Origin of the sequence: Cryobacterium sp. PH31-L1 (assembly GCF_030063145.1) — a bacterium.
Taxonomy (GTDB): Bacteria; Actinomycetota; Actinomycetes; order Actinomycetales; family Microbacteriaceae; genus Cryobacterium.
In genome coordinates this window covers 56,505-114,175 of sequence record NZ_JASISM010000006.1, presented here as the reverse complement: position 1 = coordinate 114,175, position 57,671 = coordinate 56,505, and the positions used below count along the sequence as shown (strand labels likewise).

Below are 57,671 nucleotides of genomic sequence, written 5' to 3'. Positions count from 1 at the left end.
TCATTGCTCACGGCGGTGACGAGCAGTTCGGTCGTGGTCCGGCTGGCGGCCTGGGCGAACATGCGCAGCTCGTCGTGGAGCACCTGGGTGCGGGCCGCGGTGCCGGCCAGCCCCGTATCGCCCTGTCCCGAAGCAACCAGGGCCAGGTCGCCAGCGCCGAGCAGCGACCCGCGGATGCGCAGGTCGGGCCAGACGTTGGCCTGAACGCCGGCCAGCACGACGATGTCGAAATCCCGTCCGATGGTGCCGCTCGGCGTTGAGACGATGACGGCAGCGCCAAGCGCCCGCGGCGCGAGGGTGTCTTCGGGCACGTCGGTGTCGACGAGGTGTTCGAGGAACAACACCGGCGGGGCCGATGGCGTGCGCTCGACATAGCGCTGGGCGGCGGAGAACAGGGCGACGACGGCGTCGAGGTTGTGGTTGGCTTCGTCGGCGACGATTCCGGCGCCGGTGCACTGTTCTTTCCACTCCCGCTCGAGGCCGCTGCGCTGCCAGAGGCCCCAGAGTAGTTCTTCGATGGTGGCGCCGGCGTCGTATTCGATTCTTGCCTGGCGCAGGCTGGCTCCGCATCCGGCCGCACGGCGGGCGGTGCGGTTGTCGATGGTGAGGAGCAGGTCGGGGTCGAGGAGGGCTGCTACGAGCAGGTCGTCGGCGCTGCGCGGTTCGGCGCTGTCAGTGGCCAGTTCTTGCTGGCGCAGCGCGGCGCGCAGCCGACGCAGGGTGATCGGGTCGAGCCCGCCGAGCGGGCCTCGCAGCAGATCGGTCGCTGCCTCCGGGGTAAGCGGCTTGCGGCCGAGGGTCACTTCGAGGGCCAGGATGAAGGCCCGCACCGCGTACTCGTCGCGCAGGGCGCTGCTCGCCGTAGAAATCTGGGTCGGCACTTCGAGGGCCGCGAGCCCCTTGGAGATCGAGGGAATCAGCGACCCGGTGCGCACGATCACGGCCATGCGGGACCACGGAATGTCGTCGATCACGTGGCGTTCGCGAAGCAGTCGGGCGATCAGCGCGAGCTGATCGGCCGGGCTGCTCGCAACGACGGTGTGCACGGATTGGTCGGCCGGGGCCTCAGCCGCTGCCGCCGTACGGTTCAAGTCGACGCCGGCCGCCTCGACACTTCCCGCGCGGCGCTGGGTACCCGCTGCGGCTGCCCCGATCCGGCTCGTGATCTGCTGAACGACCGAGCGGATGCCGGCCCCGTGCCGGTAGACGCTCTCCAGCACGATCGGCGCGGCCACCCGACCGCTCTCTGCGGGCAGGCCGGGCCGCAGGTACGCGCCGAGGCTACCGAGGGCATCCGGATGTGCGCCGTGGAACGAACCGGTACTGATGTCGGGGTCGCCGACGGCGACAATCGCTACCCCGCGCGCCTGAAACTGGGCGAGCAGGGTGAGCGTGGCCTGGGTGACTTCCTGGGCGTCGTCGAGCACGATCAAGCGCAGGCCGGCCAGCGAACCGAGCGTTGCAACGCCCGCCCTTCCCGCCTCGGAACCGGCCACGATCGCGGCGGCATAGCGGGCAAGTTCGGTGGAGTCATATTGCCCGGGACGAGCCTGGTCTTTGGCCTCCTCGTAGCCGCGAATGAACTCGGCTGCCGCAACCCACTCCGGCCGACCGAGGCCGAAACGCTCGAGCTGGCCAGGGGTCACCCCGTATTCCACGGCTCGCATCATGAGATCGCGGAGTTCGGTGCGAAAACCGCGCAGGCGGCGCACGTCGGCGCCGAGCGTGGCCGGCCAGGCCGGCCCTGATCCGTCGTCGAGGTGGCCCTGCAGTATTTCGGCGATAATTTGGTCTTGCTCGCCACCGGTGAGCAAAGTGGGTGCCGCGCCACCGGCCTGGGCCACGGCGGAACGCACAATCTGAAAGGCCACCGAGTTGGCGCTCCGAGCCAGCGGACCGTTGGTGGGCACACCGAGGCGGAGTGCGAGCCGGTCGCGCAGGGCTGTGGCACCGGCACGGGTCGGCACCAGCACCAGTACCTCGCTCGGCGAATAGCCACGGTTCAAGACCCGATCGGCCACGAGTTCGACGAGCGTCATGGTCTTGCCGCTGCCTGGCGCGCCGATCACCGCGGCACTCACCCCGTCGGGGAGGTCGAGAACGGCCTGCTGGGCGGCATCAAGGTCGGGGTTGGTCACATTTCAACGGTAACGGGTTGCGCCGACAGTGAAATCGGTCAGGGCTGGTCTGCGTTCTGACGTACTCTGATCGCACGGCTACGAAAGGCAGTTCGGTGGATATTCGCATTGGTATTTTCAACTCTCCCCGGGAGATCGGTTTTGAGACTTCGCAGCCAGCGACCGAGATTGAGGAGACCGTTGCGGCGGCCCTCTCCGGTCAGACCGGCTATCTGAAGCTCAGCGACAGCAAGGGTCGCGTCTACATCGTTCCGACCGTGGGCCTGGCCTACGTCGAACTCGGCAGCGAAGAGTCGCGCCGCGTCGGTTTCGTCGCTTAACGCACATGGAACTGCTGTTCGTCGCGCTCTTCGGCGCGGTCATCGGCCTCGCCGCGCGGTATTTTCTGCCCGGGCGGTCCACCCAGGGTTCGGTGCTGGTTCCGGCGATCGGAACGGTTGCGGCATCCGCCGTCTGGGTCGGGCTGACCTGGCTCGGCTGGGATTGGGCCGGCGGGTGGATCTGGTGGGTGTCTCTCGGAGCCGCCGCTGCCGCATCCGTTGTGCTGAACCTGGTCATCAGTCGGCGACGCATTCACGCCGACCAGCGGATGCTGCAAAGCCTCGCCAAAACCGGTTCCCCCGACACCGCGTAGCGTTCGGGGCGCTCGCTAGGCGGTGAGGCCGAGTCCGTCCATGCGGCGGGTGTGCGCGGCGATGAGCTCGGTGAAGACCGGTTCGATGCGCGCCTCAGCGGCGTCGCCCGGGTCAGTACCGGGATCGGCTGCGGGGTCGGCGGCCGGCATCGCCGACCGGGCCACGAGCAGGGTGTCGCCGACGAGTCGGCGACCCCACATGGCGAGCCTGGAGCCGATCGCGACGTCGTTCTCGATGGCGGTCTGCAGTTGGTGAACGAGCACGTCGGTGCCGGAATCCTCGCCGAGCAGCTGCGCCACGCGCGGACCGATGTCGCGCGGCAGACCATCCGACAATCGGATGAAGAAGTCGTCGAGCAGACCACCGGCGAGGTAACAGCTCAGCAGCAGCTCGTGCCAGTCGGCACCGCTCGTCTTCCGGCGAAACTCGTCGAGGCCGGCGACGAACGGGGCCATCTCGGTGGCCGGCTCGTGCCCGCGGCGACGAATCTCGGTGATCAGGCCGTGATGCTTGCTCAGGGCCCGACCGGCGGCGGCGCTGAGGCCTTCCTTCACGGCGAGGTTCGGCGCGGTCGCCACCGCGCGGGCCAGGGCTTCGAACTCGCCGAGCTCGCAGTAGGCGGCCTGGCCGAGAAAATGCTGCACACCCGGAGCAAGGGAACTGATGTCCACTTTTTCGGTTGGCTGGATCGCCCCGCGGGCGGAAAGCCGGGGAGCTTCATTGCGCTGCGGGCGCCGACCGAACCACGTGACCACGGGCTTAGTTTAGGACAGCGCGCCTGTGGCCGCGGTACAGGCGGGGCAGTAAGGTGGAATTACGTCGCCGGCAAGGATCGGCGGCCGCTGCCCGAGACGCAAAAACGGGCGCACCTCGCTTCCAGTTAATGACAGGCATACATTCGTGACTTTCTCCGAACTTAATATTGACCAGGACATGGTCGACTCCCTTGCAGCCAAGGGCATCCTCGAACCGTTCCCCATTCAGACCCAGACCATCCCCCTCGCCCTGGCCGGCCAGGACATAATCGGCCAGGCCAAGACCGGCACCGGCAAGACCTTCGGTTTCGGCCTTCCGGTCATCCAGCGCCTCGGCCTCGACCCGGAGCCCGGCGTGCAGGCGCTTATCGTCGTTCCGACCCGTGAACTGTGCGTTCAGGTTTCCGAGGACCTTGAGCTCGCCGCGGCCGGACGCAACACGAAGATCGTCTCCATCTACGGCGGCAAAGCCTACGAGGGCCAGATCGAGCAGCTCAAGGCCGGCGCGCAGATCGTGGTCGGCACCCCCGGACGCCTGCTCGACCTGGCCAGCCAGCGTCTGCTCACCCTCGCCAACGTGCGCGAGATGGTGCTCGACGAGGCCGACAAGATGCTGGACCTCGGATTTCTCTCCGACATCGAGAAGCTGTTCGCGCAGACACCGTCGACCCGCCACACCATGCTGTTCTCGGCGACGATGCCCGGACCGATCGTGGCCCTGGCCCGTCGTTTCATGAACCGCCCAATCCATATTCGTGCGACCGACCCCGACGAAGGCCTCATGCAGGCCAACATCGAGCACCTCGTCTACCGTGCCCACAACATGGACAAGGACGAAGTCATCGGCCGTATCCTCATGGCGGAGGGCCGCGGCAAGACCATCATCTTCACCCGCACCAAGCGCGCCGCCGCGAAGCTCGTCGAAGAACTCGGCGACCGCGGCTTCGACGCCACGGCCGTGCACGGCGACCTCAACCAGGAACAGCGCGAACGCGCCATGGCCAGCTTCAAGAGCGGCAAGAAAGAAATCCTGATCGCAACGGATGTCGCTGCTCGCGGTATAGACGTTGAAGACGTCACGCACGTGATCAACCACACCATTCCCGAAGATGAGAAGGCCTACCTGCACCGCGTCGGTCGCACCGGCCGCGCCGGCAAGACCGGCATCGCCGTGACGTTCGTCGACTGGGACGACCTGCACAAGTGGTCGCTCATCAACAAAGCGCTGGACTTCGGCCAGCCCGAACCGATGGAAACCTATTCTTCGTCGCCGCACCTGTACACCGACCTGAACATTCCGGCCGGTTCCAAGGGCCGCCTGCGCGCAACCCCGGTTAAAGACGTCGCTGCTGGCGAGGCCCGCACCGGCGGCGCCGGACGCTCCGGTGCGGCACGCAGCGGCGCGGGCGGTCGCTCAGACTCCGGTCGCTCCGGCGGCGCACCGCGCGGCGGTCGCTCTGAGGGGGGTCGCTCTGAGGGCGGTCGCGGTCGTGGCGATTCCACGCGCGCAGCCGACCGGGCGGCAACGAGCCCGTTGACCACCGGCGCCGACGAAGGTCGCCCGGCCCGCTCGCGCACTCGCGTCGGTTCCAGCACCAACCCGGATGCCCCGGCCGTGACGCCGGCAGCCGGCACGCACGATGGCGGCGGAGCCGAACATCACGACGGCAACAACGCGCCGCTGCGTCGCAGCCGCACCCGTCGTCGCTCACCGCAGACCGGCAGCGCGATCTAACTACTGACCAGTACCATCTCGCCCGGCACCGGGCTGCCCCCGCTTCGAACGTGGCAGTCTCGGTTGCCGGGCGGTGTCGTTCATAACTGCGGAAATCCCTGCTCAGAGCCCTCGAAATCGGCTGCGACTCGTTGGGAGCAAATTTCCGCAGTGACGGCGAGCACCGTCAGTAGCAGCGCTTCGACTGAAGCCAGGCGCTGCATTGTGCGCGCCGCGGCGTCACTTGAAACAATTGTCAGCCGTAGACGGGATCTGAGCCGCGCCCCTGCGCGATGATGCGGTCGAGCACCTCGGGGGCCGTCGTGTTCTCGCCGAGCCGGTTGGGTTTACCGGTGCCGTGGTAGTCGCTCGAGCCCGTGACGAACAGCCCGAGCTTTGCTGCGAGCTCGTAGAGGTGAGCCGTGGGTTCGGGCTTGTTCTCCCTGTGCTCGAGTTCGAGGCCGAACAGTCCAGCCTCGACCATCGTCTTCAGTCGGGACTCTTCGACGACCTCGGCGATGCCGCGCGTGGCGGGGTGCGCGATGACCGGCACTCCCCCGGCTGCCCGCACCAGTTCGATCGCGCGCAGCGGGTCGGGCGCGTAGTGCGGCTGAAAGTACCCCGCTTTCCAGTGCAGAATATCGGCGAAGGCCGCGCTTCGGTTGAGGGCGTGACCGCGGGCCACGAGGGCGTCAGCGATGTGTGGCCGACCGACGGTGGCATCGGGGGTGGTCTGGGCGAGCACATCGTCCCAGCTCAGGTCGTAGTCGACCCCGATGCGAGCGACCATCTGCTCGGCCCGGCTAAGCCTGGCCGCACGCACCCTGGTCATCTCGGCCAGTAGGGCCGAATCGGTCGGGTCAAAGAGATATGCCAAAAGGTGCACACTTGCGTACTGCACCCGAGTGCTGAATTCCATTCCGGGAATAAGTGTGATGCGCTCGGTGCGCGCCGCAGCGGATGCCTCGGCCCAGCCGGCCGTGGAGTCGTGGTCGGTAAGGGCAATCGTGCCGAGGCCCGCAGCGGATACCGCGCGAAGCATCTCGGCGGGCGTCTCGGTACCGTCCGACACGCTGGAGTGCGCGTGCAGATCGATCGGACCCTGGAATTGCCGCGCGACTGCCATGACCCCATGCTAGTTGTCCCCCCGAGCCAATCCCTCGCTGCGCGAAGCGCTGGAGATTCCCCAGAATTCTCATCTACAGTTCAGAACAATGTTCACGCGACTCTTCCGGGCACTGATTCTCATCGCTGCCGCCTTTCTCCTGCTGGTCCTGACCTGGCCGCAGGCGTTCGGCCTGCATAACACCTGGGTCGTCGCCCACCTCGTATCGTTTCGGGCCATAGCCGTGATCGGCGCGATGGTTGGCCTCGTGCTGCTCGGTCTGCTGCGCTTCATTCGGCCGCTGCGGCGAACCCTCGGCATGGTCATGGTGCTGCTCGCCCTGTTCGCCGTGGCCAATGTCGGCATTCTCGCCTCCCGCGGCTTCACCGCTGCTACCGCCGATGCCAGTACTGCACCGACCAGTTCCGCCGACTCGGTCACTGTGCTCAGCTGGAATACGCTGGGAGATGCTCCGGGCGCCGCGGTCATCGCCGCGGAAGCGGTGGCTCAGAACGCCGATGTCGTCACACTGCCGGAAACAACGGAGGCGACCGGTGTCCTGATCGCTGAACTCATGCGCGACGCCGGCCGGCCCATGTGGGTGCACACGCTCGCCTTCGATCTGGTGTCCAAGGCCCGTTCCACCACCCTGCTGATCAGTCCGGACCTCGGCGACTACGCCGTGAGCAACGCGGCCGGGTCCGGCCCGCCCGGCAACACCAACGTGCTGCCGACCGTTGTCGCCAAACCGGTGGACGGCAGAGGACCGACCATCGTGGCCGTGCACGCCGTAGCCCCGATCCAGTATGAAATGTCGAACTGGCGGAGCGACCTCCACTGGCTCGCCACCCAGTGCCAGGCCGACAACGTGATCATGGCGGGCGATTTCAACTCGACCCTCGATCATATGGCCGGCCGCGCCGGTGAGCCCGACGCTGTTCTCGGAAACTGCGCGGATGCCGCGCTATGGGCCGGCGCCGCGGCCGTCGGCACCTGGCCCACCAGCATTCCCGCGCTGCTCGGAAGCCCCATCGATCACGTCATGGCTACCCCGAACTGGCACGTGAGCGCGCTGCAGGTGATTGAATCGCTCGACGGTGCCGGCAGCGATCACCGGCCGATCGTGGCCACGCTCACACCCGCCGCGTAATCCGCGCAGGCACCGGCATCCGTTCATCGCAGCATCTGCGCCACAGTGATCGGCCGCCGCCCAGAGTGCGGTGCAAGAATGGTGCAATGGCTGATACCACTGCTCCCGCTCTTATTCCCGCTGCACGCTCGAACGAGAACCGTTCAACGACGCCGGGATCCACCGGCTTCAAATCGTTCATCGCGAGCGGCTGGGCCGATCGCACCGACGTGCTGCCGCCCGCCCGCGAACAAGCACCCTTCGCCGCCGCCCGACGTGCACGACTCTCGGCCCAGCACCCCGGAGCGCGCCTGATCATTCCGGCCGGCCGGTTGAAGCAGCGCTCCAACGACACCGACTATGCCTTTCGCGCGCACTCCGCATTCGCCCACCTCACCGGCTGGGGCAGCGACAGCGAACCCGGCGCCGTTCTCGTGCTCGAACCAACGGATGCCGGCCACGACGCCACCCTGTACTTTCGCGAACGAGCAGGCCGCGACTCCGACGAGTTCTACGCCAACCCCGACATCGGCGAATTCTGGATCGGCCCGCGCCCATCGGTGGCCCAGGTCGCGAGCGACCTCGCCCTCGACGTGCGCGGCATCGCCGAGCTCGCCCACGTGCTGAACGCCGTCGACAGCGAAACCCTCGTGCTGCGGGAGGCCGACCCGACCTTCACCGAGCAGGTCGACGAAGCCCGCCTACGCTTCGCCGCCGAACGGGTACTCGGCACCAGCGCGACCGATTCCGCGTTCAGCATCGAGATCAACGCCGAGCACGAGCCCGACGGGGCGCTGGCCCGCGACGTCTCCGAACTGCGCCTGGTGAAGGATGCCTACGAGATTGCGCAGATGCGTCTCGCCGTCGCCGCGACCGCACGCGGCTTCGACGACGTCATCGCCGATCTGCCGCGCTCGAGCCAGCACGCCCGCGGCGAACGCCTGGTCGAGGGCGTCTTCAACACCCGGGCGCGCAGCGACGGCAACACGGTCGGCTACGACACCATCGCGGCTTCCGGCCCGCACGCCTGCATCCTGCACTGGACCCGCAACGACGGCGTCGTCGCCCCCGGCGACCTGATTCTCATCGACGCCGGCGTTGAGCTCGACAGCTACTACACCGCCGACATCACCCGCACCCTCCCGGTCAACGGCGTCTATACCGAGGTACAGCGCCTGGTCTACGAGACCGTTCGCGAAGCAGCGGATGCCGCCCTAGCCGTCGTGCGCCCCGGCGCGGTGTTTCGCGATGTGCACGCGGCAGCAATGAACGTCATCGCCCGCCGCACCGCCGAGTGGGGCATGCTCCCGGTCACCGCCGACGAGGCCCTGCAGCCGGAGAACGGCCAGCATCGCCGGTACATGGTGCACGGCACCAGCCATCACCTCGGCATCGACGTGCACGACTGCGCTCAGGCCCGCCGCGACATGTACATGGACGGCGTGCTCGAACCTGGCATGGTCTTCACCATCGAACCGGGCCTGTACTTTCAGCCCGACGACCTCACCGTTCCGGCCGAATTCCGCGGCATCGGCGTGCGCATCGAAGATGACATCCTGGTGACCGAGACCGGTGCCGAAAATCTCTCGGCCGCGATTCCCCGCACCGCCACCGAGGTAGAGGCGTGGTTGGCGGCGTCCAAGCGCTAACCGGTTCGCGAGAGCGCAAAGAGTGCCCGTTTGAGAATCTCAATCGGGCACTTCTTGCGCTCTCGGGTGACTAGTCGGACGGGGTTGTGAAGGGTGCCGGCGGCTCTTCGCCCAGCAGGTTGCGGGCACGGTGCACCAACTCGGGGTCAACGATGATCTGGTAGCTGGTCGCGATCACCTGCATGGTCGACGTGAAGTCGCGACGGCGCCGGTTGATGGCGTAGCTCGCGATTCCGAGCAGCATGCCGAACCCGGCACCCATGATGAGCGCGGCAAACACGAACGGCAGGCTCGATCCGGTGGGCGAGAACAGAAAGAACAGGATGCCGAAGAAGATTCCGAGCCAGGCACCGGATGCCGCCCCCGCGAGCGCGACCCGGCCGTAGGTCAGTTTGCCGGTCACCCGCTCAACACTTTTGAGGTCGTTGCCCACGATCGAGAGCTGTTTCACCGGAAAATCGGCCTTCGCGAGAGTGTCGACCGCGGCCTGCGCATCAGCGTACGTGCTGTAGGTGGCGAGCACCTGCCCGCGCGGCAACACGGGGGGCAGCACCGGGCGGCGTCGGGAGAAAAGGCTCTGATTGCTCATGGCCCCATTCTTTCATGACGGCCCGGCTGCGGGGCTGAGTGGTCGTTCAGCGAAAAGGAACCCTCCGTGCCGGGCCACCAAAGTCAGTCCAGTGGCCTACATTTATAGTGTGAGTGCCACCAGAGTTTTCGTTGCCCGACTGGCCGGGTGCACCGTTTTCGACCCCGCGGGCGACCGCGTGGGCAAGGTGCGCGATGTTCTCGTGGTGTATCGAAAAAACGACCCGCCCAGCGTCGTCGGCCTGATCGTGGAGATCCCGGGCAAACGCCGCGTATTCGTGTCGATCAACCGGGTCACCAGCATCGGCAGCGGCCAGATCATCACCACCGGCCTGATCAACGTGCGCCGCTACGAACAGCGCGGCGGCGAGGTGCGTGTCATCGCCGAATTGCTCGGACGCAAGGTGCTCTTCACCGACGGTTCCGGCGAAGCCACCATTGAAGACGTCGCGATCAAGGAGGGCACGGAGGCGGACTGGGCCATCAGCCAACTGTTCGTGCGCCGCCCCAAAACCAGCGCCTCACCCTTCGTCAAGGGCGTCACGACCTTTGCCACCTGGGCCGAGGTACGTGAAAAAGAAACCAAGGGCCAGGCGCAATCCGCCGAGCACCTCATCGCGACCTACTCCGACCTCAAGCCCGCCGACCTTGCCAACACCCTGCTCGATCTGCCGCGCGAGCGCATGTTCGAAGTGGCCGGTGAGCTGCCGGACGATCGCCTCGCCGATGTGCTCGAGGAGATGCCCGAAACCGACCAGGTCGGCATTCTGACCAGCCTCGGCGACGCCCGCGCCGCCGACGTGCTCGACCAGATGCAGCCCGACGACGCGGCCGACCTGATCGCCCAACTGCCAGAGGAGCGCGGCGAGCAGCTGCTCGACCTGATGGAGCCCGAAGAGGCCGAAGACGTTCGCTTTCTGCTCTCCTACGCCCCCGACACCGCGGGTGGGCTCATGACGACCGAACCGATCATCGTTTCAGCCGACGCCACCGTCGCCGAAGGGCTCGCGCGCATCCGTCGGCACGACCTGGCCCCGGCGCTCGGCGCGGCGATCTGCGTTACTCTGCCGCCCTACGAAGCGCCCACGGGTCGTTTTCTGGGCATGGTGCATTTTCAGCGGATGCTGCGCTACCCGCCCCACGAACGCCTCGGCACGCTGCTCGACGCCGGACTCGACCCGGTCACCGCCGACACGTCCGCCGCCGAAGTGAGCCGTATTCTGGCGAGCTACGACCTCGTGTCGGTGCCCGTGGTCGACGAGAACTACCGACTGGTCGGGGTGGTGACGATTGATGACGTGCTCGACTATTTGCTGCCCGACGACTGGCGCAGCCACGACGGCAATGATGATGTGCGCCGCCGGGCCGCTGCCCGCAGCGAGCTGAGAACCGGCAGTATTCCGCTGCCCGGAGCGCAAAGGACAGCTCGTGGCCCGCAATAACCGCGCCGACCTGCGCCTGGACGCCCCCAAGGGCCTGCGTACGAGCAACATCGTTGGGTTGAATCGGAGCGGACACAGCCGGGATCGGTTCGGCCGCTTCACCGAGGCGATCGCCCGCGGCATGGGCACCCCGTGGTTTCTGCTCGGGCTCACCCTGTTCGCCGTTGCCTGGATCTCGTGGAATACCCTCGCTCCGGTCGACTGGCGCTTCGACTCCGTCGCGCTCGGGTTCATCGCGCTGACCCTGGTTTTGTCTATGCAAGCCTCCTACGCCGCGCCGATGATCCTGCTGGCGCAGAACCGTCAGGATGACCGCGACCGGGTGCAGTTCGAACAGGACCGGCAGCGGGCCGAACGCACCCTCGCCGACACCGAGTACCTCGCCCGCGAGGTCGTGGCCCTGCGCATCGCGATCAAGGACATGGCCTCGAAGGATTTCATTCGCGCCGAATTGCGTACGTTGCTCGAGCATTTGGAGGAGCGCGGTCACCTGGACGAACCTACAGACTCCGACAGCACCAACGAAAGCCGCCCCACAGCATGACTCCTGCCCCACTGAGTTCAACACCCGACAGCATCCGCGCCCGCGTTTTCACCGCCTTGGCCGGAGTGACCGACCCCGAGATTCGCAAACCCATCACCGACCTCGACATGGTGTCGGGGGTGGCGGTGAGCGAGACCGGGCGGGTGAGCGTCGGCATCCGCTTGACCATTGCTGGTTGTCCGGCCGCTGCGCGCATTGAGAGCGATGTTCTGGCCGCCGCCGAGTCGGTGGTTGGGGTCGGCCTGGCGAGCGTGGAGGTGGCGATCATGACCCGTGAGCAGCGCACCGCGCTCACCGAGAAGCTGCGCGGCGGGCAGGTGGAACGCAGCGTGCAGTTCGGCCCGGAGTCCCTCACCCGGGTCTATGCGATCACGAGCGGTAAGGGCGGCGTGGGCAAGTCCACCGTCACCGCGAACCTGGCGGTGGCCCTGGCCGGCGAAGGACTGCGGGTGGGCATCGTGGATGCCGACGTGCACGGCTTCAGCATTCCCGGCCTGCTCGGCCTCGTGCACGACGGACTCGCCGTGAAGCCGACCCAAGTCGGCGATATGATTCTGCCGCCGATCGCGCACGAGGTGAAGGTCATTTCGATCGGCATGTTCATCGATGACAAGTCGGCCGCAGTCGCGTGGCGCGGACCGATGCTGCACCGAACGATCAAGCAGTTTCTCACCGACGTGTACTTCGGCGACCTCGACGTGCTGCTGCTCGACTTGCCGCCCGGTACCGGCGACGTCGCCATCACGGTCGGCCAGCTGCTCCCCCACGCCGAGGTCATCGTTGTCACCACCCCGCAGGCGGCGGCGGCGGATGTGGCGGAGCGCAGCGGGATCGTGGCGCGCCAGACCGGGCAAAGCGTCTACGGCGTGATAGAGAACATGTCCGCCCTGGTGCAGCCCGACGGCAGTCGGCTCGAGCTGTTCGGTTCCGGCGGCGGCGCCGAGGTCGCTCGGCGACTTTCGGTCGGGCAGGACGTGCCGGTACCCGTGCTCGCCCAGGTGCCGTTGAGCCTGGCCCTGCGCAGCGGCGGGGACGACGGGCTGCCGGTTGTGCTCGGCGCCCCCGACGACCCCGCAGCCCGCGCTATTCTGGCGCTCGCCCGCAGCATGAAGACCCGCGCGCGGGGGCTCGCCGGGCTCAGCCTCGGGCTCACGCCCCGCTGAAACCTATTCCTCCGGCTTGGCCAGCGTCGCCGCGTGGTCGGGAACCTGGTGGTTCAGCTCGCGCGGCGGTCGCTCATAGTCGGAGGCCGGCGGGCGCGGCGGAATGCGAACCTTGGGCGGGTCGGTTTTCTCGTACGGCACCAGCGAGAGCAGATGGCTGATCACGTTCAGTCGGCTGGACCGCTTGTCCTCGCTCTCCACCACCCACCAGGGCGCCTCGGCAATGTCGGTGTGCACGAACATCTCGTCTTTCGCCTTGGAGTAGTCCACCCACTTGGTGATCGATAGCACATCGGTTTCAGACAGCTTCCAGCGGCGCATCGGATCCTTCAGACGGGAACGAAAACGGCGTTCCTGCTCCTGGTCGGACACCGAGAACCAGTATTTGACCAGCAGGATTCCGTCTTCGACCAGCATCCGCTCGAATAGGGGCGCCTGGTGCAGAAACCGACGGTATTCGTCACTCGTGCAGTAGCCCATGACCCGTTCGACGCCCGCCCGGTTGTACCAGGAGCGGTCCATCAGCACGATCTCGCCGTTACTCGGCAGGTGTTCGATGTATCGCTGAAAATACCACTGGCCGCGCTGGCGTTCGGTGGGCATCGGCAGGGCTACCACGCGCGCAACACGCGGATTGAGATACTGGGTAATGCGCTTGATCGCCGATCCCTTGCCTGCGGCATCGCGGCCCTCGAAAATCACCACCACCCGGGCACCTGATAACTTCACCCATTGCTGCATGGTGACCAATTCGGCCTGCAATCGGGCCAGTTCGGCCTCGTAGGGCTTCTTCTTGACGCGCACAATTTGCGGGGGGCTTTTCGACATCGAATCTCCTTTGCGAATGGGCTTTAGGTGGCCTCAGTATCGAACGGTGCCGGTTCGAGCGCGGCGAGGGCCGCTTCCCGTGCCCGTTTACGTTTGAGGTAGGCGCCCTCCGGGTTCGGTTCGGCGCGAGAAATCGTAGCGGACTGGTCCTTGAACGGGTCCTCGTCGGCGAGGGCTTCCCGGATGATGCGGCGCGGGTCATACTGGCGCGGGTCTAGTTTTTTCCAGTCCAGATCGTCGAACTCCGGACCCATTTCATCGCGCATGCGGTCCTTGGCACCGTTAGCCATATCGCGCAACTGGCGCACGAGGCGAGCGAGCTGCGCGGCATAGTGCGGTAGCTTGTCGGGCCCGAGCAAAAAGACAGCGATGATCCCGATCAGAAGAATCTTCTCGAACGTCAGCCCAAACATGTCCTTAGAGTAACTGCCCGGCGAGGCATCCACAGACCACACGCGCCCCGGCCCTAGTCTTGACCTAATCATCTACTGGAGTTATTTGTGTCTGACATTGAACTGAACTGGAAATTCTCCGACGACTGTGTCGTGGAGTCCGAAGCTATCGCTAGGGCGCGCCAGCAATCCCTCGAGTTGGGGATCGATGCCATCGCGCCCTCCGTCGGAGCGCAATCGGCCGTTCTGGCGGCGGCCACCGGGGCACGTAGCATCCTCGAGGTCGGCACCGGGGCCGGAGTTTCGGGGATCTGGCTACTGACCGGAGCTCCCGGCGCAACCCTCACCTCGATCGATACCGAGGTCGACCACCTGCAGCACGCGAAGGCGAACTTCACCGAAGCGAAGATTCCGGCGAACCGGGTGCGCCTCATCACGGGCAAGGCCGGCGAGGTTCTGCCGCGCATGAACGAGAATTCTTACGACATTGTGTTCATTGACGCCGACCCGCAGTCGGTCATCGAGTACGTCGAACACGGACTGCGCTTGGCTCGTCCGGGCGGTACGGTGCTCGTCGCACACGCTCTCTGGCGGGGACGGGTGGCCGACCCGGCCCAGCGCGACGATGTCGCGACCGGGTTCCGCACCCTGCTGACCGAGATCGCCGCGTCGAGCGCCGTGATCAGCGCGCTGTCCCCGGTCGGAGACGGGCTGCTGCAGATCACCAAGCTGCGCGCCTAGAACGTTCCCGGATACATCAGAACGGCCGCGCAGTCACTGCGCGGCCGTTCTGATGTATTAACTATAGGAACACGAGGCTACTTCGCCGCAGCGACAACCCCGGCAAGTGCATCGTGAAGTTCCTTGGCCTCGGCGTCGTTGACGGAGACAACGAGCCGACCCCCACCTTCGAGCGGTACACGCACGATGATCAGGCGCCCCTCTTTTACAGCCTCCATTGGACCGTCTCCGGTACGTGGCTTCATGGCCGCCATGAACTCCCCTTCCATTCGTCTTTGTATACCTATTATCGACTATCTCGGCCCAAGACGTAAATTAGGGTCGGACTCAGTGTCAGATCAGGCTCCTTACGGCGGAGTCCAGTCGTATCCATCGACGCCCCAGCAGATCAGCAGCCAGCCCCATTGTCCGGCCACGAAGATCAAAACGATCGACACCCGATAGATGCGGCTGCGCGGCAGCGCGGCGGCGCCCAGCAGTGGAAACATCGGCATGAGCAGCCGGAACGTGCTCGATTGCGGAAAGAACACGGCGAGCAGGTACAGGCCATAACTGGCCACCCAGACGCGCAGGTCCACGCCGAGCCGACGCACAGCGGGCGTGAACAGCAGCATGCCAAAGGTCAGGATGAGGGCGGTGACCACCACAATGCCCCACGGACTGCCGAGCCACCAGACTCCGCCCTGGAACCAGGCCGTGAACGGAACCAGTTCCACGTAGCCGATGTACGGTGCCCGCCAAGCCAGCTCGGTGTCGGTGTACGCCATCAGGTCGCCGGTCGCCGCCCAGGCCGCGATCGGCCAGGTCAGTCCCATCAGCGAGCTGAACAGGGCAACGGAGGCCGCCAGCATCCGTTCGGCGACGGAAAACTGGTCGCGGCTGCGCGTGACGAAGCGGTATATCACGTGCAGCCCGAGGGCGAGGGCTAACGCGAGCCCGCTCGGCCGGGTGAGGGCCATCACCGTGATCACCGGGAACAGCAGCCAGTAGCGGCGCTCGAGCAGCAGGTAGAGGGCGAGGGTGAGAAAGAACAGGTACATCGACTCGGCGTAGGCGAACTGCAGAATCGGTGACAGCGGGGCAACGCAGAACAGCACCACCGAGAACAGGGCGGTCGCCGGAGACTGCACCCGCGCCATGAGGCGGTAGAACAGCAGGGCGGTTCCGAGGCTGAAGACGACCGACACGAAAACCGCCACCGGCGCCCACGGAAAATTGGTCAGTTCCATGAGCAGCCGGGCCACCACCGGGTAGCCCGGCATGAACGCCCAGGCGTTCTCGCCGATCTGCCCGGTCTCGGTTACCGGCAGCACGCTCGGGTAGCCGCCGAAAGCGACGATGTTGTACCAGCGGCCGTCCCACATGGTCGCGAAGTCGGTGTATTTCGGGCTGGCGCCGGTCCACGCATTAGGGCCCTGCACGCTCGCCAGCACGAGGATGAGACTGGTCGTGACCAGGCGTGACAGCGCCCAGACCGCGAACACCTTGCCCCACCACGGGGTCAGTCGGTAGCGGGCGTGCCAGGCGGGCGGCAGCCGGCGCGCGCGCGACCGGGGGACGGTCTGGCTGCGGGGGCGGAGCATCCGCTCAGTCATTCCTGCTCTGCTTTAACGAATGGATGCGCTCAGCCAGGCGCGCAGGCCGTTTTCGCAGGCTGTGATCTCTTCCACGGCGACGCGTTCGTCGTCGGCGTGCGCCTTGAGCGGGTCGCCGGGGCCGTAGTTGACGGCCGGAACGCCGAGGGCGGAGAAGCGGGCGACGTCGGTCCAGCCGTACTTGGGCGTGGCCACTCCGCCGACGGCGTTGAGGAATTCGCGGGCGAGCGGGGCGTCGAGACCGGGGCGGGCACCCTCGGCCCGGTCTACCACGGTGAGGTCGTAGCCGGCGAACAGCTCGCGCAGGTGCGCGACGGCTTCGTCGGCGCTGCGGCTGGGGGCGAAGCGGTAGTTGACGTGCACCATGCACTCGTCGGGGATGATGTTGCCGGCGACGCCGCCGGTGATGCCGACCGCGTTGAGCCCTTCGCGGTAGACCAGGCCCTCGACCTCGACCTCGCGGGCCGTGTAACCGGCCAGAATGTTGAGAATCGGTGCGGCCTTGTGAATGGCGTTCTCACCGACCCAGCTGCGCGCGGAGTGCGAGCGCAGGCCGAAGGTTCGAATCTCCACGCGCAGGTTCCCGTTGCAGCCGCCCTCGATCTGGCTTCTGGTCGGCTCGCCGAGAATGGCGAAGTCGCCGGCGAACAAGTCGGGACGGTTGCGGGCGAGGCGTCCGAGGCCGTTGAGCTCGTCGGAGACCTCTTCGTGGTCATACCACATCCAGGTCACGTCGACGGCGGGGTCGGTCAGTTCTGCGGCGAGCTTCAGCTGCACGGCCACGCCGGCCTTCATGTCGACGGTGCCGCGGCCCCAGAGATACTCGGTGCCGTCGATCGTCTCGTAGCGGGTGGGCAGATTATTGTTGAGCGGCACCGTGTCGATGTGGCCGGCGATGACGACGCGCTGCGCACGATTCAAGTTGGTGCGGGCGACGACGGTGTCGCCGTCGCGAATGATCTCGAGGTGGTCGAAACCGTCGAGCGCTGCCACGATCGCGTCGGCGAGGGCGGTCTCATTGCCCGAGACCGACTCCATGTCACAGATTTGTCTGGTCAGGTCGATGGACGTGGCCGTGAGATCGAGCACGGTGATTTTTGCTGGGGCAGGAGTCGTAGAAGTCACTCTACTAATCTAGAGGTATGCCCTCCGTAGTTTCCGAAAACGCTCCTGCCACACCGACCCAGGCCTGGGGGTACGGCCTCGCCACCGTCGCAGCCGACGGCACGGTGCTCGATACCTGGTTTCCGACCCCGGCACTCGGCGCCCTGCCGACCGGCCGTGATCGCTGGATCGTTCCGGCGGAATTGAGCGAAGCGGCCGGCGACGACGCCCGCCGCGCGGTGCGTCTGGAAGCCGTCACGGTCGAAATCACCCTCGACGCGGCCCCAGCCAGCACTTCGGATGCCTACCTGCGGCTACACCTGCTCTCGCACCTGCTCGTTCTGCCGAACAGCATCAACCTCGACGGCATTTTCGCGCACCTGCCCACCGTGGTCTGGACCAACGCCGGCCCCATGCTTCCGGCCGATTTCGCCCGGTTGCGCCCCGCCCTGCAGCGCGCCGGCATTCAGGCCAGCGGCGTCGACAAATTTCCGCCGCTGCTCGACTATGTCGTTCCGGCCGGCGTGAGAATAGCGGATGCCTCGCGCGTGCGACTCGGCGCGCACCTCGCCACCGGCACCACGGTGATGCACGAGGGTTTCGTCAACTTCAACGCCGGCACTCTCGGCTCGTCCATGGTCGAGGGCCGTATCTCGCAGGGTGTCGTCGTCGGTGACGGCGCGGATATCGGTGGCGGGGCATCCATTATGGGCACCCTGTCCGGTGGCGGAACGCAGCGCATCTCGATCGGCGCGCGGGCGCTGCTCGGCGCCAACTCGGGCGTGGGCATCGCGATCGGCGATGACAGCGTGGTTGAGGCCGGACTCTACGTGACGGCCGGTACCAAGGTCGTGCTCGTGGGCGAACCACGACTCACCGACGGTACGATCGCCACGGTGAAAGCGGTCGAGCTTTCGGGCCTGCCGAACCTGCTGTTTCGCCGCAATTCCATCTCCGGTGCGGTCGAGGTGCTCGCCCGCAGTGGCAGCGGAATCACGCTGAACGCCGCGCTGCACGCCTGAGCCGGTACTGACAAGCGGATGTCGGTGGGTTCCGCTAGCATCCGGGTAGCGCATATCTGCTCTTGCGGGGACGCGCGATTCACGAAGGAGTGACGTGGGAACCGACGCACCGCGCAGCAAGGGGCACCGCGGCGTTCGACGACTACTGATCGCGCTCGCGGTCGTGGTCAGCCTGGTTCTCGTCACTGCCGGGCTCGGTGTCTGGACGGTCACGCGGTCGTTTCCGACGCTCGCCGGCAACGTCGACATCACCGGCCTGACCGACCAGGTGACCGTCGTTCGCGACGACGCCGGAATTCCCCAGATCACCGCGAAAACCGCGAGCGACCTGTTTCTCGCTGAGGGCTACGTGCACGCCCAGGACCGGTTCTGGGAGATGGATTTTCGCCGCCACGTCACGAGCGGTCGACTGTCGGAGCTGTTCGGCGAGAGCCAGGTCGGTACCGATACGTTCGTGCGCACCCTCGGCTGGCGGGCCGTCGCCGAGCAGGAAGTGGCCCTGCTCGACCCGGTGACGCTCGGCTATTACCAGTCCTACGCCGACGGAGTGAACGCCTACCTCGACACACATCAGGGCGCCGACCTGTCGTTGGAGTATGCCGTGCTGGGGCTGCAAAGCCCCGGGTACCAGGTCGAAAAGTGGACTCCGGCTGATTCCGTGGCCTGGCTGAAGGCCATGGCCTGGGACCTTCGCTCCAACCTCGACGATGAGATCGACCGGGCCTTACTGTCGACGACCCTCACGCCCACCGAGGTGAGCCAGCTGCATCCCGACTATCCGGCCGGACAGCACCCCACCATCACCGGCAGCCAGGCCCTCACGCTGCCATCGGCCGGCGCGCCTGCCCCGGATTCAACGGATGCACCCGCCGCTCTGGCTGAGGTCGACTCCTACGCCGGAGCCCTGGCCGAGCTGCGCGCGCATCTCGGGTCGGTGCCCGAGCTTCTCGGGCCGGCCGGCGGGGAGATCGGCTCGAACTCCTGGGTGGTCTCGGGCTCGCTGACTGACACCGGCAAGCCGCTACTGGCCAACGATCCGCACCTCGGCCCGGCGTTGCCCTCGGTCTGGTACCAGGTGGGGCTACGCTGCCAGTCGATCACCGCCGATTGCCCGTTCGACGTGGCCGGGTACAGCTTCTCCGGCCTGCCCGGTGTGATCATCGGCCACAATGAGCGTATCGCGTGGGGGTTCACCAACCTCGGGCCCGACGTCGCCGATCTTTACATCGAGAAGGTCACCGGCGACAGCTACGAATTCGACGGTGTACAGAAGCCGCTGCTGTTGCGTGACGAGAAGATCTCCGTCGCCGGCGGTGACGACGTGAAGATCGAGATTCGTTCGACCGAACACGGACCATTGTTGAGCGGGTTCGACGGCACCAGCTACCAGCAGATCGCGAGCGACTTTCCCGAGGCCACCGGGCTGACACCCGCCCTCGCCGCCGAGGCGGGCGCCGAGCAGACCAGCTACGAGCTATCCCTGCAGTGGACGGCGCTCACGCCGGGGCACACGGCATCCGCTATTTTCGCCTTGAACCAGGCGACCGACTGGACGGGTTTTCGCGCCGCGGCCGCCCTCTTCGAAGTGCCGGCGCAGAATCTTACCTACGCCGATGTCGACGGAAATATCGGCTATCAGGCGCCCGGGCTCATTCCCATTCGGGCCAGTGGCAACGGCACCCTGCCGGTTCCCGGCTGGACAAGTCAGTACGGCTGGACCGGATACATCCCCTTCGACGCCCTGCCCAGCACGTTCAATCCGCCGAGCGGATACATCGTCACGGCCAATAACGCCGCCACTGACCCGAGTTACCCGTACCTGCTGACCGCCGACTGGGACCTCGGCTATCGGGCGAACCAGATCACGGCTCGGCTACAGGAGCTCATCGCAGCAAAAACCCCGGTGACAGCAGAGCTGATGAGCGAAATTCAGGGTGACAACTACAGCGCCATCGCGGCGACGCTGGTTCCGGCCCTGCAACAGGTGCGGCTCACCGGCGACGCCGCCGACGCGCAGAAGTTGCTCGACGGCTGGGACTATCAGGTCGATGCCGATAGTGCGGCAGCGGCTTACTTCAACGTGATCTGGCGCACCCTGCTGCACGACATGTTCACCGGCAAGATCGACGACGGCGCTGCTCTCACCGGTGGCGACCGGGCGTTCTCCGTGGTCACGAGCCTTCTCGACCAGCCGGATTCCCCTTGGTGGTCGAACGCAGCCTACGGCACCGTCGGCCAGGAGAGCATGCTGCGGCGGGTAATGACGGATGCCGCGGCCGAAGCCGCCGATCTCATGGGCTCGAACCCGGCAGGGTGGCAGTGGGGCAGCATCCACACGTTGGAGCTCACCAACCAGAGCTTCGGTAAGTCCGGCATCGCCCCGCTGGAGTGGTTATTCAATCGCGGCCCGTACGAGTTGGCCGGAGGTTCGGCCGTCGTCAACGCGGTGGGTTGGGATGCCACCCAGGGGTACCAGGTGGACTGGGTGCCGTCGATGCGGCAGGTGGTGAGCCTGGAGAACTTCGATGACTCCACCTGGATCAATCTCACCGGAGCGTCCGGTCACGCCTTCCACCCCAACTACACCGATCAGGCGCCGCTTTGGCGCGACCACGAGACCCGTCCGTGGCTGTTCACACCCGCCGCAATCAACGACAACGCGAGAAACACCCTGACCCTCGAGCCCGCCGCATAGCTGCAAGCTGACGTCGGAGCAGGAGTGGACTCTGTGCGGCACCGGCGACTTCCCCGTTGTCTCGCGCCACCCCGAGTGGCAACCCACTATCGCGGCCCCGACAACGCCCTGCACCATATGCTCGCCCGCCACCGTTCTCTCGGTAACCGACCTGCAGACCTTTCCCGCACCTCCGGCGCCCACCGGCATGGAACCGGGCGGCTGGGCGATCGTCGGGCTGGCGGCGAATTTCTGGGCGACGGCATCCGCTCATATCGGCGACGGACTCTTGCTCGGACAACCCGCCCAAGTTCTGTTCACCCCCATCAACTACCGCTGGAACTTCGGCGACGGCAGCACGGCGTCGAGCCCCACCGGCGGAGCCAGCTGGGCCGACCTCGGTCTGGCCGAATTCTCCACCACCCCCACCAGCCACAAATACGCGGCCAAGGACAGCTACACGGTCACGCTCACCGTCGATTACCGAGCCGACTACAGCCTCGGCGACCAGGGCTGGCCCCGTCGAAGGAACCGTCAGCACCATTCACCGTCGTCGCCGCCAAAGAATCCACCGTGCTCGTCGCCGAAGACTGCAACACCAACCCCCACGGCCCCGGCTGCTGACGCCGCTACGCACTTCGCGGCACCGGTTAAAGACGAGGGCACCCCTACGTAGGGGGGCCCTGAGCTATAAGGAGTGCCGCGAACAGCGAGCCCGGCCGCCGGCCGCGGGTTCGACAATCCGACTCGCCACGTCGGTCAGCTAGGCCCTGTCTAGCGGCGCGGGTAGTCGCGGGCTGCGGAGCCCACGTAGAGCTGCTGCGGGCGGCCGATCTTGGTGGCCGGATCCTCGTTCATCTCACGCCAGTGCGCGACCCAGCCCGGCAGCCGGCCGATCGCGAAGAGCACGGTGAACATGCGCGTCGGAAAGCCCATGGCCTTGTAGATGACGCCGGTGTAGAAGTCGACGTTGGGGTACAGGCGACGTTCCTTGAAGTAGTCATCGTTCAGCGCGATGTGCTCGAGTTCCTGGGCGATGTCGAGCAGGTCGTCCTTGACGCCGAGGGCGGCGAGCACCTCGTGGGCGCTCTCCTTGACCAGGGTGGCCCGCGGATCGTAGTTCTTGTAGACCCTGTGGCCGAAGCCCATGAGCTTCACGCCCTGCTCTTTGTTCTTCACTCGTTCGACGTACTTCTCAACGCCCTGACCGGATGCCTGGATCTCGCCCAGCATCGACAGCACGGCCTCGTTGGCGCCGCCGTGCAGTGGGCCGAACAGCGCGTTAATGCCCGAGGACACCGATGCAAACAGGTTGGCCTCGGTCGAACCGACCAGGCGCACCGTTGAGGTGGACGCGTTCTGCTCGTGGTCTTCGTGCAGCATCAGCAGGCGTTCGAGCGCCTTGCTGACGACCGGGTTGATCTCGTACGGCTCGGCCATGTTGCCGAAGTTGAGCTTGAGAAAGTTGTCAACGAAGCTCAGCGAGTTGTCGGGGTAGAGAAAAGCCTGGCCGACGCTCTTCTTGTGCGCATAGGCGGCCATGACCGGCAGCTTCGCGAGCAAGCGGATGGTCGAAATCTCGACCTGCTCCGGGTCCTTCGGGTCGAGCGAGTCCTGGTAGAACGTCGACAGAGCAGAGACACCGGAGGCGAGCACGCTCATCGGGTGTGCCTTGTGCGGCAAGGAGTCGAAGAAGCGGCGCATGTCTTCGTGCAAAAGCGTGTGGTGACGGATGCGATCGTCAAAGTTGGCCAGTTCGCTCGCGCTCGGCAGCTCGCCGTAGATCAGCAGCCAGGCCGTCTCGAGAAAGTTCGAGTTCTGGGCGATCTGTTCGATCGGATACCCGCGATAGCGCAGGATGCCCGCGTCACCGTCGATGTAGGTGATCGCGGAGCGGGTGGCCGCGGTGTTGACGAAACCGTAGTCCAGCGTGGTGAGGCCGGTCTTCTTGGTCAGGGTGGAGATGTCGATGCTCGACACGCCGTCCACGCTGGTCAGGATCGGGAACTCTGCGCTCCCGCCGGGGAAAGTGAGAGTGACCTTGTTGGGGTCAGCGCTCATCGGTTCGCCGGATGTTGTCTGCTGCGCGACGTTGGTCACGGAGCCTCCTCGAGTATCACTGCCGGATGAAATGTGGCGACGCGTCACTGAATCGGCCAGTGGTGAAACTGCTGTGGTCGATTCTGTCGCGACTACAGCCTAATCGGCCTGACCGCCTACTGTTGCATCAGCTAAGAGTTCGGGCGGTTCGTTGGTGATAGTCCACAGAGCTCCACCCCAGATGGGGGGCTGGTTCAGGCCAGAAGGCGCGATGCGGCAGCAGCGATGCGCTCATCCGTTGCCGTCAGCGAGAACCGCACGTGTTCCGGGTAGACATCGCCGTAGAACGGCCCCGGGCCGGCCAGGATGCCGAGTGCCGCCAGCCGTTGGATGGATTCCCACGCGGGTCGTCCCTCGGTCGCCCAGAGGTAGAGCCCGGCTTCGCTCCGATCGATGCGAAAGCCGGCCTGTTCGAGGGCGGGGCGCAGCACAGCGCGGCGCGCACGATAGCGCTCCTTCTGCACGGCGACATGCTCGTCGTCACCGAGGGCGGCGATCATGGCTGCCTGCAGCGGCGCGGGGAGCATGAGTCCGGCGTGCTTGCGCACGGTGAGCAGCCGCCCGAGCACGCCGCCACAGCCCGCGGCGAAGGCCGCTCGATACCCGGCCATGTTCGACTGCTTGCTGAGCGAATAGATCGCCACGATGTTGCGGCGGTCTCCCTCGATCACTCCCGGGTCGAGGATGCTCGGGATCGGCTCGGAATCCCACGGGGCGTCCCAGCCGAGCTCGGCATAACACTCGTCACTCACGATGACGGCATCGAGTTCCCGGGCGCGGGCGACGGCGGCCCGCAGGTCGTCGATAGTCAGCACCCGTCCATCCGGATTGCCGGGGCTGTTCAGCCAGATCAGCTTCGTCGACGCCGGCCACTCGGCCGGATCGTCGGAGGCCAGAGCAGTGGCGCCGGCAATGGCGGCGCCGATCGCATAGGTCGGATACGCGGCCCGGGGATGCACGATGGTATCGCCTTCGCCGAAGCCGAGCATGAACGGCATGAGCGCGACCAGTTCCTTGGAGCCAATAGTGGGCAAAACGTTCTTCGGCTCCAGCCCGGTGACACGGCGGCGCCGGGCGTACCAGGCGATGATCGCCTGCTGCAGGGCGGGCGTACCGACCGTTTGCGGGTAGGCGTGGGCATCCGAAGACGTGCGCAGCGCCTGCTGCACCACGTCGGGCGTGGCGTCGACCGGCGAACCGATCGACAGGTCGACGATGCCGCCCTCGTGCTGTCGGGCCTGCGTAGCGAAGGGGACCATTTGGTCCCAGGGGTAATCCGGAAGCGGCTTGAGCACGTAGACCGCTTAGTGCGTACCCTGCGGCGGCAGTGCGGAGATGACGGGGTGGTCCTTGGCGAGTACGCCGACCTTGGCGGCGCCTCCCGGGGAGCCGAGGTCATCGAAGAATTCGACGTTGGCCTTGTAGTAGTCGGCCCACTGTTCGGGCAGGTCGTCTTCGTAGTAGATGGCCTCGACCGGGCAGACCGGTTCGCAGGCTCCGCAGTCGACGCACTCGTCTGGATGGATATAGAGGGAGCGTTCACCCTCATAAATGCAGTCCACCGGGCATTCGTCGATGCAGGCACGATCTTTCACATCGACGCACGGAAGAGCGATCACATACGTCACAGGCTGGGGATTCCCTTCGAGAGCGGACTCCTGATTCTACGCCCCCTCGGTCGGTGCCCCTTATCGGCGGCGCGGCGGCAGTTTCGGCCAGGCCAGCACGAACGCCGCGATGAGCGCCGGAACGACGGTCCACAGGGTTCCCGGCAGGCCGGCCGGCACGAGCACTGATCCACCTGAGCCACGCAGGGACAGCACGAAAATGGTCAAGAGCAGCCCAGCTGCGGCGAGTCCGACCACGAACCGGTCCCCCACCACGAGGCGCAGCCCGATCAGCAACGCGCCAATGCCCACGAACGCGATGGCCAGGCCGATCGGCAGCTCCGCGCCGAACACTGTCAGGGTGGCCTGGTGCGCGATGGTTCCCAGCACCCCAAACAGGATGCCCAGAGCCAGGCCCCCGAGACCGGCCAGCGACCGGTTCGCGATGGTGAGGCGAGCGGGGCGAGGCGCGGGCGGTGCGAGGGCGGGGCGGGGGGCATCCGTTCTGAGGAAGGTTTCAGTGTCGGTGATCAGATCGGTGCTACCGTCGGCGAGGGTGCGCGTGCGCTCGGTCACACTCCAGCGCGCAGGGAAGCGCGCGAGCGCGCGCAGCTTCTGGTCGAGGTGATCGCCCACGTCGATCGCGATGAGGCGCTGGCCGGGTGCCTGCCGCACCGTGCGGGCGAGGAACACCGGCAGGCCCGCCCCGTGTGAGGCGGTCGTCGCACAGTCGCGCAGAGCTTCATCGACAGTGCCGATGACCACGGCCGTCGCACCGAGCTCGTCTATCGCAGTGTGCAGCGCCTGTGTGAGTCCGGGCTCCGGCGGCAGGCGGTGCCAGGTGCGCGCCCCGAGTTCGGCCAGAGCAGCGGAGGCAGCGGCATCATCGGTTGCGGCCAGCGCGACGGCATCTGTTTCGCCCCGGGCAGCGGGATAGAGCACGACCACCCGCGACCCGTCGGCGCGGAGCCGTGCGATGGTGCCGCCGGTCAGGGCGGATTCATCGCCCGGCCGGTCATGCACGAACAGAATTCGCTCGCCGCTGCCGGACATGACCATGGGCGTACGCACCGTTTCTGCTCTTGCGGGCCGTTCGTTGCTGGGTAAAGTCTGTGCCTGAATCAAATCATAACTAGACACGATCGCGCGGTTCGGACTAGAGTCAACAGCGGTAAGGTTAGCCTTACCAAATTTTTTGCCAGAAACCATTGCCCGAATAGTTCGAGGAACCCTGTGCTCGCAAACTACCTGATCGGCCTGCGCGAAGGCCTTGAAGCCGCGCTGATCGTGACGATTCTCATCGCCTACGTCGTGAAAATCGGTCGACGTGACCTGCTGCCGCGCATCTGGCTCGGCGTAGCCCTGGCCGTGCTGCTCGCCCTGGGCATCGGCGCGCTGCTCACCTTCGGCACGTATGGGCTGTCGTTCACCGCCCAGGAGACCATCGGCGGCGTGCTGTCGATCGTCGCGACCGGCCTGGTGACCTGGATGGTGTTCTGGATGCTGCGCACCGCACGCGACCTCAAGGGTCATCTGCAGGGCAACATCGACAAGCACCTCGTCGGTGCCGGCCTCGGTCTCGTACTCGTGGCGTTCCTGGCCGTCGGCCGGGAGGGCATCGAAACGGCCCTGTTCATCTGGGCCGCCGTTCAGGCCACCGGCGCAACGACCATGCCGTTGCTCGGCGCTGCGCTCGGTATCGTGACCGCGATCGGCCTGGGCGTTTTGATTTACGCCGGCATGCTCAAGATCAACCTGTCGAAGTTTTTCACCTACACCGGCGCCATCCTTATCGTCGTGGCCGCTGGCGTGCTCTCATACGGCGTGCACGACCTGCAGGAGGCCGGCCTCCTGCCCGGGTTGCACGCCCTCGCGTTCAACGTGAGCGCCGCCGTACCGCCGGACAGCTGGTACGGCACCCTGCTCAAGGGCACCCTGAACTTCTCCCCTGCCACCACCTGGCTGGAAATGTTCGCCTGGCTGGCCTATGCCGTGCCCACCCTGACGGTCTTCATCAGAAAGAGCCGTCACGGCCGCACGAGCACCAGCCCAGCCCCGGCTGCACCAACCGCGCCGTCGCCAACGCCCGTCGCCGCACACTGACTTTTTTCTCGCCCAGTTCAAAGGATCTCCATGCCCCGTGTCTTACGTTCCGCCAGCCTGTTCGGCCTCGGTATTCTCGGAATCGGCCTCCTGAGCGGCTGCGTCGCCAATAATCCGGCGGCCACCCACACAGCCATCACCGTGGACAGCAGCGCGACCGACTGCGCGGTGAGCGCGAACGAGGCGCCGGCAGGCAGCATCCGCTTCTCGGTCACCAATTCCGGCGACCAGGTGACCGAGTTCTATCTGCTGGCCGAAGACGGCCTGCGCATCGTCGGGGAAGCCGAGAATATCGGCCCCGGCCTCAGCCGCGACCTGGTGGTACAGCTCGATGCCGGCAGTTACTTCACCGCCTGCAAGCCGGGCATGACCGGCGACGGTGTCGGCAAGGCCGCGTTCACCGCCACGAAAACGGATGCCGCCGCCACCGTCAACGTTGACCTCGCGACCCAGATCGACACCGCCAACACCAACTACGCCTCGTACGTGAGCGACCAGATCGACCAGCTCGTCACCGGCACCGACGCGTTCGCCGCCGCCTATTCAGCGGGGGACGATGACACCGCCCGCAGCCTGTACGCATCGACCCGGGTGCATTGGGAACGCGTGGAGACCATCGCCGAATCGTTCGGCGACCTCGACCCGAAGCTCGACCTGCGCGAAGCCGACCTCGAAGAGGGCCAAAACTGGACCGGCTGGCACGCCATCGAGAAGGACCTCTGGCCGCAGGACGCTGAGGCAGGTTTCCTGGCTTACACCGCTGGCAAGCGCGTGGCGCTCACCGAGCAGCTCGTCGCTGACACCGCCACCCTGCACGAGAAGGTGCAGGGCCTCACCTTCAACCTGTCGCAGCAGACCAACGGGGCGATCGGCCTGCTCGACGAGGTCGCCACGGGCAAGGTCACCGGCGAAGAGGAGACCTGGTCGCACACCGACCTCTGGGCTTTCCAGGCCAACGTCGACGGCGCCAAGGTGCTCTACGACGGGGTGCGTCCCATTTTGCTGAAAACGGATGCCGACCTCGCCGCGTCGCTCGACACCGAGTTTGCTTCGTTGCAGACGCTGCTCGACGCCCAGCGCGTCGGCGACGGCTTCACGCTCTACACCGACCTCACGCCGGCCGAGGTTCGCGCCCTCGCCGACCAGGTCAACGCGCTCGGCGAGCCGCTGAACCAGCTCACGGCCGCGCTCGTGTTGTGAGTCGCGCGGTGAAGCGCACCGTGAAGGGCGATAAGCGCACCGGGTCCACCGATCTGGCCGAGCCCGCCCGCGGCCTGTCCCGGCGCGGGCTGCTCGGCCTCGCCGGGGCCAGCGTGGCCGGCATCGGACTGGGGGTAGCCGGGGACCGGGTGGCGCTGGCGGCGTCGGCGTCGCCGGGGGCGGCATCCGCTTCGGCGGTCTACCCGTTTTACGGCAGCCACCAGGCCGGCATCGTCACGCCCGCGCAGGATCGCCTGCATTTCGCCGCGTTCGACGTCTCGGCCGGCACGACGCGAGCGGAGCTGATCGAGCTGCTGCAGGACTGGACCATCGCCTCCGCTGCCATGACCGCCGGCCAGGATATCGGCGAGTACGGCGCTGTCAGCGGCCCCTACGACGCCCCGCCGGAGGACACCGGCGAGGCCCAGGGGCTGCCAACGGCCGGTCTGACCATAACGTTCGGTTTCGGCCCGACCCTGTTTGAAACAGCGGCTGGCGTCGATCGCTTCGGCATCGCCGCCCGCCGCCCCGCAGACCTCACGCCCCTGCCGCATTTTCCCGGCGACGACCTCGATGCCGGGCGAAGCAACGGCGACCTGTGCATCCAGGCCTGTTCCAACGACCCTCAGGTGGCCGTGCACGCCATTCGCAACCTGTCCCGCATAGCGTTCGGACGGGCCGCCCTGCGCTGGTCGCAGCTCGGCTTCGGGCGCACCTCGTCGACCTCGACGGCCCAGGCGACCCCGCGCAACCTGTTCGGGTTCAAGGACGGCACCGCCAACATCAAGGCCGAGCAGCCCGACGTCGTCAACGACCAGGTCTGGGTCTCCGCGGCCGATGGGCCGGCTTGGCTGGCCGGCGGCTCCTACCTGGTGGCGCGGCGCATCCGCATGACCATTGAAACCTGGGATCGCACCATTCTCCGCGAGCAGGAGACGGTGTTCGGCCGCACCAAGGGGGCCGGCGCGCCACTCTCGGGCGGCACCGAGTTCAGCGAACCCGATTTCACGATCGCCGGTCGGGATGACCAGCCACTTATCGGCGCAGCTGCTCACGTGCGGCTGGCGCATCCCACCCAGAACAAGGGTATGAAGCTGCTGCGGCGCGGCTACAACTTCGTCGACGGCAACGATGACCTCGGCCGCCTCGAGGCCGGGCTGTTCTTCATCAGCTTCCAGCGTTCGCCGGCCCAGTTCACGACCGTGCAGCTCAACCTCGCCAAGCACGATGCCCTGAACGAGTACATTCGCCATGTCGGAAGCGCGTTGTTCGTGGTTCCGGCCGGCGCCACCGACGGAGCCTACGTCGGGTCTGCCCTCTTCGCGTAACGCGCGATTACTTCAGCGCATCAGGCAGCGGCGTCACCGTGTACAGAATGCCATCTGCGTTCCCCGCGACCACGACGCCGTAGGTCGCGTTCGTGACGGTCACCACTTCGGAGTCGGCCCCCGGAACGCCCACGGCCACAGTGAACCCGGCGGCGAGAAGCTGCGCCCGGGCAGCCTCGATCGGCGTGGCCGACGTTGCCTTGATCGTGACGACCCAACCACCGACCTCGCCCTCGCCAATGCCGCCGGTGGCGAACAGAACCTCGCCGTCGATGAGCGGCACTTCGGCCGGCCAGTCTTTCGGGAGCGAACCATCGAGGCTGACGTCGCCCCCGGTCGCATCCTGCACGGCCCCGTTCACCGTCTGCTGCACGGTGTCGCCGATGGAGCAGGCGGCCAGCGCGGGCAGGGTGGCGGCGATCACGAGCGCAAACAGGAGGCGGCGGCTACGGGAGGAAATAGTCATATCAAGTCCTTCAGTTTCGTCTGAATTCTAATGCGGCCGCGCGCACAACAATGCCCCCTCGGCGAACCGAGAGGGCATTGGGTTTCGAAGGGTTAGTTCGCGTCCATCTTCTTCACGCGCGAAACCTGGCGCGAGCGAGCGGATGCCGTCAGCTCTACTTTGCGGATACGCACGGCGGCCGGGGTGACCTCGACGCACTCGTCTTCGCGGGCGAATTCGAGGCACTGCTCGAGCGACAGCTGCTTGGGCGGTGTCATCGACTCGAACGTGTCGGAGCTGGACTGACGCATGTTGGTCAGTTTCTTTTCCTTGGTGATGTTCACGTCCATGTCGTCGGCGCGCGAATTCTCGCCGATAACCATGCCCTCGTAGACCTCGCTGGTCGGCTGCACGAAGAACGACATGCGCTCCTGCAGGTTGATGATCGCGAACGGGGTGACCGCACCCGAACGGTCGGCCACGATGGAACCGTTCGTACGGGTGTTAATGGTGCCGGCCCAGGGCTCGTAGCCGTGCAGGATCGCGTTGGCGATACCGGTACCCCGCGTGTCGGTGAGGAACTGCGTGCGGAAGCCGATCAGGCCGCGCGACGGAACGATGAATTCCATGCGAACCCAGCCCGTGCCGTGGTTGGCCATGTTCTCCATGCGGCCCTTGCGAGCGGCGAGCAGCTGCGTGATGGCGCCGAGGTATTCCTCGGGAGCGTCAATGGTGAGGTGCTCGAACGGCTCGTGCACCTTGCCGTCAATGCGCTTCACAACTACCTGAGGCTTGCCGACGGTGAGCTCGAAGCCTTCGCGGCGCATCTGTTCGACCAGGATGGCGAGGGCCAGTTCTCCACGGCCCTGCACCTCCCAGGCGTCCGGGCGTCCGATGTCGACGACCTTGAGCGAGACGTTACCGACGAGCTCGCGGTCGAGGCGGTCCTTGACCATCCGGGCGGTGAGCTTGTGGCCCTTGACCTTGCCCATGAGTGGCGAGGTGTTGGTTCCGATGGTCATCGAGATGGCCGGGTCGTCGACCGTGATGGTCGGCAACGGGCGCACGTCTTCCGGGTCGCAGAGGGTCTCACCGATGGTGATGTTCTCGATACCGGCAACGGCAACGATGTCGCCGGGGCCGGCGCTCTCGGTCGGGTAGCGGTCCAGCGCCTTCGTGATGAGCAGCTCGGTGATCTTCACGTTGCTGACGGTGCCGTCCTGCTGGGCCCAGGCTACGGTCTGCCCCTTCTTGATCGTGCCGTTGAAGATGCGCAGGAGTGCGAGGCGGCCGAGGAACGGCGAGGCGTCGAGGTTGGTGACGTGCGCCTGAAGCGGGTGCGTGTCATCGTAGGTCGGTGCCGGGATGTGCTTGAGGATCGCGTCAAACAACGGTTCGAGGTCATCGTTGTCGGGCAGCGTGCCGTCTTCGGGCTTGTTCCAGCTGGCGGCACCATTACGACCGGATGCGTAGACGACGGGTACGTCGAGAACGGCGTCGAGGTCGAGGTCGGGGAAGTCGTCGGCCATGTCGCTCGCGAGACCGATGAGCAGGTCCTGGCTCTCGGCCACAACCTCATCGATGCGCGCGTCGGGACGGTCGGTCTTGTTGACCAGCAGGATGACGGGGAGCTTGGCTTCGAGCGCCTTGCGGAGCACGAAACGGGTCTGCGGCAGCGGGCCCTCTGATGCGTCAACGAGGAGCACAACGCCGTCAACCATGGACAGACCGCGCTCGACCTCGCCACCGAAGTCAGCGTGGCCCGGGGTGTCGATCACGTTGATGGTGATCGGACCGTCGGCTGCGTGGATGCCCTTGTAGGAAACCGCCGTGTTCTTGGCGAGAATCGTGATGCCCTTTTCACGCTCGAGTTCGTTCGAGTCCATCGCGCGTTCTTCAACGTGTGAGTGGTCAGCGAAGGAGTCGGTCTGCTTGAGCATCGCGTCTACCAGCGTCGTCTTACCGTGGTCAACGTGAGCAACGATTGCAACATTTCGGAGGTTATTGCGGGTAGCAATCGCCATAAAAATAGATCCTTACGAAGAATGAGTGCCGCAGAGTCTCGCGCGCGACGAAGAATGGATACCGGGGGTCATAATGTGACCCAAAGTACTATCCTACCGTATCCACGCCACCGGATCGGTGGGTGTGGCGCGCGTCCCGTTCCTCTTACCCCTTGGCGGCCTGACGAGCCTCGCGGCGGTTACGCTGTTCCACCGGGTCCGGCACCGGAACCGCGCTGATAAGTCGCTGTGTATAGGGATCCTTCGGCGCACGCAGAATCTCATCGCTCGTGCCCTGCTCCACCAGCTTGCCGGTGTGCATCACCGCAATCCGGTGGGCGAGCGCGTCGACCACCGCGAGGTCATGACTGATGAACAGGCAGGCGAAGCCGAGCCGTTCCTGAAGCTCGTGCAACAGATCGAGAAAACGAGCCTGCACCGAGACATCCAGCGCGCTGGTCGGTTCGTCGGCAACCAACAGGTCCGGATGCAGGGCGAGCGCGCGCGCGATGCCGACCCGCTGTTTCTGCCCTCCGGACAGCTCGTGCGGAAAGCGGTTGCGGTAGCTCGTTGGGAGTTCCACCTGTTCCAGGAGCGTTTGGACACGCTTGTCGAGGTCGGCGCCACGCGCCTCGCCGGACAGATAGAGAGGCTCTCCGATTGATTCTCCGATCGGCATCCGCGGGTTCAGCGATGACGCCGGGTCCTGAAAGACGATGCCCGCCTTGCGGCGTAGGGGTCGCAGGTCGCGCATTTTCGCGTGCGAGATGTCGATCCCGCAGGAGATGAGCGTGCCGTCGGCGATCGGGAGCAGACCGACGGCGGCGCGGCCGAGCGTCGTCTTGCCCGAACCGGACTCGCCGACCAGGCCGACGATCTCCCCGGGGAAAATTTGAAAGTCGATGGAATCGGCGGCCCGGAACGCGGGAATGCGCCCACGCTTCGGGTAGTCAATGGAGACATTCTGAAAATCGAGTACCGGCTTGACCCCGACCGGGTGAGCCACCTGTTCCCGGGCGACCGCCTCTACGCCGCGCCCGAGGTGCGGCACCGCGGCGAGTAATTGCTGCGTGTACGGATGCTGGGGACGGGTGAAGATGTCGTCGATGGGCCCCGCCTCGACCGTGAGCCCGTCCTTCATTACCATGACCCAGTCGGCCAGGTCGGCGACCACGCCCATGTCGTGGGTGATCAGGATGATAGCGCTGTCGAGCCGGGTGTGCAGATTGCGCAGCAGATCGAGGATTTCTGCCTGCACGGTGACGTCGAGCGCGGTCGTCGGCTCGTCGGCAACCAGCAGGACCGGGTCGCACGAAATCGACTGGGCGATCATGGCCCGTTGACGTTGTCCCCCGGACAACTGGTGCGGATACTTGTCGAAGGACAGCGTGGGGTTGGGCATCTCGACGAGGGTCAGCAATTCGATGGCGCGAGCCTTGGCTTCGTGCGGCGAGAGGTCGAAGTGCGCGCGCAGGGCTTCCACGATCTGGAAGCCCACCGTATAGACCGGGTTGAGGGCCGTCATTGGTTCTTGGAAGATGGTGGCGACATCGTTGCCGCGCACCTTGCGAATTTCCGATTCGGGGATGCCGCAGATCTCTTTACCGAGGAGCTTGATCGATCCGGTCGTGCGAGCATTTTGCGGCAGTAGGCCGAGCAACGCCATGGTCCCGGCGCTTTTGCCCGAGCCGGACTCCCCCACGATGGCGAGCACCTCGCCGCGGCGCACCTGGTAGTTCATGTTGATGGCCGCCGGGTAGAGCTCCCCCTCGACCCAGAAATCCACATTGAGATCGGCGACCTCGAGCACAGCCTCGGTGACGGGGCGTGTAGACGAGCTGTCGCCGGCGGAAATGGTTGCTTCGTTACTCATGAAAGGGGGGTCCTGTCTGTGTCGAGCGCGTCGTCTGTGAAAATGGACCTATGTCGATCTTCACATTTCGTCCTGTATTTGGCCGCGTTCTGGCCGGCATCGTTGCCGTGCTGTGCCTGGCGGGGTGCATCGGCCTGGTGCTGGCGAACGACCTGGAGAATCTGGTACGCACCGTGCCGCTGCTGCTGTTCTTCGCCATAGCAGCCGGAGCTGTGTTCTGGCAGCCGCACATTGTGCTTGAGCAAGAGGGCATCACGGTCGTCAACGTGTTCCGCACATTTTTCGTGCCGTGGCCTCATGTGCAGCGAATCGACACCCGCTACACCCTGACCCTGTTCACCGCCGAGCGGCGAATTTCGGTCTGGGCGGCGCCGAGCCCCGGCATCCGCGGTGCGATCGCGATCGAGCGCTCCGATGTGAAGAACCTTGGCGATTCGGCCTATGGGGCCGGCCGAAGTGTTCGGCCGGGAGACTCGGTGACGACAGCATCCGGGCAGGTCGCGTTTGTGTTGCGGCAACGATGGGAACAGCTGCGGGACGCCGGACACCTGGATAGTGCCGCCATTGATCCGGATGCCCTCCGCGTGACCCCCCACTGGGTCACCATCGCGGTACTCGCGGGACTGCTCGCCGCCTCGGTGATCGGTCTCGTTCTGTAGAACCCGAAACATGAGCGCTAGACCGTGCTGGAGGCGCGCGCAGCGCGCGCCCGACGGGCATCCGCTTTCCGCAGAGACTTCGCGGACGGCATCTTCTTCTGACGCGGGTCGAATGCGTCGCGCAGACCGTCACCGATGAAGTTCACGGTGAGGGCGATGACGATGATGAACACACCCGGCCACCAGAACAGCCAGGGGCGGGTCGCGAACGCGGCCACGTTCTGGGCCACGATCAGGCCGAGCGACGTGTCAGGATTGCGGACGCCGTAGCCGAGGAAGCTCAGCGCGGTTTCAGCGAGGATGGCTCCGGCCATGAGCAGGGTGGCGCTGACGATGATCACACCGACCGCGTTGGGCAGGATGTGCTTGAAGATGATGCGGGCGTCACTCGCCCCGGAGACCCTGGCTGCGTCGATGAACTCGCGTTCGCGCAGGGAAAGGAACTCCCCACGCACCAGCCGGGCGAGCCCGGTCCAGGCGAAGAGCCCCAGGGCAAGGCCCAGAATGGCAGCTCCGAGACCGGCAGCTCCGATCGAGCGGCCGATCACCGCACCCACCACGATGAACGGGATGGTGATGATCACGTCGGTGAAGCGCATGAGGAGGGCATCGCCGATTCCGCGGTAGAAGCCCGCCAGGGAGCCGATCAGAACGCCCATTCCGGTTCCGACCAGTCCGACCAGCACCATGATCATGATGGATTGCTGCGTGCCGCGCATGACCAGGGCAAAGATATCTTTGCCGATCTCGTCCTGGCCGAAGGGGTGCGGCCCGATGCCGAAACCGGGACCCGGGATCAGGTTCAGGGTCGGAAATCCGCGGTTGACCAGCGGCGGCGTGGCGTTCCAGTGCCAGGGCCACCACCCGGCCGTGTTCAGACCCCAGACGTGGAGACCGACCGAGCTGAACGCGAGCACGATCACAAAAGCGAGAACGAAGATCGAGACGACGGCACCCTTGTGGTGAACGAAGCGTTTGCGAACGATCTGGCCCTGGCTGAGCCCGACCGTTTCGCGTTGTTCAATCGAGGTTTCGTCGGGCGGGCCGGGCTGCACGTGTAGGGAGGGCGTGGAATCGGTCATTAGGACACCCTGATTCTCGGGTCGAGGGACGCGTACAGGAGGTCGGCGAGCAGGTTGAAGATCACGGCGAGGAGGCCGGTCACGACGAAGAACGCCATGACCGGGTTCGGATCAACGTGGTCGATGCCGTTTTGGAATAGCCTGCCCATACCGCTCCAGCCGAACACGGACTCGGTGATCACCGCGCCGCCGATCAATGCTCCGATGTCGAGTGCGATCACCGTCGCGATCGGAATGAGCGCGTTGCGAAGGGCGTGACGAACCACGACGGTGCGCTGGGTGAGTCCCTTTGACCTGGCCGTGCGGATATAGTCCTGGTTCATCACCTCGAGCATGCTCGCCCTCGTGTAGCGGGTGAGGCTGGCGAAGGAAATGAGGATGATCGCGATGGTCGGCAATAGCAGGTGGGTGAAGGTGTCGATGCCCTGAATCCAGAAGTTGCCGCCCAGGTTCGGCGTGACCGAGCCGATGGTCGCCACCGGTCGACCGTTGACCCGGCTGGAGTTAACGTAGTCGTTCCAGTACAGCAGGTGGCCGTCGATGGCGATCACCGCACCGATGATCATAGCGACGACGGCCGAGGTACGGGCCGACTGCCAGCGATCGCGGCCTCCCAGGAAATAGCCGATTGCACCGCCGGCAACGACCGCGCCGAGGGCGAGGGCGAAGAACAGTGAAAGCGACATACTCCGGAAAACGAAATAGGTCATCGGGTAGTACAGGACGATTCCCAGGGCGGCGGTGGCGAGAGCGCCACGCAGTGCGTTCTTGTCCTTAAGGCCAACCGAGACGGCCGTGACGCCGAGGGCTGCGGCGATAGCGGTAACGGAAACACCGACGATGCCGACGCTCGGTGAGGTGAACCAGTCGGACATCTCGAAGTAGGCCAGCAACGCCAGGGTCGACGCCGTTGCCACCCCGAGCGTGATCCACCGGCGCCGCGCGGCACCGCCGAGGAGCGACATCCAGAGCAGTCCCGACACGAGCGATATGCCGATCATGACCGGTATTCCGATGATGGGATCGGCCAACCAGTTGTTGAACCCGATGGCGATGTATTGCTTGAGCAGCACTGCCACCCAAAAGATGGGCAGGGAGAAGAAGAGGAACGACGCAAAGGTGATGGTGTAGTCGTAGCCGCTGTACTGGCGGAGCGCCGTGGTGATACCAACGATCAGGCCGACGATGATGGCGATGATCTGGGCGCCGGTGACCAACTGCAGTGTTGATCCCATGGCCTGCTGCAGCAGGACTACGACGGGGAGGCCTTGAACGTTGACGCCGAAATCACAGGCACCGACAAAACACTGACCAACGCCGCCGAGCCACAAGAAGTAGCGAAAGAAGGGGGGTACGTCGAGGTTGAGCCTCTGACTCAACGACTGCATCAGTTCGAGCTTGTTCGGTGCGCTGCTCTCGCGGAGTTCCTTGAGCGGGTCGCCAGAAAGGGCGACCAACATGTACATCAGAAAGGTGGCTGCGAGAAGAACGATGACGGCGGCAATGAGGCGCCGGAATACAAATGAAGCCATGAGCGGTGGCTACCTGCCTATAGTCGGGTGGAAGGCGCTGGGACCGAGTGGTCCCAGCGCCTCAACAGCACGTCAATCCAACGAGGACTTCTCGTGGCTAGGCGAGTTTCCAATCCCAGATGTTCCAGAAGATAGTCGGCGCCAGAATCGACGGGTCGATGCCCGTGACGCTGTCATTGAATGCCGTCACTCCGGGGAACTGGAAGATGGTCACACCGTAGAAGTTCTCCCACAGGATCTTGTCGATCTCCTGCTGAAGCTCGATCTGCGTCGCGGGGTCGAACTCGACGTTGAGCTTCTTGATCACAGCGTCGGCTTCGGCGTTGGAGAAGAAGTTGTGGTTGTTGATGCCACCGGTTTCGAAGTTCGGTCCGGCGCTCGAGACGCCGAGACTGGTCGACTGCCATCCGAAGAGGGAAGCATCGTAGGCACCGGGGGTGCCAAGAATTCCGCCCCATTCGGCGCTGCCGCCGTCGAGCACATTGAAGCCGGCGAGGGCTGCACTGGCCTGGATCAGCGCAAACTCGTTGACACGACGCGGGTTCGTGGATGCGTAGAGCAATGTCACGTCGAGGTTAGTCGCACCGGACTGGGCGATGAGGGCTTTGGCACCCTCCACGTCGACCGCGGCGTAGTCGGCCGAGCTGTTGCCGGCGACGGAATCGTCGTAGCCTTCTGCACCGGGAACGATCATCTGTGAACCGCGCAGGGTTGCGTCCTCACCGACGATGGGCTTGATCAGCTTGTCGAGGATCTCCTGACGAGGAACGACCTTCATGAACGCTTCGCGCACCAGCGGGTCATTGAAGACGCCGCTCTTGCCCTGGTCGAACTGCAGGTCGATGTGCTCATAGGTGCCTTCTTCACCCTTGAGTACGGTGACTTTGTCGAGCGCGTCGAGCGCGGTGACCAGGTCAGACGTGGACTGGGGGGAGATGACATCGACGTCGCCGTTTTCGAGAGCCTGAACGGATGCGAGTGGGTCCGTGATGAAACGCACGGTGACCTCTTCGATCGACGGCTTGTTCTCACCGGTGTACTCCGGGTTGGCCTTCATCGTGATGTACTGATCGGCCACGAAAGCGGAGATCGTGTACGGGCCGGTTCCGACATAGAGCTCGGGGTCGTCCGGAAGCGAGGTGAAGTTGAAGCCCGAGTTCCAGAAGGAGGAGATCTTGGCGAGCGACGCGGTGTCGTTGTCCTGAATCGCAGTGACGAGAGCGGCCTTGGCTTCCTCATTGTCGTCGAGGCCGAGGGCGTTCTTCGCGACCACGTGCGCCGGGAGCGGGGCGTAGAGGGCGAGCTCCCAGTCGACGTACGGCGCCGAGTAGACCATGGTCATCGAGCGGTTGTCGTCGCTGATCTCTGGAACGTCGTGCACGAGGCCGAGGCCGGAGTCGGCCTGGGCACCGGAGTCGAAGTAGACTACGTCGTCCGGGAACGCGTCGGTGAACTCACCGGTGTCCGGGTCGACGAAATCATTGGAGTCGAAGTCTGGAGTGTCGAGCGCGCGGGAGTTTGCCGCCCAGCTCAGGAGAAGGTCGGACGCATCTACTGCGGTTCCGTCAGACCACTTGACGTCGTCAGCGAGGGTGTACTTGACAGTGAGCGGGTCTTCCGTCACCAGCTCGTAACTGCCGTACGACTCGTTCTGCTTCAACTCCGGCGTGTTGTCGTAGTAGTTGAACCAGTCGTTCGTCATATACGTGATGTTGTTGTTCGCTGTCGCATTGCCGAACGACGTCAAACCGTTGTACGAGAAGAACGGCTGGTTCCACGCGACGTCGACACTCGTTCCCTCATCGAGCCCGGACTCGGCAGTGGGTGCCGAGCAGCCGGATAAGACGAGCGTTGCGGCGCCAACCGCGGCAATTACTGCCCCGATACGTCTGAATCTCATTGTTCCTCCTGTGCGATCGTGTGCAAATGGCGACGGCGTAATCTTTTGTCACGCCGCCGCCATGGTGGTGTCTCGACCCTAGGTCGGGGGAAGGACGCCCGACCGGAAAGTGGCGAAACGTTACACACTGGTAACGCAATTGCCCAAATAGCATGAGATTTGCTCAATAGAAGGGTAAATGAGATGCATATTGCTCAAAAGTGCAGTCCGAAATTAGGCGTGCTCAGCTACGATGGGCGCGCGTGTAGCGCGCAGGTCGTCGACATCGACGAGCGGCACGCGCTGTGTCGCAGGCTCTGCAACAACACGGGAATCTGTCGCAGACTCTGGGATGGCTCGGTGATCCGCCTACTCGTCGATGCCGGCGGCCAACAATTCGCGGCGCAGCTCACGGCGGGCACGCTGTTCGGTGGGGTCGGGAATCGGAACGGCCGCCAGCAGCCGCTGGGTATAGGGGTCTTTCGGGTAGCGCAGAATCTCATCCCGCGTGCCGGTTTCCACGATGCGACCGTGGTGCATAACGGCGATGCGGTCAGCGAGCACGTCGATTACGGCGAGGTCGTGAGTGATGAACAGGCAGGCGAAGTTCATCTGCTGCTGCAGGGACTGGATCAGCTCCAGAACTCGGGCCTGAACCGACACGTCGAGCGCGCTGGTGGGCTCGTCAGCGATGAGCACCTTGGGTTCGAGCGAGAGCGCGCGGGCGATGCCCACGCGTTGCTTCTGGCCTCCGGACAGTTCGTGCGGAAAGCGGCTGCGGTACCCTCGCGGCAGCTCGACGCTGTCAAGCAGTCGCTCCACCTCGGCACTGAGGCCGGCGCCCTTCAGCCCCTTGGCCAGTTTGAGGGGTTCCCCAATACTGTCACCGATGGGCATCCGTGGGTTGAGCGAAGACGACGGGTCCTGAAAGACGATGCCGACACTCTTGTGCAGCCGGTGGATCTCCTCCCGGCTGGCCTTCGAGATATCCTGGCCGGCCACGTGCAACGACCCCTCGGTGATCGGCAGCAATGCGATGGCGGCGCGTCCGAGGGTGGTCTTGCCGGAGCCCGACTCCCCCACGAGCCCCAGCACCTCGCCCTGTCGTACGTAGAGGTTGACCTTGTCGACTGCGCGGAACGCCGCGACGCGACCGTGTTTGGGGTACTCGATGACGACATCGTCGAACTTGACGACGACTTCGCGGCTGTCGTTGCGCGCGGCCGAAGCCGCCTCATTGGCCAGTCGCTCGTTGACCTCGATGCGGGCAGCGAGCACGGCATCCACCACGATGTCGGTGCCAATGGCGAGCGCCGCGGTCATGTCGATCGCGTCGTCACCGCGCTGCCCGAGATGCGGCACGGCCTGCAGCAGGGCAATCGTGTACGGATGGGTGGGTTCGTTGAAGATCTGGTCGACGGTGCCGCGCTCCACGATGACACCGCGGCGCATGACGGCGATGTCATCGGCGAGGTCAGCGACCACGCCCATATCGTGGGTGATCAAGAGGATGGCGCTGTCGAGGCGGTCGCGCAGGCTCCGCAGCAAGTCGAGGATCTCGGCCTGCACCGTCACGTCGAGGGCGGTCGTGGGTTCGTCGGCGATGAGCAACTGGGGGTCGCAAGAGATGGACTGGGCGATCATCGCGCGCTGGCGTTGCCCGCCGCTCAACTGGTGCGGGTAGGAGTTGAATGCTTTGAGCGGATCGGGCAACTCGACCATGTCGAGCAACTCCAGGGCACGGGCCTTGGCCTGGGAGGGTGACATGCCGAAGTGAGCGCGCAGGGTCTCGATGATCTGGAACCCAATCGTGTAGACCGGGTTGAGTGCCGTCATTGGCTCCTGAAAGATCATGGCGATCTGCCCGCCGCGCACCTTGTGCATCTGCGCCGGCTTCAGGCCCATGAGTTCCCGGCCGCTGAGCTTGACGCTGCCGGAAATGCGACTGTTCTCGGGCAACAGGTCGAGGATGGCCATGGAGCTCGCGCTCTTGCCAGAGCCGGACTCGCCGACGATGGCGAGCACCTTGCCCCGCTCGATCGAATAGTTCAGTTTGAGCGCGGCCGGCACCCAGACGTTATCGACACCGAAGTGCACCGTGAGATCAGTGACCTGCAGTACGGGGCCGGAGAATGTGGTCGTCACCTGGTCGGTCATGAAGTCCTGCTTTCGCTGCTCGTGCGGTGGGTGCGTTCAAAATCTGGCAGCATGGCTGCATGCCCGTCGCTGCCGACCCGAATATCTTCTACTCGCGGTTCAACCGCATCATCGCCGCCGTGTTCGCGGGCGTTGCCGCCGCCAGCGCGGTGAGCGTGTTTCTGCTCCCGACTTTGTCGAACCGCTGGCTGGTCCTTCCGGCCCTGTTCGTGGTGTTGTTCGTCTGGGAGGTGCTGTGGCGCCCAGACCTGCGTGTCAGCGACGCGGCCGTGACCATTCGCAATCCGCTGCGCACCATCGTGGTGCCGTGGGCGGCGCTCGTGCACGTCGACACCAAGTTCGCGCTCACCCTCTACACGCCGGGGCGTAAATTCGCGGTGTACTGCGCGCCCGCCCCCGGCCGCAGCCTGACGAGCTCCGGACGCCGCAAAAGCACAGACCCGGTGCCCTACGTCAGAGGCTCCCCACGCCCCGGCGACCTGCCGGGGAGTGAGTCCGGCGAGGCGGCGCAGCTGGTGCGCGCCCGCTGGGACGCGCTGCAGCGAAACGGCCTGATCGACGGCGGGCTCGCCGCGCAGACGCCGGTGGTGGTCGTGTGGGCTTGGGGTCGGGCAGGCGTGCTGGCGGCGGGCGCCGTGGCATCCGTTGTCGCAATTCTGCTGGCCTGAGGCCTGCTGGCCTAGAGACGTCACGGCTGCGTCTCCAGCTCCGGTTCCGGTTCCGGCCGGGTTTCGCGCATCTTGCTGAGCTTGAACCGGCGGTGACGCGGGTCGAAGGCGTCGCGCAGGCCGTCGCCGACAAAATTCACCAGCAGCGCGAGCGACACGATGAAAGCGCCGGGCCACCAGAACAGCCACGGCCGGGTCTGGAACGCCGACTGGTTCGAGCTGATCAGCAGGCCCAGAGACACATCGGGAGAGCGGATGCCGTAGCCGAGATAGCTCAGCGCCGTCTCGAGCAGAATGGCCGAAGCCATGATGAGCGTCGCCGACACGATGACGACGCCCATAGCGTTGGGCAGGATGTGCTTGAAGATGATGCGCATGTCGCTGGCGCCAGCGACTCGGGCGGCCTCGACGAACTCGCGCTCCCTCAGCGACAGGAATTCGCCGCGCACCAGGCGGGCAATGCCCATCCAGGAGAAGAAGCCGAGCATGATGGCCAGCACCGGGGCGCCGAGAGCGCCGAACCAGTGGCCGACGACGGAGCCGATCACGAGGGCAGGAATCACGATGAAGACGTCGGTGACACGCATCAGAATGGCGTCGACGGTGCCGCGGTAGTAGCCGGCGATGGCCCCCACCACCACGCCAACGACGGTCGCGATGAGACCGAGAACCACCATGACCAGCGCGGAGTTCTGAATGCCGCGCATGGTCATGGCGAAGTAGTCCTTACCGATGCGGTCCTGGCCGAAGGGATGCTCCCCCAGCGAAATACCGTTGCCGCCAAGAAACTGTGGCACCAGCGAGAGCGTCGGGTTGCCGCCGTTCACCTGCGGGTTGAGCGCCTTGTACCCGTACTGCCACCAGCCGGGGATCGGGCCGATGCCGATGGCGGAGAAGGAAAACAGGATGATGAGCAGCAGAATGATGACGGAGGCGACGGCCACTTTATTTCCGACAAAACGCCGCCAAATCAGGCGCCCCTGACTCTCGGGAACCGAACTCGCCACGGCGAGTTCGTCGGCCGGAATCTCGGGCGGGGTCGCCCCCAAGCCAGTTGGTGTGGACATCTAGCGGATCCTCACTCTCGGGTCGAGCCCGGCATAGGCCATGTCGGCCAGAAAATTGAACGTGATGGCCATCGCGGCCACGATCAAGAAATAGCCCATCACCGGGTTGAGGTCACCACGCTGGAGTCCCGCGTTGAACAGGCTGCCCATCCCGGGGATGGCGAAGACCTTCTCGGTGATGATCGCGCCACCGAGAAGGGCGCCGACATCGAAGGCCACCAGGGTGGTGAGCGGAATCAGCATGTTGCGAAAGGCGTGGCGCACGATCACGGTGCGTTCTGGCAGCCCCTTGGCGCGGGCGGTGCGAATGTAGTCGAGGCTGAGCACCTCGAGCATGCCGGCGCGGGAATACCGGGTGTACCCGGCGAAGGAGATCAGCAGCAGCGCGATGGTCGGCAGGGTGAGGTGGGCGAAGGCGTCAAGCCCGCCCAGCCAGACATCGCCGCTCAAGCCAGGGGTCTTCGAGCCCACCGTCGCGATCGGGCGTCCGTTGGTGGCGGTAAGCAGATCGCCCCAGGACTGCATGAACCGGTCCAGTAGCACGACGGCACCCGAGAGCAGGGCGGTGACGAGGCCGACCCGCATGTTCTGGCCGCGGTCGTAGCCGCCGGCCAGGAAGCCACTGACCAGGCCCACGGCAGCGGTAGCGAGCGCGAGGATGAACAGTGTGCCGGCGCTTGAGATGTCGAACAGGGGCTGAAGCGTGAAGTAGGCCACGAGCGCGATCGCGGCGTTGATGCCCGCTGTAATGAGGGCCCGACGGTTGCGCAGCCCGGCCAGCAGAGTGGCCGAGCCGAGGGCGATCGCTGCGACCAACAGAATGATCGGGATGGCTCCGAGACCGGGGTGCATGAACCATCCCGTCGCGCTCATCAGCAGCAGAACGCCACTGGTCGCGAGCCCCGAGACGAGGAACACGACGAGGCGTCGCTTGGCGTCACCGCCGAGGAGTGACTGCCAGATGGCGCCGATCACGAGACCGATGACCACGAGGGCGAGGCCACCGATCACCGGGTCGCGCAGAAAGTCGTTGAAGCCGATCGCGATGAATTCTTTTAGGAGCACGGCCACCAGAAAAGCGGGCAGCGAGTATAGAAAGAAGCTGACGAAGGTGACCGTATTGTCGAGCCCGCTGTATTGGCGGAGGGCGGTGATGATGCCGATCGTGACGCCGAGCAGAATGGCCAGCACGAGCGCGAACGTCACGAGCTGCACCGTTGCAGCCAGAGCGTTCGGCAGAATATCGACGACCTGCGCCTTGGAGACGGTCGAGCCCAGGTCGCAGGCGTTGGCGAAGGGAACGGCACACTTGGCCACACCCCCGAGCCAGAGCACCCAGCGCAGGGGCGGCGGAACGTCAAGGTCGAGGAGAGAGACGCGGGCATTGATGAGTTGCTGCTTATTGGGCGAATTACTGCTCGTGAGGTCTTGGAGCGGATCGGCCGAGTAGCCCACCATAACGTACATCAGAAACGATGCGGCGATCAGGATGAGTATGGAAACGAGAATTCGTCTCAGGATGAAGCTCACCATGCCGGGGCTACCTCACTGTAGGGGTTGGTTCGTACCTCGGGTACGACAAGAAAACGGATGCCGCCCGACCCGCCAGTTGGGCTCCCGGGCGAACCCAGGAGCCCAACGGCGCGGTCGGACGAGCTATCTCGGTCGTACTACTTGCTGACGGACCACTCCCAGAAGTTCCAGAACGGGCCGGTCTGGTTACCCATGTACTCCACACCGCTCACCCGCTTGGAGACGCCGAACACGCCGGGCAGCTGGAACAGTGGCAGGCCGTAGGCATCGGCGAACATCTGCTTGTCCATGTTCTTCTCGAGGGCGATCAACTTGTCGGGATCCAGAGTGGTCTGGGTCGCGATGGCGTCATCGTTCGTTCCCGTGTAGTGGTTGTAGTTTCCACCGCCGTCGGTCGAGAAGATCTGAGAGATGCCGGCGGAGCCGACACCGGGGCTGATCCAGCCGAACAGAGAGGCATCATAGTCGCCGCCCGAGAGCAGGCTGCTCCAGTCCGGAGACCCAGCATCGACGACCGTGATTCCGGCCTTGGCGGCCGATTCCTGGATCGCCTGGAACTCGTCGACCCGGTTGGGGTTGTTGGTGTTGTAGAGGATGCGCACCGAGGGGGTGGCACCGGCCAGCAGGGCCTTGGCGCCGTCGATATCGACGTCGGCATAGTCCTTCGAGCCGTTGTTGGCGACGGAATCTGCGTAAGGCTCGTTGGCCGGAACCCAGATCTGCGAGTTGAGCACCTTGGCGTCGGGGTTGACCGGCGTCACGATGGAGTCCAGGATCTGCTGGCGCGGGATGGTCTTCAGGAAGGCCTGGCGCACCTTGATGTCGGCGAAAACCGGCTGATCGAATCGCAGATCGAGGTGGTCGTATGACACCTGGTCTCCGGTGAGCACGTCGGCGCCGGTGTTCTCCAGCGCGGTCAGTGTGTCAGCGGATGCCTGCGGGTTGATGATATCGACCTCGCCGTTTTGCAGGGCGGTGACCTGGGCGTTGGCGTCGGGAATGACGCGCAGGATCATCTTGTCGATCTTGGGGATCATGCCACCCACGTAGTACTTGTTGCGCTCCATGGTGAAGGACTGGCCGGGAGTCCAGCCGGTCGGCACCATCGGGCCGCTCGAGACCAGCAGGTCGGGGTCGGTCGGGAACGCGGTCACGTCGTAGCCGGTGTTCACAAAGTCGGCGGCGGCCTTCAGCGTGGGGTCGGCCGCAGCCGGGTTGGCCGGGTCCCCCTTCGGCAGGCTCTTCATCAGGGCGGTCAGGTCGGCGGCGGAACTCAGTCCGGCCTTCTTGGCCACGATGTGGGCCGGCTGGCCGATCGGGTTGACCAGCTCCCAGTCCACGTAGGGGGTGCCATAGACCAGGGTCATCGACAGGTTGTCGTCGCTCACAGTGGGGAAGGCGGTCGTGTCGAGGCCAGCGGTGCTCGCGGCGATCTCGAAGTACTGGGTGCCCGAGACCACGTCACCGCTGTCGGGATCGGTGGTTGAGCTGTTGTAATAGCCGGCCTGTGTCGCCCAGGAGAGCACCATGTCGTCGGCCGTGACGGGCTCACCGTCCGACCACTTGTCGTCGGGGTTCAGCGTGTAGGTGACCGTCTGCGGGTCGTCACTAGTCTTCTCGAAGGTGCCGAACTTGTCTTCGTGCACGATCTTGAAGTCTTTATCGATGTAGGAGAAGGCGGAGCCGTAGTTACCCATGAGGTAACCGACCTGACCGTTGGTGTCGAGGTTCGACTGGGGGGTCTGGTTATTGAACGATGTGAAGTCGTTGACCACCGCGACCGTGACCGTGCCGCCGGTGGCCGCGGTATCCGTATTCGTACCGGTGCTGCCGGATGTGGTGCATGCGGTCAGGGCGAGGGCGGCGACGCCAAGAACGGCGACCCCGCTGACACTTTTCCTGAACAGTTTTCCTCTGATGGACAAGATTCCTCCTGGGCGAAGTGATCGTCGACACGGGCTAGCAGCCGCGGTCGATCCTGGTTAGCTATGACCCTAGAGAGAAATCCTCACCTTTGCCAAACAAATTGCCGAACTGTTATGAAATAGCTCCATTCTTTTTCGTTGAAGTCGGGCATTGTGCACAAAATCGGCGTCTGCTCTGGCAAAAAGCGGCCTTTGGACCGTTTGCCGATGCCGCGGCGCCCGAATTTGCCCGCCGGTCTTACCCGGGGTGCCACAGTGCTCGAACACCAAAACCAGAGGCCCGACCGGAATGAATTCCCGGTCGGGCCTGATTTATCTGGAAAGCGTTCGGCTACCGCCCGAACTCGAAGTTCGCTCCGGGAATCGCGGCGAGCAATCCCTGGGTGTACTCCTCCTTCGGATTGTCGAAGACCTCGTCCACCGTCGAGGACTCCACAATCCGCCCACGCTTCATGACACACACCTGGTCGGCGATGACTCGCACGACGGCCAAGTCATGGGTGATGAACAGGTAGGTCAGCCCGAGCTCGGACTGCAGTTCTGCGAGCAGGCTGAGAATTTGCGCCTGCACGAGCACGTCGAGGGCCGACACTGCTTCGTCGAGGATGACGATCTCGGGTTTGAGCGCGAGCGCGCGGGCTACCGCCACACGTTGCCGCTGGCCGCCGGACAGCTCGTTCGGATACCGCGTCGAGAGATTAGCCGGCAACGCCACCTGGTCGAGGAGTTCGCTCACCCGCTTGCGCCGAGAGGCGCGATCGCCCACACGGTGCACGACGAGCGGTTCAGCGATGGTGTTGCCGATATTGCGCAGTGGATCGAGCGAGCCGTACGGGTCCTGGAAGACCGGCTGCATCTTGCGCCGCAGGGAGAGGAGTTCACGACCACCGAGGTGCGCGATATCGGCCCCATCGATCATGATCTTTCCTTGGGTGGCGTCCTCGAGGCGCAGCAGAAGCTTGGCGACGGTGGATTTTCCGGAGCCCGATTCTCCCACCAACGCCATCGTGGTTCCGCGTTGAACGGTGAAGGAGACGTCGTCGACGGCCTTGAAGTGGCGCCCCTCTCCCTTCTCCCCGCGGATCTTGTAAACCTTGGACAGCGACTCGACGACGATCGCAGAGTCGTCTGCCCGTTCGATCTCGTTCTTCGCCGCCCGGCTTTCTGCTGCCTTGATCAGGTCCATTCCGCGCGCCGATGTCGGCGGGTGGTAGTCCGCCTCGCTCAGCTTCTGGCCGGAAGAAACTATCCGCCGGGAGGCCAGGCTGGGGGCCGCTGCAACGAGACGCTGCGTATACGGGTGCAGCGGGTTCTCCAGGATCTCCCGGGACGGACCGGATTCCACGATCCGGCCTTTGTACATCACCACGAGCTGTTCCGCACGTTCGGCCGCGAGGCCGAGGTCGTGGGTGATGAACAAGACGGCGGTGCCCAGGTCGCGAGTCAGCGTCGCCAGATGGTCCAGAATGACCCGCTGCACGGTGACGTCAAGCGCTGACGTCGGCTCGTCGGCGATCAGCAGCTTGGGACGAGCTGCCAGCCCCATGCCGATCAGCACACGCTGCCGCATCCCACCGGAGAACTGATGCGGGAACTGGTGCATTCGTGTATCGGCGTCGGCCAGGCCTGCCTCCTTGAGCACCTGGATGGCGTACTTCTTCACATCCTTGCCGCTCGCGATTCCATTCGCTCGGATGGCTTCCTCCACCTGGAAGCCGATACTCCAGACCGGGTTCAGGTTGGACATGGGGTCCTGCGGAACGAAGCCGACGAGTTTTCCTCGCACGTCTTCCATCTCCCGGTCGCCCAGCGAGGCGAGGTTGCGACCTTCAAACAAAATCTCACCCTTGGTGATGCGGCCCGATCCCGGAAGCAGGTTGATGATGGCGTGGGCCGTGGTCGACTTGCCCGAACCGGACTCGCCCACGATGGCGACTGTCTGCCCCGGCATCAGGGTGAGATCGATGCCGTTCAGTGCCGGCACGAAGCCGTTCTGGGTTTGGAATCCGACTTCGAGGTTGCGGATCTCCAGCAGCGGCTGGTCCATGGTGCGTGTCCCTGCGCGTCTTTCGGTGGGGTGCGGCTCGCTCATCGCAGCGCCCTCGCTTTCGGATCAAGTGCGTCTCGCGCAACCTCGCCGAGCGAGATAAACGCGAACACGGTCAGGGAGAGGGCGATGGAGGGCAGGATCAACGTTTGCGGATTTGTTCGAAGATCATTCTGGGCATTATTGATGTCGTTCCCCCACGACATGATGTCGCTGCCGAGGCCCACCCCAAGAAAGGACAGGCTCGCCTCGGCCACGATGGCCGCGGCCAGCGAGATCGTCGTGATGACGATGACGGGTGCGATCGAGTTGGGAAGAACATGCTTGAGCAAGATCTTAAAGCGTGACAGTCCGAGGGCCGATGAGGCCATGACGTAATCGGCGTTTTTGACCCGCAGAATTTCGGATCTCAACACGCGAGCCGTTTGCGGCCAGGCGAACACCCCGATCGCCAGCGAAATACTCCAGACGCTGCGGTACTGGCTCAGCACGCTCATGATGACGACGGCGGCCAGGATGTAGGGGATCGAAAAGAAAATGTCGCCCAGCCGGGACAGGATCGAGTCCACCCAGCCGCCGTAGAAACCGGCAAACGCTCCGAAAACGACCCCGAGAAGCGTGGTTAGCACGATCACGATGAAGCCAACGGACACCGACGTCGACGTGCCGTTGATGATGCGCGAGTAGATGTCGCAGCCCTGCTTGGTGAAGCCGAGCGGATGCCCTGCAGCCGGACCGGCATTGCTGTTGCTGAGATGGCAGTCGTTGTTGGGCGGGGTCTGCGTGAACAGCCACGGCATGAGAGCGACGATGATGACCAGCACAATCAACGCTGCGGAGATCCAGAACATCGGACGCACCCGAAGGTCCCGCCAGGCGTCGATCCACAGGTTGCTGGGTCTCTCCGACACCTGCACGGTATCGGTTTCGACGAGCGGTGTTTCGTCGAGGGACGCGACGAAGTGGGTCGCCGAGCGTCCGTCGGCACCCGGACCGGCCGAGGGGCCGGTCGGTGAGTTACTTGACATAACGAATCCTTGGGTCGAGCAGACCGTAAAGCAGGTCTACCAGCAAGTTGACGACGAGGTAGAGCAACACCATGACGGTCACGAATGACACGACAGTGGGGCCCTCACCGCGTTTGATCGCCTGGAACAGAGTGTTGCCCACCCCGGGCACGTTGAAGATGCCCTCGGTGATCGTGGCTCCGACCAGAAGAGTTCCGAAGTCGGTTCCAAGATAGGTGACCACGGGAATGAGCGAGTTGCGCAGAATGTGCACCGGGATGACGCGGCCACGGCTGAGCCCTTTGCTGTAGGCCGTGCGTACGAAGTCGAGTCCGGCCGTCTCGATCACCGACGCTCGGGTGAGGCGCATGATCTGGGCGAAACTGGCGCTGGCCAGGACCACGGCCGGCAGGATCAGATCCGCGGTCGGAGCACCGCTGCCTACTGTGGTGCGCGCCCAGCCGAGTTGGATGCCGAAGACGAACTGGGCGACGAAGGCGATCACGAAGATCGGTAGCGAGATCAGCAACAGGCTGACGGCGAGCGATGTCGCGTCAAAGAGCTTGCCCTTGCGAAGACCTGAAACGAGTCCGACCAGGATGCCGGAAATCGCCAGGAAGGTCAGCGCGAGCCCGGCCAACCGCGCGGTGACTGGGAAAGTGCGGGCGAGCACATCGTTGATCGCTTCACCGGAGAAGGTCAGGCCGAAGTTACCCTGCAGGATGCCGCCGAGGTAGATGAAGTACTGAACGATGAACGGCTGGTCGAGGTGGTATTGCGCCCGGAGTTGGGCGACAACCGCCGGATCGGGCGATCGACCGGGGAACAGAGCGAGAATCGGATCACCGGGCATGGCGAACACCATGAAATAGATGAGGAAGGTCGTTCCCAGAAACACGGGAATCGCCTGGAGAACGCGTCGAAGAATGTATCCGGTCATGAGACGACTATGTCTCCCGGATGGTGAGTGTGAACATACGGGATCTGAACCCTAACTGTGGCTGGCAAGTTGCCATTTTCAGGCTGTTGATGCCAACACTACTTTCGAGCGAGGCTGTGCGCCACGTGGCCGACAAGGATGGCGTGGGTGGAGGCGATGACGCTCGCGCCATCGCCTCCACCCAATTCTAGATGGGAACTAGCCCTTGGTGATCTCGAAGTACAGCGGAACCGAGTTCCAGCCGAACTCCACGTTCGACACGGCGGTTCCGTAACCACCGGTCACGTTCGCATACCACAGTGGGATGGCCGGAAGGTCCTCGAGCAGGATCTCCTGTGCCTTCTGGAAGGCAGCGTTGGCCTTCTCCAGGTCGGTTTCGGTCGAGCCAGTGTTCAGCAATTTCTCGAACGCCGCGCTCGAGTAGTCGCCGTCATTGGAACCGGCGCCGGTCGCGTAGAGCGGCCCGAGGAAGTTGAACAGGCCCGGGTAGTCGGCCTGCCAACCGCTGCGGAACGGCGTCTGGATCCCGCGATTGGTGATGAGCGTGCGCATCTCCTTGAAGGTCGGGTACGGGGCACCAGAAGCATCAATTCCGAGCACATTCTTGAGGCTGTTCATGACGGCGTCAACCCACGCATCGTGCCCACCGTCGGCGTTGTAGGCGATCTGGAAGGTGCCGCTCCACGGGGAGATCGCATCGGCCTGGGCCCAGAGATCCTTGGCCTTGGCCTCGTCGAACTTCAGCACGTCGGCGCCCTGGAGTGAGTCAGACCAGCCATCAATGACCGGTGAGGTGAAGTCTGAAGCTGGCGTGCGAGTTCCCTCGAAGATCACCTTGGTGATCTCCTCCCGATTGATCGCCATCGACAGTGCTGCGCGGCGCAGTTTTCCTTCGGCTCCGTCAAAGTGGGGCAGGCGAGCCGGAATCGTGAAGGATTGGAACACCGCAGCAGGCTGGTTGATGGCACGATCGCCCAGATCGCTTTCAAACGTGGCCAATGCACTCGGGGAGACCGCGTCGAGAACGTCAAGGTGGCCAGCGAGCATGTCAGCGTAGGCGGCTCCCTGATCGGCATAGAATTTGATCGTCAAGCCCCCGTTCTTCGGCTTGCGCCCGCCGTCATAGCCGGGGTTGACCACGAGGTCGATCTTCTCATTGTGCTTCCAGGCCGTTGGGCTGGCGAGCATGTACGGGCCGTTACCGATGGGGTTCTCGCCGAAGGCAGCGAGGTCTGTCCAGGCGGATGCGGGTAGTGGCGAGAACGCCGAGTAGCCGAGGCGCAGAGGAAAGTCGGCCAGCGGCTTGGTGAGGGTCACCGTGAAAGTCGTATCATCGATGACCTTGAGACCAGTCAGCGGGCTGTCCTGGTCGTAGCTGAAGCCTTCGATGTCCTCGAAGAAATAGCTCGACAGCTGGGCGTTGCTGAGCAAAGCGCCGTACTGCCAGGCATCGACGAAGCTGTTCGAATTTACCGGCTCGTCATTGGTGAAGGTGAGGCCCGGCTTGATCTTGATGGTGTACGTGATGTTGTCATCGGTGGTGATCGACTCGGCCACATCGTTGACGGGGGCACCCTTGGCGTCGTAGTAGACCAGGCCCGCGAAGATCGAGTCGAGGATCTTGCCGCCGCCCACCTCATTGGTGTTGGTTGGGATCAGGGCGTTCTGGGGCTCTGACCCGTTCGCCGTGATGACCGCCGAAGAGTCACTACCTGCCGCTGGCTTCGCTGATCCACCAGCGCAGCCAGTGAGCACGAGGGCTCCCACAGACGCGAGAGTGAGGGCGACAATGCCCATTCTCTTGATTTTCAATTTTTGCTCCTATGCACAAAAGGGCGCCTGACACAGCTCTTGACCGTGTCACGCGCCAGTAGAGTCAACCCAATCTTGGCCGTAAAAAACCCGGCACAGCATTGGGGGGTTGTTACGACCCTAGTTTGTAGTTTGTCCAGAATGGGCAACGGAACAAAGAATGTTACACACGCGCAATATATCCGGCCACTAATGAGCGTCACGCACGGCAATCTTGCACGGATGTTGCAGGGCCGGTTTTGAGCGGATGCCGCGCCCCGGTGTCGGCGCGCGTGGCGGCCGGGTGGGTCCGCGCGCGGGCGGGTGGGGCCGCGCGCGGGCGGGTGGCAAGATGGAGCCATGGCGCCAGCATCCGTTCTCAGTCGCTCTCGGCTGTATTGGGAGATCGGCATTGTGCTCTCGCTTTCTCTCGGGGCGTCGGCCGTGTACTCGATCGTGTCGATCGTGGCCCGGCTCACTGATCCGACCCCACTCGCCGACCAGTCCGCGACCCTCAACGGCTCGCAGTCGCCGCGGGAGTGGCTCGACTTCACCTACCAGTTTCTCGGCATCGCGTTCGGGCTCGCCGCGGTTGCCCTGGTGCTGTTCTTGCTCTGGCGGCCCGGCCAGAACCCGTTCACTCGGCTCGGCTTCGACCTGACCCGGCCGGGCAAGGACGTGTTCGGCGGGTTCGGGCTGCTGCTCGTCATCGGCATTCCGGGCCTCGCGCTCTACCTGGCCGGCCGCGCATTCGGCTTCACAGTGGCCGTGGTGCCGTCGCCGCTCGACACCTTTTGGTGGACCATTCCGATTCTTGTCTTCGCCGCCCTCAAGGCAGCGCTGCTCGAGGAACTCATCGTGGTCGGCTACCTCTTTACCCGGCTGCGAGAGCTCGGCTGGTCGACCTGGACCATCATTGTGAGCTCGGCTGTGCTGCGCGGCAGCTACCACCTGTACCAGGGCGTCGGGCCGTTCTTTGGCAACGTGGCCATGGGCGTCGTGTTCGGCTGGTGCTACACCCGCTGGGGGCGCACCGCGCCGCTCGTGGTGACCCACGCTCTGCTCGACATTCTCTCGTTTGTCGGTTACCCGCTCGCGCTGGCCTGGTGGCCGGGGCTGCTCGCCCCCGCCAGCTAGGCGCCGGTCGAGGCACGAGAGATCGAGACCAGCGGAACTTCCGGGCGCGACCACGCCCGAAACTGGTTTCGGAGGCGGTGGCCGAGTGACCCCACGATACAGACGTGCTCAGAGGGACAGATGAAACCGCAGGGCGTCGTCAACCTGCCGCATCACGCGCAGTGGCGTCCAGCCCCCGAGCTCACCGATACGTGACAGCGCTATTGTTCTGACCTGCTCGGCTTGAATTTTCGATTGCCGGGCGAGCCCCATTTGCCGAAGTTCGACCTCGTCGTCGACCAGAATCTGAAAATCAGGGTGGGCCAAACCGGTGCTGGAGGTCAGCGGTACGATGGTGACCGATCCGCGTCCGAATCGGGAGGCAGCGGTGTTCGCTGCGTCATTGCTCACGACAATGCACGGCCGTGTTTTTGAGGCTTCCCCGGGCAGCGCGGGATCCAGTGACACCAGGCGTACTTCGCCGCGCCTCACTGATCGAGCCCATCGCTGACCGTGACGTCCCAGTCACCGGCGTCGATACCGTGGTCCCACTCCTCGAATGCCGCGGCGTACGCATCGACAGCTCGCAGCTCACGACCAAGTCGGACCAGATCTTGCACGGCAGCGGAACGATTGCCGGAGTGCAGCTCGGCAAGCTTGTCGATGAACGCTGCGTCAGCGTCCGGAAGGCTCACACTCAACTTTACGGTCATACCGTGATCGTACCGTGGTGCGACCCTGGTGGCAACGAAAACGATCCGTCCGAGCACCGCCGGTCGAGGCGCGAGGCACGAGCGATCGAGACCAGCCAACCCAGGTCTCGATCGCTCCTCCGTCGCGCCTCGACCAGCGAGGGCGGGGCGCCCTACTCGAAGGCCTCGGGCGGCGGGCAGGCGCAGACCAGGTTGCGGTCCCCGTACGCGTTGTCGATGCGACGCACCGGCGGCCAGTACTTGTTCCGCACCAGCGACGCGAGCGGGTACACGGCGGTCGCGCGATCATACGGACGCTCCCACTCCCCCTCGATCACGCACTGCGCCGTGTGCGGAGCGTTGTGCAGCGGGTTGTCGTCGGCGGGCCAGCGGCCAGCGGCGACGGCATCCGCTTCGGCCTTGATCGCGATCATGGCCTCGCAGAAGCGGTCGATCTCCCCGAGGTCTTCACTCTCGGTGGGTTCGACCATGAGCGTGCCGGCCACCGGAAAGCTCATCGTCGGCGAGTGAAAGCCGTAGTCGACGAGGCGTTTGGCCACGTCGTCGACGCTCACCCCTGTGGCCGCGGTGAGCGGGCGCAGGTCGAGGATGCACTCGTGGGCGACCAGGCCGTTTTCGCCCGAGTAGAGCAGCGGGTAGTCGTTCTCCAGGCGTTTGGCGACGTAGTTGGCGGCGAGCACGGCGGCGCCGGTGGCCTGCTTGAGGCCGTCGATTCCCATCATGCGCACGTAGGCCCAGGAGATCGGCAGAATGCTCGGGCTGCCGTAGGGCGCGGCCGAGACCGGTCCGCCGGCGTGAATGACGCTGGCAGAGGCTCCCCCTTCGCCAAGCAGGTAGTGTTCATCGCTCTGGGCGAGCGGATGCCCCGGCAGGAACGGCGCGAGGTGCGCCTTGGCTGCGACCGGGCCGACGCCGGGCCCGCCGCCGCCGTGCGGGATGCAGAAGGTCTTGTGCAGGTTGAGGTGCGAGACGTCGCCGCCGAAGTCGCCGTAGCGGGCGAACCCGAGCAGGGCGTTCAGGTTGGCGCCGTCGACGTAGACCTGCCCGCCGGCCTCGTGCACGGCCTTGCAGATGGTGGCGACCTCGTGCTCGTACACACCGTGGGTGGACGGGTAGGTGATCATGAGAGCGGCGAGGTTCTCGGCGTGCTCGGCGATCTTGGCGTGCAGGTCGGCGAGGTCGACGTTGCCGAGTTCGTCGCAGGCCACCACGACGACGCGCATGCCGGCGAGGGCCGCGGATGCCGCGTTGGTGCCGTGTGCGCTCGACGGGATCAGGCAGACCGTGCGGTCGGATTCACCGTTGGACTGGTGGTACCCACGGATGGCGAGGAGGCCGGCCAGTTCGCCCTGGCTGCCGGCGTTCGGCTGCAGTGACACGGAGTCGTAGCCGGTGACATCGGTCAGCCAGGTTTCAAGCTGGCGCACCAGGTGAAGGTAACCCTCGACATCCGCAAGCGGTGCGAACGGGTGGATTCCGGCGAATTCGGGCCAGCTGACGGCCTCCATCTCGCTCGCCGCGTTGAGCTTCATTGTGCAGGAACCTAGTGGGATCATGCCGCGGTCGAGCGCGTAGTCGTAGTCGGCGAGGCGCTTGAGGTAGCGCATCATGCTGGTCTCGGAGCGGTGCGTGTTGAACACCGGGTGGGTGAGAAACTCGCTCGTCCGATCAAGCTCCGCTGGCAGTCCGTGCTGCACAGCGTCGAAGTCGACGTGGCCGAAGGCAGAGCGGCCGCCGAACGCACCGACGACATAGGACAGGTCGGCGAGCGTGGTGGTCTCGTCGACCGAGACGCTGATGGTGTTTTCATCGACCTGGCGCAGGTTGTAGCCGCTGGCGGATGCCTTGGCGACGACCTCGGCGGCACCGGCCGGCACGTTGATCTGCACGGTGTCGAAGAACGCGTCGGTGAGAACGTCGACGTCGATGGCGCGCAGGGCGGCAACGAGGGCGCCGGCCCGCTCCTGCACCCGGGTGGCGATCGCCCTCAGGCCCTGGGGCCCGTGGTAGACCGCGTACATGCCGGCCATGACGGCGAGCAGCACCTGGGCGGTGCAGATGTTCGAGGTGGCCTTGTCGCGGCGGATGTGCTGTTCGCGCACCTGCAGGGCGAGGCGGTAGGCGGGGTGGCCGGCTGCGTCGACGCTCACTCCCACGAGTCGGCCAGGCAGCTGGCGTTCGAGGCCGCGGCGCACGGCCATGTAGCCGGCGTGAGGTCCGCCGAAGCCCATCGGCACGCCGAAGCGCTGGCTGGTGCCAACGGCCACATCGGCGCCGAGGTCGCCGGGTGACTTCAACAGGGTGAGGGCAAGCAGGTCGGCCGCCACCACGGCGAGCGCCTTGTGTTCGTGGGCCAGTTCGATGACGTTCTGAGGGTTCCAGATGCGACCGGATGCGGCCGGGTACTGCACGAAGACACCGAAATAGTCGCCGAGATCCGCGGCCGTGGTCTGCTCGCTCAGGTCGACCCGGGCGAGCTCGATGTCGAGCGCAGCGGCGCGATTGAGGAGCAGCGCGTGGGTCTGGGGAAAGGCATCCGTGTCGACGATGAACCGCCGTGAGCCCGACTTCGACGCGCGCAGGGCCAGCAGCATGCCCTCGACGACCGCGGTGGACTCGTCGAGCATCGACGCGTTGGCCGTGGTCAGCCCGGTGAGATCGGCGATCATGGTCTGAAAGTTGATGAGCGCTTCGAGTCGACCCTGCGAGATCTCGGGCTGGTACGGCGTGTAGGCGGTGTACCAGCTGGGGTTTTCGAACACGTTGCGTTTGATCACGGCGGGCGTGAACGTGTCATAGTAGCCCTGACCGATCATCGAGCGCTTGACGGTGTTGCGGCCGGCGAGGGCGCGCAGTTCGGCGACGGCCTCGTTCTCGGTCGCGGCCGGTGGCAGGGCGCTATCACCGTCCTGCCGGAACAGGTCGGCGTGGATTGACGCGGGCATGGCGGCGGAGACGAGGTCGTCGACCGAGGCGTATCCGAGCGTGGCGAGCATGTGGGACTGGGCGTCTCCAGTAGTTCCGATGTGACGCTGCGCGAAAGCGTGGCTCATAGCGCGGTTACTCCCCGACCAGGGCTGAATACTCGGCAAAGGTGAGCAGGGTGGGTAGGGTGTCGAACTCCACCTTGATCAGCCAGCCCTCGCCGAACGGGTCGCTGTTGACGAGCTCGGGGCTGTTCACCACGGCGTCGTTGGTGGCCGTGACGGTGCCGTTCACCGGTGCGAAGAGTTCCCCGACCGACTTGGTCGACTCGATCTCGCCGACGACCGTGCCGCCGGCAACAGTGCTGCCCACCTCGGGCAGTTCAACGAAGACGACGTCGCCGAGCTTCTCAGCGGCGTAGGCGGTGATGCCGACGGTCGCGATGCTGCCCTCGACCAAAACCCACTCGTGCTCGGCGGTGTACTGCAATGCGGATGTGTCTGTCATGGTGTTGCCTTTCGCAGTTTTCAGTGCTGTTTCAACAGGGTGGAGTTATTTGACACGCTTATAGAAGGGCAGCGACGTGACGGTGGCGGGAATGCGGGTGCCGCGCACATCGACGTAGACCTCGGTTCCGAGGCGAGCTAGGTCGGGCGTGACGTAGGCCATGGCCACCGGGTAGCCGAGGGTCGGCGAGAGTGCGCCGCTGGTGATCACGCCGTCGCTGTGCGCTGCGTCGAGGCTGCGGAAGAT

Annotated in this window: 50 protein-coding genes (2 of these 50 cut by a window edge); 18 read left to right on the top strand and 32 right to left on the bottom strand. The window is 65.0% G+C overall.

The annotated features are described in order from the left end of the window. On the bottom strand, positions 1 to 2,138 hold the 5' portion of the coding sequence (locus QMF22_RS13090; RefSeq protein ID WP_283454300.1) for an ATP-dependent helicase. The gene continues 1,069 nt to the left of window position 1, outside the view; only the first 2,138 of its 3,207 coding nucleotides appear in the window; it begins with the start codon at positions 2,136 to 2,138; its stop codon lies beyond the left edge, outside the window. Between the two features lie 95 nt (positions 2,139 to 2,233). Between QMF22_RS13090 and QMF22_RS13085 the strand changes: the two genes are divergently transcribed. After that, on the top strand, positions 2,234 to 2,458 hold the full coding sequence (locus tag QMF22_RS13085; protein WP_092108379.1) for a DUF3107 domain-containing protein: 225 nt from the start codon (positions 2,234 to 2,236) through the stop codon (positions 2,456 to 2,458). Positions 2,459 to 2,463: 5 nt separating this feature from the next. Beyond that, positions 2,464 to 2,772 (top strand): hypothetical protein, encoded by a 309-nt coding sequence (locus QMF22_RS13080; RefSeq protein ID WP_283454295.1) that lies wholly within the window; start codon positions 2,464 to 2,466, stop codon positions 2,770 to 2,772. 15 nt (positions 2,773 to 2,787) lie between these two features. Here QMF22_RS13080 and QMF22_RS13075 read toward each other — a convergent pair whose 3' ends face one another. Beyond that, positions 2,788 to 3,528, bottom strand: a complete 741-nt coding sequence (locus tag QMF22_RS13075) for a ferritin-like fold-containing protein (protein WP_283454294.1) — start codon at positions 3,526 to 3,528, stop codon at positions 2,788 to 2,790. 145 nt (positions 3,529 to 3,673) lie between these two features. Between QMF22_RS13075 and QMF22_RS13070 the strand changes: the two genes are divergently transcribed. Then, positions 3,674 to 5,263, top strand: a complete 1,590-nt coding sequence (locus tag QMF22_RS13070) for a DEAD/DEAH box helicase (protein ID WP_283454292.1) — start codon at positions 3,674 to 3,676, stop codon at positions 5,261 to 5,263. 235 nt (positions 5,264 to 5,498) lie between these two features. Here the strand turns inward: QMF22_RS13070 and QMF22_RS13065 are convergent, their stop codons facing one another. Continuing rightward, positions 5,499 to 6,368: a PHP domain-containing protein gene (locus tag QMF22_RS13065; protein WP_283454290.1), complete on the bottom strand. Its 870-nt coding sequence runs from the start codon at positions 6,366 to 6,368 to the stop codon at positions 5,499 to 5,501. A gap of 88 nt (positions 6,369 to 6,456) precedes the next feature. Between QMF22_RS13065 and QMF22_RS13060 the strand changes: the two genes are divergently transcribed. Both QMF22_RS13060 and QMF22_RS13055 read left to right on the top strand, forming a co-directional pair. Next, positions 6,457 to 7,497 carry an endonuclease/exonuclease/phosphatase family protein gene (locus QMF22_RS13060; RefSeq protein WP_283454288.1) on the top strand — a complete coding sequence of 347 codons (1,041 nt, stop codon included), beginning with the start codon at positions 6,457 to 6,459 and terminating at the stop codon, positions 7,495 to 7,497. An 86-nt stretch (positions 7,498 to 7,583) separates the two neighbouring features. Beyond that, positions 7,584 to 9,125 carry an aminopeptidase P family protein gene (locus tag QMF22_RS13055; protein ID WP_283454285.1) on the top strand — a complete coding sequence of 514 codons (1,542 nt, stop codon included), beginning with the start codon at positions 7,584 to 7,586 and terminating at the stop codon, positions 9,123 to 9,125. Between the two features lie 70 nt (positions 9,126 to 9,195). Here QMF22_RS13055 and QMF22_RS13050 read toward each other — a convergent pair whose 3' ends face one another. Further along, positions 9,196 to 9,714, bottom strand: a complete 519-nt coding sequence (locus QMF22_RS13050; RefSeq protein WP_283454284.1) for a YflT domain-containing protein — start codon at positions 9,712 to 9,714, stop codon at positions 9,196 to 9,198. 109 nt (positions 9,715 to 9,823) lie between these two features. Here QMF22_RS13050 and QMF22_RS13045 point away from each other — a divergent pair, with 109 nt between their 5' ends. The 3 genes from QMF22_RS13045 to QMF22_RS13035 are packed head-to-tail and all read left to right on the top strand — an operon-like array spanning position 9,824 to position 12,862. Continuing rightward, positions 9,824 to 11,155 carry a magnesium transporter MgtE N-terminal domain-containing protein gene (locus QMF22_RS13045; protein WP_134346433.1) on the top strand — a complete coding sequence of 444 codons (1,332 nt, stop codon included), beginning with the start codon at positions 9,824 to 9,826 and terminating at the stop codon, positions 11,153 to 11,155. Beyond that, on the top strand, positions 11,142 to 11,699 hold the full coding sequence (locus tag QMF22_RS13040) for a DUF1003 domain-containing protein (protein ID WP_283454281.1): 558 nt from the start codon (positions 11,142 to 11,144) through the stop codon (positions 11,697 to 11,699). The genes QMF22_RS13045 and QMF22_RS13040 overlap by 14 nt, the downstream gene beginning before the upstream one ends. Then, a complete protein-coding gene (locus QMF22_RS13035; protein WP_283454279.1) occupies positions 11,696 to 12,862 on the top strand; it encodes an Mrp/NBP35 family ATP-binding protein in 1,167 nt (388 codons plus the stop codon). Before QMF22_RS13040 ends, QMF22_RS13035 begins: the two co-directional genes overlap by 4 nt. A gap of 3 nt (positions 12,863 to 12,865) precedes the next feature. Here QMF22_RS13035 and ppk2 read toward each other — a convergent pair whose 3' ends face one another. Together ppk2 and QMF22_RS13025 are read right to left on the bottom strand one after the other, a co-directional pair. Then, positions 12,866 to 13,690, bottom strand: a complete 825-nt coding sequence (gene ppk2 / locus QMF22_RS13030) for a polyphosphate kinase 2 (protein ID WP_283454277.1) — start codon at positions 13,688 to 13,690, stop codon at positions 12,866 to 12,868. A 23-nt stretch (positions 13,691 to 13,713) separates the two neighbouring features. Then, entirely contained in the window at positions 13,714 to 14,103 is a 390-nt protein-coding gene (locus tag QMF22_RS13025; protein WP_283454275.1) for a sec-independent translocase, read from the bottom strand. Positions 14,104 to 14,190: 87 nt separating this feature from the next. Here QMF22_RS13025 and QMF22_RS13020 point away from each other — a divergent pair, with 87 nt between their 5' ends. Further along, positions 14,191 to 14,823 carry an O-methyltransferase gene (locus QMF22_RS13020; protein WP_134503727.1) on the top strand — a complete coding sequence of 211 codons (633 nt, stop codon included), beginning with the start codon at positions 14,191 to 14,193 and terminating at the stop codon, positions 14,821 to 14,823. A gap of 77 nt (positions 14,824 to 14,900) precedes the next feature. Here QMF22_RS13020 and QMF22_RS13015 read toward each other — a convergent pair whose 3' ends face one another. From QMF22_RS13015 to dapE, 3 genes are all read right to left on the bottom strand, one after another. After that, positions 14,901 to 15,077 carry a DUF3117 domain-containing protein gene (locus tag QMF22_RS13015; protein WP_092108645.1) on the bottom strand — a complete coding sequence of 59 codons (177 nt, stop codon included), beginning with the start codon at positions 15,075 to 15,077 and terminating at the stop codon, positions 14,901 to 14,903. A 93-nt stretch (positions 15,078 to 15,170) separates the two neighbouring features. Further along, positions 15,171 to 16,418, bottom strand: coding sequence for a hypothetical protein (locus QMF22_RS13010; RefSeq protein WP_283454268.1), 1,248 nt, complete (start codon positions 16,416 to 16,418; stop codon positions 15,171 to 15,173). A 12-nt stretch (positions 16,419 to 16,430) separates the two neighbouring features. Beyond that, positions 16,431 to 17,513, bottom strand: a complete 1,083-nt coding sequence (gene dapE, locus QMF22_RS13005) for a succinyl-diaminopimelate desuccinylase (protein WP_283454674.1) — start codon at positions 17,511 to 17,513, stop codon at positions 16,431 to 16,433. A gap of 47 nt (positions 17,514 to 17,560) precedes the next feature. On the opposite strand from dapE, the gene dapD reads away from it, so the two are divergent. From dapD to QMF22_RS12990, 3 genes are all read left to right on the top strand, one after another. Further along, positions 17,561 to 18,544, top strand: coding sequence for a 2,3,4,5-tetrahydropyridine-2,6-dicarboxylate N-succinyltransferase (gene dapD / locus QMF22_RS13000; protein ID WP_283454265.1), 984 nt, complete (start codon positions 17,561 to 17,563; stop codon positions 18,542 to 18,544). 94 nt (positions 18,545 to 18,638) lie between these two features. Further along, on the top strand, positions 18,639 to 21,239 hold the full coding sequence (locus QMF22_RS12995) for a penicillin acylase family protein (RefSeq protein WP_283454263.1): 2,601 nt from the start codon (positions 18,639 to 18,641) through the stop codon (positions 21,237 to 21,239). 187 nt (positions 21,240 to 21,426) lie between these two features. Further along, a complete protein-coding gene (locus QMF22_RS12990) occupies positions 21,427 to 21,894 on the top strand; it encodes a PKD domain-containing protein (protein WP_283454260.1) in 468 nt (155 codons plus the stop codon). A gap of 98 nt (positions 21,895 to 21,992) precedes the next feature. Here QMF22_RS12990 and QMF22_RS12985 read toward each other — a convergent pair whose 3' ends face one another. The 4 genes from QMF22_RS12985 to QMF22_RS12970 form a co-directional block, all read right to left on the bottom strand. Beyond that, complete coding sequence (locus tag QMF22_RS12985) at positions 21,993 to 23,279, bottom strand: citrate synthase (RefSeq protein WP_283454672.1); 1,287 nt, start codon at positions 23,277 to 23,279, stop codon at positions 21,993 to 21,995. A 233-nt stretch (positions 23,280 to 23,512) separates the two neighbouring features. Then, the gene (gene dapC, locus QMF22_RS12980) at positions 23,513 to 24,613 is read right to left on the bottom strand and encodes a succinyldiaminopimelate transaminase (protein WP_283454258.1); all 1,101 of its coding nucleotides are present in this window, start codon (positions 24,611 to 24,613) and stop codon (positions 23,513 to 23,515) included. Positions 24,614 to 24,622: 9 nt separating this feature from the next. Next, entirely contained in the window at positions 24,623 to 24,946 is a 324-nt protein-coding gene (gene fdxA / locus QMF22_RS12975) for a ferredoxin (RefSeq protein ID WP_283454256.1), read from the bottom strand. Between the two features lie 60 nt (positions 24,947 to 25,006). Continuing rightward, positions 25,007 to 25,996, bottom strand: coding sequence for a PIG-L deacetylase family protein (locus tag QMF22_RS12970; protein ID WP_283454254.1), 990 nt, complete (start codon positions 25,994 to 25,996; stop codon positions 25,007 to 25,009). Positions 25,997 to 26,158: 162 nt separating this feature from the next. Here QMF22_RS12970 and efeU point away from each other — a divergent pair, with 162 nt between their 5' ends. Genes efeU through efeB form a run of 3 tightly spaced genes read left to right on the top strand, consistent with a single transcriptional unit; the run spans position 26,159 to position 29,556 of the window. Further along, on the top strand, positions 26,159 to 27,028 hold the full coding sequence (gene efeU, locus QMF22_RS12965) for an iron uptake transporter permease EfeU (RefSeq protein ID WP_283454253.1): 870 nt from the start codon (positions 26,159 to 26,161) through the stop codon (positions 27,026 to 27,028). A gap of 30 nt (positions 27,029 to 27,058) precedes the next feature. Continuing rightward, on the top strand, positions 27,059 to 28,228 hold the full coding sequence (gene efeO / locus QMF22_RS12960; protein ID WP_283454251.1) for an iron uptake system protein EfeO: 1,170 nt from the start codon (positions 27,059 to 27,061) through the stop codon (positions 28,226 to 28,228). A gap of 8 nt (positions 28,229 to 28,236) precedes the next feature. After that, the gene (gene efeB, locus QMF22_RS12955) at positions 28,237 to 29,556 is read left to right on the top strand and encodes an iron uptake transporter deferrochelatase/peroxidase subunit (protein ID WP_502846956.1); all 1,320 of its coding nucleotides are present in this window, start codon (positions 28,237 to 28,239) and stop codon (positions 29,554 to 29,556) included. A gap of 7 nt (positions 29,557 to 29,563) precedes the next feature. On the opposite strand, the gene QMF22_RS12950 is transcribed toward efeB, so the two are convergent. The 3 genes from QMF22_RS12950 to QMF22_RS12940 form a co-directional block, all read right to left on the bottom strand. Next, a complete protein-coding gene (locus QMF22_RS12950) occupies positions 29,564 to 30,022 on the bottom strand; it encodes a hypothetical protein (protein ID WP_283454249.1) in 459 nt (152 codons plus the stop codon). Between the two features lie 92 nt (positions 30,023 to 30,114). Beyond that, entirely contained in the window at positions 30,115 to 32,025 is a 1,911-nt protein-coding gene (gene typA, locus QMF22_RS12945; RefSeq protein ID WP_283454247.1) for a translational GTPase TypA, read from the bottom strand. 145 nt (positions 32,026 to 32,170) lie between these two features. Continuing rightward, positions 32,171 to 33,877, bottom strand: a complete 1,707-nt coding sequence (locus tag QMF22_RS12940) for an ABC transporter ATP-binding protein (RefSeq protein ID WP_283454244.1) — start codon at positions 33,875 to 33,877, stop codon at positions 32,171 to 32,173. A gap of 50 nt (positions 33,878 to 33,927) precedes the next feature. Between QMF22_RS12940 and QMF22_RS12935 the strand changes: the two genes are divergently transcribed. Further along, positions 33,928 to 34,536, top strand: a complete 609-nt coding sequence (locus QMF22_RS12935; protein ID WP_283454242.1) for a PH domain-containing protein — start codon at positions 33,928 to 33,930, stop codon at positions 34,534 to 34,536. A gap of 17 nt (positions 34,537 to 34,553) precedes the next feature. Here the strand turns inward: QMF22_RS12935 and QMF22_RS12930 are convergent, their stop codons facing one another. From QMF22_RS12930 to QMF22_RS12915, 4 genes are all read right to left on the bottom strand, one after another. Then, positions 34,554 to 35,618, bottom strand: coding sequence for an ABC transporter permease (locus tag QMF22_RS12930; RefSeq protein ID WP_283454240.1), 1,065 nt, complete (start codon positions 35,616 to 35,618; stop codon positions 34,554 to 34,556). Beyond that, positions 35,618 to 37,150, bottom strand: a complete 1,533-nt coding sequence (locus tag QMF22_RS12925) for an ABC transporter permease (RefSeq protein ID WP_283454239.1) — start codon at positions 37,148 to 37,150, stop codon at positions 35,618 to 35,620. The genes QMF22_RS12930 and QMF22_RS12925 overlap by 1 nt, the downstream gene beginning before the upstream one ends. A gap of 97 nt (positions 37,151 to 37,247) precedes the next feature. Then, positions 37,248 to 39,050 carry an ABC transporter family substrate-binding protein gene (locus tag QMF22_RS12920; protein ID WP_283454237.1) on the bottom strand — a complete coding sequence of 601 codons (1,803 nt, stop codon included), beginning with the start codon at positions 39,048 to 39,050 and terminating at the stop codon, positions 37,248 to 37,250. Positions 39,051 to 39,398: 348 nt separating this feature from the next. Beyond that, the gene (locus QMF22_RS12915) at positions 39,399 to 41,186 is read right to left on the bottom strand and encodes an ABC transporter ATP-binding protein (RefSeq protein ID WP_283454235.1); all 1,788 of its coding nucleotides are present in this window, start codon (positions 41,184 to 41,186) and stop codon (positions 39,399 to 39,401) included. A gap of 59 nt (positions 41,187 to 41,245) precedes the next feature. Between QMF22_RS12915 and QMF22_RS12910 the strand changes: the two genes are divergently transcribed. Continuing rightward, the gene (locus QMF22_RS12910) at positions 41,246 to 41,854 is read left to right on the top strand and encodes a PH domain-containing protein (protein ID WP_283454233.1); all 609 of its coding nucleotides are present in this window, start codon (positions 41,246 to 41,248) and stop codon (positions 41,852 to 41,854) included. 20 nt (positions 41,855 to 41,874) lie between these two features. Here the strand turns inward: QMF22_RS12910 and QMF22_RS12905 are convergent, their stop codons facing one another. From QMF22_RS12905 to QMF22_RS12875, 7 genes are all read right to left on the bottom strand, one after another. Then, positions 41,875 to 42,921 (bottom strand): ABC transporter permease, encoded by a 1,047-nt coding sequence (locus QMF22_RS12905; protein ID WP_283454230.1) that lies wholly within the window; start codon positions 42,919 to 42,921, stop codon positions 41,875 to 41,877. Next, positions 42,922 to 44,454 (bottom strand): ABC transporter permease, encoded by a 1,533-nt coding sequence (locus QMF22_RS12900; RefSeq protein WP_283454228.1) that lies wholly within the window; start codon positions 44,452 to 44,454, stop codon positions 42,922 to 42,924. A gap of 137 nt (positions 44,455 to 44,591) precedes the next feature. Then, positions 44,592 to 46,379 carry an ABC transporter family substrate-binding protein gene (locus QMF22_RS12895; RefSeq protein WP_283454226.1) on the bottom strand — a complete coding sequence of 596 codons (1,788 nt, stop codon included), beginning with the start codon at positions 46,377 to 46,379 and terminating at the stop codon, positions 44,592 to 44,594. A 331-nt stretch (positions 46,380 to 46,710) separates the two neighbouring features. Next, positions 46,711 to 48,471, bottom strand: coding sequence for a dipeptide ABC transporter ATP-binding protein (locus tag QMF22_RS12890; protein ID WP_502846955.1), 1,761 nt, complete (start codon positions 48,469 to 48,471; stop codon positions 46,711 to 46,713). Continuing rightward, the gene (locus QMF22_RS12885) at positions 48,468 to 49,454 is read right to left on the bottom strand and encodes an ABC transporter permease (RefSeq protein WP_283454222.1); all 987 of its coding nucleotides are present in this window, start codon (positions 49,452 to 49,454) and stop codon (positions 48,468 to 48,470) included. Before QMF22_RS12885 ends, QMF22_RS12890 begins: the two co-directional genes overlap by 4 nt. Beyond that, positions 49,444 to 50,373, bottom strand: a complete 930-nt coding sequence (locus tag QMF22_RS12880) for an ABC transporter permease (protein WP_283454220.1) — start codon at positions 50,371 to 50,373, stop codon at positions 49,444 to 49,446. Before QMF22_RS12880 ends, QMF22_RS12885 begins: the two co-directional genes overlap by 11 nt. A gap of 198 nt (positions 50,374 to 50,571) precedes the next feature. Then, positions 50,572 to 52,185, bottom strand: a complete 1,614-nt coding sequence (locus QMF22_RS12875; protein WP_283454218.1) for a peptide ABC transporter substrate-binding protein — start codon at positions 52,183 to 52,185, stop codon at positions 50,572 to 50,574. Positions 52,186 to 52,524: 339 nt separating this feature from the next. Here QMF22_RS12875 and QMF22_RS12870 point away from each other — a divergent pair, with 339 nt between their 5' ends. Continuing rightward, on the top strand, positions 52,525 to 53,301 hold the full coding sequence (locus tag QMF22_RS12870) for a CPBP family intramembrane glutamic endopeptidase (protein ID WP_283454217.1): 777 nt from the start codon (positions 52,525 to 52,527) through the stop codon (positions 53,299 to 53,301). 108 nt (positions 53,302 to 53,409) lie between these two features. Here the strand turns inward: QMF22_RS12870 and QMF22_RS12865 are convergent, their stop codons facing one another. The 5 genes from QMF22_RS12865 to gcvT form a co-directional block, all read right to left on the bottom strand. Beyond that, on the bottom strand, positions 53,410 to 53,772 hold the full coding sequence (locus QMF22_RS12865; RefSeq protein WP_283454214.1) for a type II toxin-antitoxin system PemK/MazF family toxin: 363 nt from the start codon (positions 53,770 to 53,772) through the stop codon (positions 53,410 to 53,412). Beyond that, entirely contained in the window at positions 53,769 to 53,993 is a 225-nt protein-coding gene (locus QMF22_RS12860) for a ribbon-helix-helix domain-containing protein (protein WP_283454212.1), read from the bottom strand. The genes QMF22_RS12865 and QMF22_RS12860 overlap by 4 nt, the downstream gene beginning before the upstream one ends. Before the next feature lie 152 nt (positions 53,994 to 54,145). Continuing rightward, a complete protein-coding gene (gene gcvP / locus QMF22_RS12855) occupies positions 54,146 to 57,046 on the bottom strand; it encodes an aminomethyl-transferring glycine dehydrogenase (protein ID WP_283454209.1) in 2,901 nt (966 codons plus the stop codon). A gap of 7 nt (positions 57,047 to 57,053) precedes the next feature. Continuing rightward, entirely contained in the window at positions 57,054 to 57,425 is a 372-nt protein-coding gene (gene gcvH, locus QMF22_RS12850) for a glycine cleavage system protein GcvH (RefSeq protein ID WP_283454207.1), read from the bottom strand. A 45-nt stretch (positions 57,426 to 57,470) separates the two neighbouring features. Continuing rightward, on the bottom strand, positions 57,471 to 57,671 hold the 3' end of the coding sequence (gene gcvT, locus QMF22_RS12845) for a glycine cleavage system aminomethyltransferase GcvT (protein ID WP_283454205.1). It continues 951 nt past the right edge of the window; 201 of the gene's 1,152 nt are visible here — the last part of the coding sequence; the start codon falls outside the window, past its right edge; the stop codon is at positions 57,471 to 57,473.

Coding starts and splice junctions, on each gene's coding strand:
- QMF22_RS13080 (WP_283454295.1), top strand. CDS start 2,464: ATGGAACTGCTGTTCGTCGCGCTCTTCGGCGCGGTCATCGGCCTCGCC.
- QMF22_RS13065 (WP_283454290.1), bottom strand. CDS start 6,368: ATGGCAGTCGCGCGGCAATTCCAGGGTCCGATCGATCTGCACGCGCAC.
- QMF22_RS13060 (WP_283454288.1), top strand. CDS start 6,457: ATGTTCACGCGACTCTTCCGGGCACTGATTCTCATCGCTGCCGCCTTT.
- QMF22_RS13055 (WP_283454285.1), top strand. CDS start 7,584: ATGGCTGATACCACTGCTCCCGCTCTTATTCCCGCTGCACGCTCGAAC.
- QMF22_RS13050 (WP_283454284.1), bottom strand. CDS start 9,714: ATGAGCAATCAGAGCCTTTTCTCCCGACGCCGCCCGGTGCTGCCCCCC.
- QMF22_RS13035 (WP_283454279.1), top strand. CDS start 11,696: ATGACTCCTGCCCCACTGAGTTCAACACCCGACAGCATCCGCGCCCGC.
- ppk2 (WP_283454277.1), bottom strand. CDS start 13,690: ATGTCGAAAAGCCCCCCGCAAATTGTGCGCGTCAAGAAGAAGCCCTAC.
- QMF22_RS13025 (WP_283454275.1), bottom strand. CDS start 14,103: ATGTTTGGGCTGACGTTCGAGAAGATTCTTCTGATCGGGATCATCGCT.
- QMF22_RS13015 (WP_092108645.1), bottom strand. CDS start 15,077: ATGGCGGCCATGAAGCCACGTACCGGAGACGGTCCAATGGAGGCTGTA.
- QMF22_RS13010 (WP_283454268.1), bottom strand. CDS start 16,418: ATGACTGAGCGGATGCTCCGCCCCCGCAGCCAGACCGTCCCCCGGTCG.
- dapD (WP_283454265.1), top strand. CDS start 17,561: ATGCCCTCCGTAGTTTCCGAAAACGCTCCTGCCACACCGACCCAGGCC.
- QMF22_RS12990 (WP_283454260.1), top strand. CDS start 21,427: ATGGAACCGGGCGGCTGGGCGATCGTCGGGCTGGCGGCGAATTTCTGG.
- QMF22_RS12985 (WP_283454672.1), bottom strand. CDS start 23,279: ATGAGCGCTGACCCCAACAAGGTCACTCTCACTTTCCCCGGCGGGAGC.
- efeO (WP_283454251.1), top strand. CDS start 27,059: ATGCCCCGTGTCTTACGTTCCGCCAGCCTGTTCGGCCTCGGTATTCTC.
- QMF22_RS12950 (WP_283454249.1), bottom strand. CDS start 30,022: ATGACTATTTCCTCCCGTAGCCGCCGCCTCCTGTTTGCGCTCGTGATC.
- typA (WP_283454247.1), bottom strand. CDS start 32,025: ATGGCGATTGCTACCCGCAATAACCTCCGAAATGTTGCAATCGTTGCT.
- QMF22_RS12940 (WP_283454244.1), bottom strand. CDS start 33,877: ATGAGTAACGAAGCAACCATTTCCGCCGGCGACAGCTCGTCTACACGC.
- QMF22_RS12935 (WP_283454242.1), top strand. CDS start 33,928: ATGTCGATCTTCACATTTCGTCCTGTATTTGGCCGCGTTCTGGCCGGC.
- QMF22_RS12930 (WP_283454240.1), bottom strand. CDS start 35,618: ATGACCGATTCCACGCCCTCCCTACACGTGCAGCCCGGCCCGCCCGAC.
- QMF22_RS12925 (WP_283454239.1), bottom strand. CDS start 37,150: ATGGCTTCATTTGTATTCCGGCGCCTCATTGCCGCCGTCATCGTTCTT.
- QMF22_RS12920 (WP_283454237.1), bottom strand. CDS start 39,050: ATGAGATTCAGACGTATCGGGGCAGTAATTGCCGCGGTTGGCGCCGCA.
- QMF22_RS12915 (WP_283454235.1), bottom strand. CDS start 41,186: ATGACCGACCAGGTGACGACCACATTCTCCGGCCCCGTACTGCAGGTC.
- QMF22_RS12910 (WP_283454233.1), top strand. CDS start 41,246: ATGCCCGTCGCTGCCGACCCGAATATCTTCTACTCGCGGTTCAACCGC.
- QMF22_RS12905 (WP_283454230.1), bottom strand. CDS start 42,921: ATGTCCACACCAACTGGCTTGGGGGCGACCCCGCCCGAGATTCCGGCC.
- QMF22_RS12900 (WP_283454228.1), bottom strand. CDS start 44,454: ATGGTGAGCTTCATCCTGAGACGAATTCTCGTTTCCATACTCATCCTG.
- QMF22_RS12890 (WP_502846955.1), bottom strand. CDS start 48,471: ATGAGCGAGCCGCACCCCACCGAAAGACGCGCAGGGACACGCACCATG.
- QMF22_RS12885 (WP_283454222.1), bottom strand. CDS start 49,454: ATGTCAAGTAACTCACCGACCGGCCCCTCGGCCGGTCCGGGTGCCGAC.
- QMF22_RS12880 (WP_283454220.1), bottom strand. CDS start 50,373: ATGACCGGATACATTCTTCGACGCGTTCTCCAGGCGATTCCCGTGTTT.
- QMF22_RS12870 (WP_283454217.1), top strand. CDS start 52,525: ATGGCGCCAGCATCCGTTCTCAGTCGCTCTCGGCTGTATTGGGAGATC.
- QMF22_RS12860 (WP_283454212.1), bottom strand. CDS start 53,993: ATGACCGTAAAGTTGAGTGTGAGCCTTCCGGACGCTGACGCAGCGTTC.
- gcvP (WP_283454209.1), bottom strand. CDS start 57,046: ATGAGCCACGCTTTCGCGCAGCGTCACATCGGAACTACTGGAGACGCC.
- gcvH (WP_283454207.1), bottom strand. CDS start 57,425: ATGACAGACACATCCGCATTGCAGTACACCGCCGAGCACGAGTGGGTT.